At 65.9% G+C, this 56,655-nt stretch carries 50 protein-coding genes and 3 pseudogenes (2 of these 53 only partly in view); 23 read left to right on the plus strand and 30 right to left on the minus strand.

The genetic code is table 11. From position 1 onward, the window contains the following. From A6745_RS05205 to A6745_RS05220, 4 genes are all read right to left on the minus strand, one after another. On the minus strand, positions 1–314 hold the 5' end (the start) of the coding sequence (locus A6745_RS05205) for an ABC transporter permease (protein ID WP_066124481.1). The gene continues 487 nt to the left of window position 1, outside the view; 314 of the gene's 801 nt are visible here — the first part of the coding sequence; it begins with the start codon at positions 312–314; its stop codon lies beyond the left edge, outside the window. Between the two features lie 11 nt (positions 315–325). Next, on the minus strand, positions 326–1,180 hold the full coding sequence (locus A6745_RS05210; protein ID WP_066124483.1) for an ABC transporter permease: 855 nt from the start codon (positions 1,178–1,180) through the stop codon (positions 326–328). A 34-nt stretch (positions 1,181–1,214) separates the two neighbouring features. Continuing rightward, positions 1,215–2,264, minus strand: coding sequence for an ABC transporter ATP-binding protein (locus A6745_RS05215; RefSeq protein WP_066124484.1), 1,050 nt, complete (start codon positions 2,262–2,264; stop codon positions 1,215–1,217). 191 nt (positions 2,265–2,455) lie between these two features. After that, positions 2,456–3,487 (minus strand): ABC transporter substrate-binding protein, encoded by a 1,032-nt coding sequence (locus A6745_RS05220; RefSeq protein ID WP_066124486.1) that lies wholly within the window; start codon positions 3,485–3,487, stop codon positions 2,456–2,458. Positions 3,488–3,619: 132 nt separating this feature from the next. Between A6745_RS05220 and A6745_RS05225 the strand changes: the two genes are divergently transcribed. Continuing rightward, entirely contained in the window at positions 3,620–4,432 is an 813-nt protein-coding gene (locus A6745_RS05225) for a GntR family transcriptional regulator (protein ID WP_066124488.1), read from the plus strand. A gap of 47 nt (positions 4,433–4,479) precedes the next feature. On the opposite strand, the gene A6745_RS05230 is transcribed toward A6745_RS05225, so the two are convergent. From A6745_RS05230 to A6745_RS05240, 3 genes are all read right to left on the minus strand, one after another. Beyond that, positions 4,480–6,174, minus strand: coding sequence for a hydantoinase B/oxoprolinase family protein (locus A6745_RS05230; protein WP_066124491.1), 1,695 nt, complete (start codon positions 6,172–6,174; stop codon positions 4,480–4,482). Next, entirely contained in the window at positions 6,167–8,221 is a 2,055-nt protein-coding gene (locus A6745_RS05235) for a hydantoinase/oxoprolinase family protein (protein WP_066124493.1), read from the minus strand. The genes A6745_RS05230 and A6745_RS05235 overlap by 8 nt, the downstream gene beginning before the upstream one ends. A gap of 78 nt (positions 8,222–8,299) precedes the next feature. Further along, positions 8,300–9,283, minus strand: coding sequence for a Bug family tripartite tricarboxylate transporter substrate binding protein (locus A6745_RS05240; RefSeq protein WP_066124495.1), 984 nt, complete (start codon positions 9,281–9,283; stop codon positions 8,300–8,302). A 153-nt stretch (positions 9,284–9,436) separates the two neighbouring features. Here A6745_RS05240 and A6745_RS05245 point away from each other — a divergent pair, with 153 nt between their 5' ends. Next, positions 9,437–10,336: a LysR family transcriptional regulator gene (locus tag A6745_RS05245; RefSeq protein WP_197488096.1), complete on the plus strand. Its 900-nt coding sequence runs from the start codon at positions 9,437–9,439 to the stop codon at positions 10,334–10,336. A 101-nt stretch (positions 10,337–10,437) separates the two neighbouring features. Here the strand turns inward: A6745_RS05245 and A6745_RS05250 are convergent, their stop codons facing one another. Then, positions 10,438–11,601 carry an alpha-hydroxy acid oxidase gene (locus tag A6745_RS05250; RefSeq protein ID WP_066124496.1) on the minus strand — a complete coding sequence of 388 codons (1,164 nt, stop codon included), beginning with the start codon at positions 11,599–11,601 and terminating at the stop codon, positions 10,438–10,440. A gap of 169 nt (positions 11,602–11,770) precedes the next feature. Between A6745_RS05250 and A6745_RS05255 the strand changes: the two genes are divergently transcribed. Beyond that, positions 11,771–12,055, plus strand: coding sequence for an acylphosphatase (locus A6745_RS05255; RefSeq protein ID WP_066124497.1), 285 nt, complete (start codon positions 11,771–11,773; stop codon positions 12,053–12,055). 21 nt (positions 12,056–12,076) lie between these two features. Here the strand turns inward: A6745_RS05255 and A6745_RS05260 are convergent, their stop codons facing one another. Both A6745_RS05260 and A6745_RS05265 read right to left on the minus strand, forming a co-directional pair. Further along, a complete protein-coding gene (locus A6745_RS05260) occupies positions 12,077–13,489 on the minus strand; it encodes an amidase (RefSeq protein ID WP_066124499.1) in 1,413 nt (470 codons plus the stop codon). Positions 13,490–13,534: 45 nt separating this feature from the next. Beyond that, complete coding sequence (locus A6745_RS05265; RefSeq protein WP_066124501.1) at positions 13,535–14,464, minus strand: LysR family transcriptional regulator; 930 nt, start codon at positions 14,462–14,464, stop codon at positions 13,535–13,537. 362 nt (positions 14,465–14,826) lie between these two features. Here A6745_RS05265 and A6745_RS05270 point away from each other — a divergent pair, with 362 nt between their 5' ends. From A6745_RS05270 to A6745_RS05290, 5 genes are all read left to right on the plus strand, one after another. Then, entirely contained in the window at positions 14,827–16,017 is a 1,191-nt protein-coding gene (locus tag A6745_RS05270) for an acyl-CoA dehydrogenase family protein (protein ID WP_066124503.1), read from the plus strand. An 8-nt stretch (positions 16,018–16,025) separates the two neighbouring features. Further along, positions 16,026–17,150, plus strand: a complete 1,125-nt coding sequence (locus tag A6745_RS05275; protein WP_066124505.1) for an acyl-CoA dehydrogenase family protein — start codon at positions 16,026–16,028, stop codon at positions 17,148–17,150. 11 nt (positions 17,151–17,161) lie between these two features. Continuing rightward, positions 17,162–19,126: an acyl-CoA synthetase gene (locus A6745_RS05280; RefSeq protein WP_082852898.1), complete on the plus strand. Its 1,965-nt coding sequence runs from the start codon at positions 17,162–17,164 to the stop codon at positions 19,124–19,126. A 223-nt stretch (positions 19,127–19,349) separates the two neighbouring features. Further along, entirely contained in the window at positions 19,350–20,330 is a 981-nt protein-coding gene (locus A6745_RS05285) for a tripartite tricarboxylate transporter substrate binding protein (RefSeq protein WP_066124507.1), read from the plus strand. 344 nt (positions 20,331–20,674) lie between these two features. Next, positions 20,675–21,400, plus strand: a complete 726-nt coding sequence (locus tag A6745_RS05290) for a ribonuclease activity regulator RraA (protein ID WP_066124509.1) — start codon at positions 20,675–20,677, stop codon at positions 21,398–21,400. A 35-nt stretch (positions 21,401–21,435) separates the two neighbouring features. Here the strand turns inward: A6745_RS05290 and A6745_RS29220 are convergent. The 4 genes and pseudogenes from A6745_RS29220 to dnaA all read right to left on the minus strand — a co-directional run. After that, positions 21,436–21,838 (minus strand): annotated as a pseudogene (locus A6745_RS29220) (hypothetical protein); the annotation flags it as partial. A gap of 120 nt (positions 21,839–21,958) precedes the next feature. Further along, on the minus strand, positions 21,959–24,409 hold the full coding sequence (gene gyrB, locus A6745_RS05295; RefSeq protein ID WP_066124511.1) for a DNA topoisomerase (ATP-hydrolyzing) subunit B: 2,451 nt from the start codon (positions 24,407–24,409) through the stop codon (positions 21,959–21,961). A 157-nt stretch (positions 24,410–24,566) separates the two neighbouring features. Continuing rightward, the gene (gene dnaN, locus A6745_RS05300) at positions 24,567–25,676 is read right to left on the minus strand and encodes a DNA polymerase III subunit beta (RefSeq protein WP_066125776.1); all 1,110 of its coding nucleotides are present in this window, start codon (positions 25,674–25,676) and stop codon (positions 24,567–24,569) included. 2 nt (positions 25,677–25,678) lie between these two features. Then, positions 25,679–27,139 carry a chromosomal replication initiator protein DnaA gene (gene dnaA, locus A6745_RS05305; RefSeq protein ID WP_066125778.1) on the minus strand — a complete coding sequence of 487 codons (1,461 nt, stop codon included), beginning with the start codon at positions 27,137–27,139 and terminating at the stop codon, positions 25,679–25,681. A 489-nt stretch (positions 27,140–27,628) separates the two neighbouring features. Between dnaA and rpmH the strand changes: the two genes are divergently transcribed. From rpmH to A6745_RS05330, 5 genes are all read left to right on the plus strand, one after another. Further along, a complete protein-coding gene (gene rpmH / locus A6745_RS05310) occupies positions 27,629–27,763 on the plus strand; it encodes a 50S ribosomal protein L34 (RefSeq protein ID WP_003800771.1) in 135 nt (44 codons plus the stop codon). 70 nt (positions 27,764–27,833) lie between these two features. Beyond that, positions 27,834–28,208 (plus strand): ribonuclease P protein component, encoded by a 375-nt coding sequence (locus A6745_RS05315; protein WP_066124512.1) that lies wholly within the window; start codon positions 27,834–27,836, stop codon positions 28,206–28,208. After that, positions 28,205–28,477, plus strand: coding sequence for a membrane protein insertion efficiency factor YidD (yidD, locus tag A6745_RS05320; RefSeq protein WP_066124515.1), 273 nt, complete (start codon positions 28,205–28,207; stop codon positions 28,475–28,477). Before A6745_RS05315 ends, yidD begins: the two co-directional genes overlap by 4 nt. 49 nt (positions 28,478–28,526) lie before the next feature. Continuing rightward, a complete protein-coding gene (gene yidC / locus A6745_RS05325) occupies positions 28,527–30,215 on the plus strand; it encodes a membrane protein insertase YidC (protein ID WP_066124517.1) in 1,689 nt (562 codons plus the stop codon). Positions 30,216–30,446: 231 nt separating this feature from the next. Continuing rightward, positions 30,447–31,433 (plus strand): Bug family tripartite tricarboxylate transporter substrate binding protein, encoded by a 987-nt coding sequence (locus A6745_RS05330; RefSeq protein WP_066124518.1) that lies wholly within the window; start codon positions 30,447–30,449, stop codon positions 31,431–31,433. 105 nt (positions 31,434–31,538) lie between these two features. On the opposite strand, the gene A6745_RS05335 is transcribed toward A6745_RS05330, so the two are convergent. The 10 genes and pseudogenes from A6745_RS05335 to A6745_RS05380 form a co-directional block, all read right to left on the minus strand. Further along, positions 31,539–32,411: an ABC transporter permease gene (locus A6745_RS05335; RefSeq protein WP_066124520.1), complete on the minus strand. Its 873-nt coding sequence runs from the start codon at positions 32,409–32,411 to the stop codon at positions 31,539–31,541. 9 nt (positions 32,412–32,420) lie between these two features. After that, positions 32,421–33,266 carry an ABC transporter ATP-binding protein gene (locus A6745_RS05340; RefSeq protein WP_407922717.1) on the minus strand — a complete coding sequence of 282 codons (846 nt, stop codon included), beginning with the start codon at positions 33,264–33,266 and terminating at the stop codon, positions 32,421–32,423. Continuing rightward, the gene (locus tag A6745_RS05345; RefSeq protein WP_066124524.1) at positions 33,241–34,284 is read right to left on the minus strand and encodes an ABC transporter substrate-binding protein; all 1,044 of its coding nucleotides are present in this window, start codon (positions 34,282–34,284) and stop codon (positions 33,241–33,243) included. The genes A6745_RS05340 and A6745_RS05345 overlap by 26 nt, the downstream gene beginning before the upstream one ends. A gap of 39 nt (positions 34,285–34,323) precedes the next feature. Further along, on the minus strand, positions 34,324–35,241 hold the full coding sequence (locus tag A6745_RS05350) for a TauD/TfdA dioxygenase family protein (RefSeq protein ID WP_066124526.1): 918 nt from the start codon (positions 35,239–35,241) through the stop codon (positions 34,324–34,326). Positions 35,242–35,585: 344 nt separating this feature from the next. Further along, a pseudogene (locus tag A6745_RS05355) lies at positions 35,586–36,793 on the minus strand (M20 aminoacylase family protein). Positions 36,794–36,853: 60 nt separating this feature from the next. Then, complete coding sequence (locus tag A6745_RS05360; RefSeq protein WP_082852965.1) at positions 36,854–37,822, minus strand: ABC transporter ATP-binding protein; 969 nt, start codon at positions 37,820–37,822, stop codon at positions 36,854–36,856. A 48-nt stretch (positions 37,823–37,870) separates the two neighbouring features. Continuing rightward, complete coding sequence (locus A6745_RS05365) at positions 37,871–38,866, minus strand: ABC transporter ATP-binding protein (RefSeq protein ID WP_066124530.1); 996 nt, start codon at positions 38,864–38,866, stop codon at positions 37,871–37,873. 12 nt (positions 38,867–38,878) lie between these two features. After that, positions 38,879–39,781: an ABC transporter permease gene (locus tag A6745_RS05370; RefSeq protein ID WP_066124532.1), complete on the minus strand. Its 903-nt coding sequence runs from the start codon at positions 39,779–39,781 to the stop codon at positions 38,879–38,881. Then, complete coding sequence (locus A6745_RS05375) at positions 39,778–40,752, minus strand: ABC transporter permease (protein ID WP_066124533.1); 975 nt, start codon at positions 40,750–40,752, stop codon at positions 39,778–39,780. Before A6745_RS05375 ends, A6745_RS05370 begins: the two co-directional genes overlap by 4 nt. 52 nt (positions 40,753–40,804) lie before the next feature. Beyond that, a complete protein-coding gene (locus A6745_RS05380; RefSeq protein ID WP_066124535.1) occupies positions 40,805–42,409 on the minus strand; it encodes an ABC transporter substrate-binding protein in 1,605 nt (534 codons plus the stop codon). Between the two features lie 147 nt (positions 42,410–42,556). Between A6745_RS05380 and mnmE the strand changes: the two genes are divergently transcribed. After that, a complete protein-coding gene (gene mnmE, locus A6745_RS05385; protein WP_066124537.1) occupies positions 42,557–43,915 on the plus strand; it encodes a tRNA uridine-5-carboxymethylaminomethyl(34) synthesis GTPase MnmE in 1,359 nt (452 codons plus the stop codon). Positions 43,916–44,033: 118 nt separating this feature from the next. Continuing rightward, a pseudogene (rhuM, locus tag A6745_RS05390) lies at positions 44,034–44,234 on the plus strand (RhuM family protein); the annotation flags it as partial. Between the two features lie 180 nt (positions 44,235–44,414). Here rhuM and A6745_RS27650 read toward each other — a convergent pair. The 4 genes from A6745_RS27650 to A6745_RS05415 all read right to left on the minus strand — a co-directional run bounded on the left by A6745_RS27650 (position 44,415) and on the right by A6745_RS05415 (position 48,735). Then, the gene (locus A6745_RS27650; protein WP_082852899.1) at positions 44,415–46,901 is read right to left on the minus strand and encodes a TOTE conflict system archaeo-eukaryotic primase domain-containing protein; all 2,487 of its coding nucleotides are present in this window, start codon (positions 46,899–46,901) and stop codon (positions 44,415–44,417) included. Positions 46,902–46,911: 10 nt separating this feature from the next. Next, on the minus strand, positions 46,912–48,057 hold the full coding sequence (locus A6745_RS05405; RefSeq protein WP_066124542.1) for a hypothetical protein: 1,146 nt from the start codon (positions 48,055–48,057) through the stop codon (positions 46,912–46,914). A gap of 88 nt (positions 48,058–48,145) precedes the next feature. Further along, the gene (locus A6745_RS05410; protein ID WP_066124543.1) at positions 48,146–48,466 is read right to left on the minus strand and encodes a type II toxin-antitoxin system RelE/ParE family toxin; all 321 of its coding nucleotides are present in this window, start codon (positions 48,464–48,466) and stop codon (positions 48,146–48,148) included. Positions 48,467–48,474: 8 nt separating this feature from the next. Further along, complete coding sequence (locus tag A6745_RS05415) at positions 48,475–48,735, minus strand: ribbon-helix-helix domain-containing protein (RefSeq protein ID WP_066124545.1); 261 nt, start codon at positions 48,733–48,735, stop codon at positions 48,475–48,477. 42 nt (positions 48,736–48,777) lie between these two features. On the opposite strand from A6745_RS05415, the gene A6745_RS05420 reads away from it, so the two are divergent. The 3 genes from A6745_RS05420 (at position 48,778) to A6745_RS05430 (ending at position 50,716) form a co-directional block, all read left to right on the plus strand. Then, positions 48,778–49,176 (plus strand): hypothetical protein, encoded by a 399-nt coding sequence (locus tag A6745_RS05420; protein ID WP_156513288.1) that lies wholly within the window; start codon positions 48,778–48,780, stop codon positions 49,174–49,176. 542 nt (positions 49,177–49,718) lie between these two features. Next, complete coding sequence (locus tag A6745_RS05425) at positions 49,719–50,420, plus strand: Bax inhibitor 1 family protein (RefSeq protein ID WP_066124549.1); 702 nt, start codon at positions 49,719–49,721, stop codon at positions 50,418–50,420. After that, positions 50,417–50,716: a hypothetical protein gene (locus A6745_RS05430; RefSeq protein WP_066124551.1), complete on the plus strand. Its 300-nt coding sequence runs from the start codon at positions 50,417–50,419 to the stop codon at positions 50,714–50,716. The genes A6745_RS05425 and A6745_RS05430 overlap by 4 nt, the downstream gene beginning before the upstream one ends. 36 nt (positions 50,717–50,752) lie before the next feature. Here the strand turns inward: A6745_RS05430 and A6745_RS05435 are convergent, their stop codons facing one another. Further along, on the minus strand, positions 50,753–51,712 hold the full coding sequence (locus A6745_RS05435) for a radical SAM protein (RefSeq protein ID WP_197488097.1): 960 nt from the start codon (positions 51,710–51,712) through the stop codon (positions 50,753–50,755). 100 nt (positions 51,713–51,812) lie between these two features. Between A6745_RS05435 and A6745_RS05440 the strand changes: the two genes are divergently transcribed. The 5 genes from A6745_RS05440 to A6745_RS05460 all read left to right on the plus strand — a co-directional run bounded on the left by A6745_RS05440 (position 51,813) and on the right by A6745_RS05460 (position 56,220). Beyond that, complete coding sequence (locus A6745_RS05440) at positions 51,813–52,541, plus strand: GntR family transcriptional regulator (RefSeq protein ID WP_066124555.1); 729 nt, start codon at positions 51,813–51,815, stop codon at positions 52,539–52,541. Between the two features lie 36 nt (positions 52,542–52,577). After that, on the plus strand, positions 52,578–53,501 hold the full coding sequence (locus A6745_RS05445; RefSeq protein ID WP_066124556.1) for an NAD(P)-dependent oxidoreductase: 924 nt from the start codon (positions 52,578–52,580) through the stop codon (positions 53,499–53,501). Then, on the plus strand, positions 53,498–53,851 hold the full coding sequence (locus A6745_RS05450; RefSeq protein WP_066124557.1) for a RidA family protein: 354 nt from the start codon (positions 53,498–53,500) through the stop codon (positions 53,849–53,851). The genes A6745_RS05445 and A6745_RS05450 overlap by 4 nt, the downstream gene beginning before the upstream one ends. A 24-nt stretch (positions 53,852–53,875) precedes the next feature. Next, positions 53,876–55,114, plus strand: a complete 1,239-nt coding sequence (locus tag A6745_RS05455; RefSeq protein ID WP_066124559.1) for a pyridoxal phosphate-dependent aminotransferase — start codon at positions 53,876–53,878, stop codon at positions 55,112–55,114. 110 nt (positions 55,115–55,224) lie between these two features. Next, positions 55,225–56,220, plus strand: a complete 996-nt coding sequence (locus A6745_RS05460; protein ID WP_231885911.1) for a Bug family tripartite tricarboxylate transporter substrate binding protein — start codon at positions 55,225–55,227, stop codon at positions 56,218–56,220. A gap of 123 nt (positions 56,221–56,343) precedes the next feature. Here A6745_RS05460 and A6745_RS05465 read toward each other — a convergent pair whose 3' ends face one another. Then, positions 56,344–56,655: the 3' portion of a YcxB family protein gene (locus A6745_RS05465; protein ID WP_082852901.1), read on the minus strand. 198 nt of this gene lie beyond the right edge of the window; only the last 312 of its 510 coding nucleotides appear in the window; its start codon lies off the right edge, out of view — the gene reads right to left on this strand; the stop codon is at positions 56,344–56,346.

The raw sequence follows: 56,655 nt of genomic DNA on the forward strand, positions 1-56,655 counted from the left end.
GACATGAAGAACGCCAGCAGCGCCTCGCGGCCGGGAAAGCGGTTGCGCGCGATGGCCAGCGCGCCCGGCACGGCCAGCAGAATGGCGAGGGAGGCCGACAGCGCGCCCAGCCCCATGCTGAACCAGAACGCGTCGATGAAGCGGGGGTTGTCCAGGATGGCGCGGAACCAGCGCAGCGACAGGCCGCCGGAAGGCAGCGAAATGAAGCCTTCGGAAGTGAACGCCACCGCGCACACCATCACGATGGGCGCCAGGATGAACGCGATGAAGACCGCGTGGAACAGCAGGGCCAACGGACCGTTCTTGGAGTTCATTTTCGCCCCCCTCAGTTGAAGACCGCGTTGTAGCGGCGCTCGACCATGCGGTTCGCGGCCAGCAGCACGATGACGGTCGCCACCAGCAGCACCATCGCCAAAGCCGCGCCCAGCGGCCAGTCCAGCGTGTTCAGGAACTCGTCGTAGGCGGCGGTCGCCACCGTCTTCAGGCGGCGCCCGCCGATGATGGCCGGCGTGGCGAAGGCGCTGGCGGCCATTGCGAACACCATGATCGAGCCCGACAGGATGCCCGGCATGACTTGCGGAACGATCACGCGGCGGATCACCGTGAACTGGCTGGCGCCCAGCGACAATGCCGCCGACTCGGTGGACGGATTGACCCGCTGCAACGAGGCCCACACCGAGATCACCATGAAGGGCACCAGCACGTGCACCAGCGCGATGGCCACGCCGACGTTGCTGTACATCAGGCTGACCGGCGCCGACGCCAGGCCCAGCGCCATCAGCGCCTTGCTGATCAGTCCCGTGGAGCCGAACAGCAAGGCCCAGCCCAGCGTGCGCACCACCACCGAGATCAGCAGCGGCCCCAGCACCACCATCAGGAACAGGCCCTTCCAGGGATTGGCCATGCGCGACAGCACATAGGCCTCGGCGGTGCCCAGCACCATGCAGGCGAGGGTGACGGCGGCCGCCACGCCGAAGGTGCGCGCGTAGATCTCGTAGTAATAGCCGTCAGTCAGGATGGCGAGGTAGTTCTTGAACGTGACGGCCTCCTGGATGCCGCCATAGAAATCGAAATTGAAGAAGCTGATCAGGAAAACCAGCGCCAGCGGTACCGTCAGGAAGGTGACGTAGACGACGATGGCGGGCGCGCTGAGCACCCAGGGATTGGCGCGCTCGCTCATCGGCGGCCTCCGCGAGCCAGGCAACGAGGGGCGCTCATGCCTTGCCCTCGCCGACAGGCCGCATGTCTTGCGCGCGCCAGCGCAGATGCACCGGGCTGCCTTCCTGGGGCACCGGCACGCCGTCGTTCTGGCGGATCACCAGCACGTCGCCCACCGAGGTCTGCACCTGGCACAGCCAGTGGTTGCCCTGGAACACCCGGGCCTTCAGCGTGCCGGGCAAGGCACAGGCCGAGGGTTCCGAGAACAGGATTTTCTCGGGCCGCACGATCACCTGGCCGGCAGGCATGGCCGCGCCCTCCAGCGCGACGCGCGCCTCGCCGATGGCCGCGCGCGGCTGGCCTTCGTGCTGCACCGGCCGCGGCGTGAACAGGTTGGCCTTGCCCAGGAAGCCGCCCACGAAACGGCTGACGGGCGCTTCATAGGCCGAGAACGGATCGGCCACCTGCTCGGCGCGGCCCTGGTTCATCACCACGATACGGTCGGACAGCGCCAGCGCCTCCGATTGATCGTGCGTGACCAGGATGGTGGTGGTGCCCACCGTGCGCTGGATGCCGCGCAGTTCCAGCTGCATTTCCTCGCGCAGCTTGGCATCCAGGTTGGACAGCGGTTCGTCCAGCAGCAGCACCGCGGGCTTGATGACCAGCGCGCGGGCCAGGGCCACGCGCTGCTGCTGGCCGCCGGACATGCGGGCGGGATGGCGGTCGGCCAGGTGCGACAGGCCCACCAGTTCCAGCGCCTCGCCCACGCGCTGGGTGCGTTCGGCGCGCGGCACGTCGCGCATCTCCAGTCCGAACGAGACGTTCTCGGCGGCCGTCATGTGCGGAAACAGCGCGTAGTTCTGGAACACCATCCCCAGGCCGCGCTTGTTGGCCGGGATACGGCCCATGTCGCGGCCATCGAGCACGATGCTGCCCGCCGTGGGCTCGACGAAGCCCGCGATCATCTGCAGGGTCGTCGTCTTGCCGCACCCGGAGGGCCCCAGCAGCGAGACGAACTCGCCGCGATTCACGGACAGGCTGACCCCGTCCACGGCGACGACGTCACCGTAGCGCTTGGTCAGGCCGTTCAACACCAGATAAGTCATGTCAGCTCCGCCGGGCCGCTCCCAAGGCGCTGACGCGCCCCCTCGGGGGATGAGCCCGGACACGACTCCGTCCTTGAGGACGGTGTCGTGCCTGGCGAATCCGAGCGGCGTGCAGGCCGCGAGGTGGACAGCGAACGTAGTGAGCGTGGGGGTAGTTTCATGTCAGGATTCCAGCAGCCGGCGAAGAACGCTCAACGCTCGATCTCGCGCGTCCAGCGCTTGTTCCAGTCGTCGCGATTCTTGTTGACCGTGTCCCAATCCAGGACGATGAGCTTGGCCGCGCGCTCGCCGATCGGCATCGGCACATCGGGGTTGTCCTTGGTTTGCGCCTTCTTGTTGACCGGACCGTAACCGTAGCTGCTGCCCAGCTTGGTCTGCACCTCGGGCGTCATCAGGTATTTGATGAAAGCCTGCGCGGCGGGATTCGGCTTGTCCTTGGCGATGGGGCACACCGACGACAGCAACGCGTAGGCGCCTTCACGCGGATACACGAAACCCACCGGAAACCCCGTGTCGGCGAAAGCCTTGGCGCGGCCGCTGCCCCACACGCCGATCACGGCCTGGCCGCTGGAGAACAGCTCGGTCATCTTGCCGGGCGAGGGTTCATACACCAGCACGTTGGGGCCGACCTTGTCCTTGAAGGTCTTGAAGCCGGCGTCGACGTTCTTCTCGCTGCCGCCGCCTTCCCGGGCGTACTGCACCAGCGCATGCAGGCCATAGGTGTTGTTCAGCGGGGGAATGACCAGCAGTTGCTTGTACTTGGGATCCTTCAGGTCGTCCCACGACGTGGGCGGCGCCCACTTCTTCTCTTCGAAGAACTTCTTGTTGTACATGATGCCGGTGGCGACGATGCCCAACGCCACGGCCTTGTCGTCCTTGTACAGCGCGGTCTTGTACAGATCGTCCTTGGGCAGGCCCTGGATGGGCGCGCAGAACCCCAGCGCGATGGCCTGGTACATGGGGCCGTCATCGATGATGGCCACGTCGATCTGCTGGTTGCTCTTCTGGGCCTGCAGGCGCGCCACCGTGTTGGTGGAATTGCCCGCCACGTACTCCAGCTCGACGCCATGCTGCTTGCCGAAGGCCGGGAAGATGTCCTGACGCATGATGTCTTCGAACGAGCCGCCGTAGCCCGCCACCACCAGCTTCTGCTGGGCGTGCGCCGTCGTCGACGCCAAGGCCGCCAGCGTGGCGGCGGCAAGCACTGCAACAACCTTACCCATGGTGAACCCCCGATATTTATTGGCCGTACAATTGTCCGGACATGAATGTCCGTACAAATCATCCGGCTTTCGAGGTAAAGTCGTCAACATAGTGATGTCCCTTACTTCCCGCCCGATTTCCAGGAAAACCCCATGATCCGATCCGCGCCGTCCGAGGCCGCCGTATCCGCCCATGAGGCAGGCACGATGCTCGGCGCCGGCACGGCGGCAGAGGACAGCCGCGCGCCGCGTTACAAGGCCATCTACGAAGACCTGGCACGCGGTATCCGCGCCGGCCGCTACCCGGTGATGACCCTGCTGCCCACCGAGCATGAACTGTGCGCCCATTACGACGCCAGCCGCCATACCGTGCGCGAAGCCATCCGCCTGCTGACCGAAGCCGGCATGGTGTCGCGCCGGCCCGGCGTGGGCACGCGCGTCGAGGCCGCCAAATCGGACACGCGCCACACCCAGCGCATCTCGCAGTTCTCCGAACTGTTCCAGTACATCAAGAACGCATCGCTGCGCGTGCACGATGCGCGCATGATCAAGGCCAACGCGCGCCAGGCCACCGCGCTGGGCTGCACGCTGCGCCACGAATGGCTGTACGTGCGCGCCATCAAGCTGCTGGGCGCCAAGGCCGCTCCCGTGGCGTTCTCCGAGGCCTACATCCACCCCGACTACACCGCCATCGAGGCCGACATCGGCCGCGTGCACCTGCCGCTGTCCGGCCTGATCGAAACCCGCTACAGCCAGCGCATCCGCGAAGTCGCGCAAGAGTTCTCGGCCACGCCCATCGGCAAGGAAGTGGCCGGATTGCTGAAGGTCGCGCCCAAGACGGCGGGCCTGGTCATCACCCGCCGCTACTACGGCGAACACAGCACCCCCATGCTGGTCACGATCACCACCTTTCCGCACACCAAGATGAAGTACTCGATGTCGCTGAAGGTGGATTTGCCGGAATAAGCCTGCGCCACGCGCCGGAACGCAAGGCGCGGGCCCGCCGGGCAGGCTTACTTCGCGTAGGCCGCCGCGTGCCGCGCGCTGACCTTGCCATCCAGCATGTCGCGCTCCAGCCTGTCGCGCGGCCGCTCGGCCGGGCTGCCGTAGCCGCCGCCGCCAGGCGTCTCGATGCGCACGCTCTCGCCGGGTCCCAACGGGATGTTGGCGGTCTTGGAGAACAGCACTTCTTCCTGCGGCGTGCCGAAGTTGCGCACCAGCCGCGCGCGCCGGCCATCTCCGCCGCCCGCCACGCCGCTGGCCACGCCCACCACGTGGCTGTCCGAACGCGCCGAGAACACCACGCCAGGGCCCACCGCGCGGATCTGCTTGGCGATCGCCAGGCCGCCACGCGTACGGCCCGGGCCGCCCGAATCGGCGATCAGCGCATACTCGTCCATCAGCAGCGGATACTCGTTCTCCAGCGCCTCGACGGGCAGGTTGGACGTGTTGGTCATGTGCACGTGCACGCCATCCATGCCGTCCGCGTCGTAGCGGGCGCCGGCGCCGCCGCCCAGGGTTTCCAGGTACACGAACTGGCCCGCGCGGCTGGGCCAGCGGCCCGAGAACGTGATGGCCGGGCAGCAGTCGTTGCCCGAGGCCATGATGCGCTGCGGCGGCAGCAGGCCGCGGAAGGCGCCGAAGATCGTGCCGGCCACTTTCTGCGCGGTGATCGAACGCGCGCCCACGGCGGCGGGCGCCTCGGGGTTGGTGATGGTGCCCAGCGGCGCCGACACCGAGATCGGATCGAACAGGCCGGCGTTGGGCGCCAGATCCGGGTCCAGCAGCGCCTTCACCGCGTAGTACACGCAAGCGCGCAGGGCGTTGAAGGGCAGGTTCATGGCGCCGCGCGCCTGCTTGCCCGTCCCTTCGAAATCGAAGTGCAGCCTGCCCGCGGACACGGTCAGCGTCACCTGGATCGGCACCGGGTCGCCGCCCATGCCGTCGTCATCCAGATCGCTGCGGAACGAATAGCTGCCTTCCCGCAGTTCGGCGATGCGGTTCTGCAGGCGGCGGCGCGTGTAGGTGATCACGTCGTCCACCGAGCGCAGCACGGCCGGCAGGCCCATCTGGCGGATCAGTCCCCGCACCGCGGCCGCGCCGCGGCGGTTGGTGGCCATCTGCACGCGCAGATCCAGCACGCGTTCTTCCGGATCGCGGGTGTTCGAGCAGATGAGCCGCAGCATGTCCTCGTCCACGTCGCCATTGCGGCCGATGCGGCAGGCGGGGATGCGGATGCCTTCCTCGAAGATCGACTTCAGGCCACCGGCGATCGAGCCCGGCACCGCCCCCCCCACGTCCGAGTGGTGCGCGATGTTGGCCGCGAAGAAGCGCAGCGTGCCTTCCCAGAACACCGGCGTGACGATGTTGATGTCGGGCAGGTGGCTGCCGTCGGCCAGGTACGGGTCGTTGCAGATGTAGATGTCGCCGTCGCGGATGTCTTCGGGCTTGTAGGTCTTCAGGATGGCGCGCATCGCGCCGTCCAGCGAACCCAGGTGCAGCGGGATCTGCGTGCCCTGCGCCACCAGGCGGCCGGCGGCGTCGAACAGCGCCACCGAGCAGTCCTTGCGTTCCTTGATGTTGGTCGAGAACGAGGCTCGCACCAGAGTGTTGTTCATGTCTTCGGTGATCGACAGCAGGCGGTTGCAGAACACCTCCATGCCGATGGGGTCCGCCAGGACCGGGGCTTCCAACGTGGACTCAGCCATGCCGGCCTCCTTGCAGCAGAATGATCAGATTGCCGTATTCGTCGACGGTGACGTGCTGGCCGGGGCCGATCACCGTGGTCGAGCTCATTTCTTCCACCAGCGCCGGACCGGTGAATTTCGTGCCCGCGGGCAGCAGGTCGCGGTCGTACACCGGCGACGCCAGCCAGCCGGCGGCGGCGCCGAAGTAAGCGCGGCGCTCGCCCATGCGGGCGCGCTCCAGGCTGCCATCCACGTGGCGCGGCGCCAAGGGAGCCTTGATCACCTGGCCCACCGCCTGCAGGCGGCAGTTGATGATCTGCACGCCACGGCCGTCCACGGTGTAGCCGTACTCGCGCTCGTGCGCCTCGCCGAAGCGGCGCATGAACTCGTCGCAGCCCTGCCCGGCGCTGTCAAGCACGACCTGCACCTCGAAGTTCTGGCCTTCGTAGCGCGCGTCGATGGCCATGCGCACCTGGCGCATGGCGGGCGCCACGCGCTCGGTCTCCAGCCAGGCCTGCGCCTGCTGGTTCAACTCGCCGAACACCGCCTGCACCCTGGGCCAGCTGGCTTCGGACGCCAGCGAGATCTCGCTGCGCACGAAGTCGAACGAGATGTCGGACAGCAGGATGCCGCGCGCGCACATGGTGCCCGGCTCCTGCGGCACGATCACGCAAGGGATGCCGCATTCCTCGGCCACTTCCACCGCGTGCAGCGGACCGGCGCCGCCGTAGGCGTACAGCGCGAAATCGCTCAGGGCGTAGCCACGCTCGGTGGACACGGCGCGAATGGCGCGGCTCATGTTGGCCGCGGCGATGCGCAGGATGCCTTCGGCCGCGTCTTCCATCGACAGGCCCAGCGGCCTGGCGACCTTCTCTTGAATCACGTCGCGCGCGGCCTGCGCATGCACCGCCATGCGGCCCTTCAGCAGCGACACGGGGTTCAGCCGCTGCAGCGCGATCTCGGCGTCGGTGATGGTCGGCTCGACGCCGCCACGGCCGTAGCCCACCGGACCGGGCACCGCGCCCGCGCTGTGCGGACCCACCTTCAACGCGCCGGCATCATCCATCCAGGCGATGCTGCCGCCGCCCGCGCCGATGACGTGGATGTCGACCATCGGCGTCTTCACCGGATAGCCGGCCACGTGGCGATGCGAGGTGAACAGCGGCTGGCCGTCCACCACCAGCGACACGTCCGTGCTGGTGCCGCCCACGTCGAACGTCACCAGGTTGGGACTGCCGATCACGCGGCCCACCGCGGCCGCGCCCACCACGCCGGCCGCGGGGCCGGACAGGCAGGTGCGCACCGGATAGCGGCGCACCGTGGCGATCGACATCAGGCCGCCGTTCGAATGGATGGTGTGCGGCTCGTGCGCGATGTCCAGTTCACGGGTGCGCGCCAGGAAACGTTCCAGGTAGCGCTCCATGCGCGGGCCCACCGCGGCGTTCAGCACCGTGGTGGACAGCCGCTCGTACTCGCGGAACTCGGGCAGCACCTCGCTGGACATGCTGACGTACACGCCCGGCAGTTCCCGGGCCAGGATCTCTGCGGCGCGCCGTTCGTGCGCGGGATTGCGATAGGAATGCAGGAAGCAGATCGTCACGGCTTCGATCCCGCCCTCGGCAAAGACGCGGGCCGCGGCGCGCACCTGTGCCTCGTCCAGCTCGCGCAGCACCGCGCCCGAGGCATCGACACGCTCGTCGACCTCGATGCGGAACTGGCGCGGCACGGCCACCGGCGGCTTGCCGACGCTGTAGTCGTACAGATGCGGACGCGTCTGGCGGCCGATCTCCAGCACGTCGCGGAAACCGCGCGTGGTCAGCAGACCCACGCGCGCGCCCTTGCGCTCGATGATCAGGTTGGTCGCCACCGTGGTGCCATGGCCCACGTGCGAGACCTGGCTGGGCGAGACCTCGTGGTCGGCCAGCATGCCTGCGATGCCGTTCTGGATGGCCTCGGAGGGATCATGCGGCGTCGACGGCACTTTATGGAAGTGCACCTGCCCGGTTCCCTCGTCGATCATCGTGAAGTCGGTGAACGTGCCCCCGACGTCTATGCCTATGCGATACATGCCTGTCTTCCTATGTTGTCTTGGCCGCCCGCGCGGCCCTGTCCGGCCACGCGTGCGGGGATTCGGCGCACGCCGGGCCTAGTCCAGCTTGATGCCGGCCTTCTTGACCACGTCGCACCACTTGGACACTTCGGTCTTGATCATGTCGGTGAAGGCCGCCCCCGCCACGTCGGACACCTCGGCGCCCTGCGCCTGCAGGTAAGGCTTCATCTCGGGGCCGTGCAGCACGGACACCAGCGCATCGGTCAGCGGCTTGCGCACCGCTTCCGGCAGCTTGGCCGGGGCCAGCATGCCGAACCACACCATCGCCTCGTAGCCGGGATAGCCGGACTCGGCCACCGTCGGCACGTCGGGCAGCATCTTCGAACGCTGCGCCGACGTGACGGCCAGCGCCTTGATCTTGCCGTCCTTCACGTAGGGATACGACGTCATCACCACGTCCATCATCATGTCGACCTGGCCGCCGACCAGATCGATCAGCGCCGGACCCGAGCCGCGGTAGGGCACATGCACCATCGAGACGCCAGCGGTGGCCTTGAACAGCTCCGCCGCCAGGTGATTCGACGTGCCCTGGCCGTTCGAGGCGAACGAATACTTCTCGGGATCCTTCTTGAGCAGCGCCACGAACTGCCGCAGGTTGTCGGCCGGCACCGCCTTGTTCACCACCAGCACGTTGGGAATGGTGGCCACCACCGACAGCGGCGTGAAATCCTTGATCGGGTCGTAAGGCAGCTTCGAGTACACACAGGCCGCGCTGCCATGCGTGCTGACCGAGCCCATCAGGATGGTGTAGCCATCGGCCGGCTGGCGCGCCACGTACTCGGTGCCCACCGTGCCGCCCGCGCCCGGCCGGTTCTCCACGATGACGTTGGCGCTGAGCTTCTTGCCCAGGCCCTCGGCCACCTTGCGCGCGATCAGGTCGGTCGACCCGCCCGCGGCGAACGGCACGACGATGCGCACCACCTTGTCTTGCGGCCATGCGGCCAGGGAAGGCGCCGCCGCGGTCAACGCGACCGCTGCCGCCGCCATCCGGCATGCCGTGACGAAACGTCCTGCATTCATGTACTACCCCTTGTGTCGTTAGAACTTCTTGGTCGCCGGTCGTAGCGCCGGCATGTGTTCACTGCAACAACCTGGCCATACTAGGCCCGGGCAAGAGGAGACAGCAGCATTTCCTGTTTATAGTCACATCAATAGTATTTATGGAGGCGGGCGATGAAACACCCGGACCTGAACCTGCTGCTGCATTTCGAGGCGCTGATGAGCTGCCGCAGCCTGACCCGCGCCGCCGAGCAGCTGGGCGTCAGCCAGCCCGCGATGAGCGCCGCCCTGAATCGCCTGCGCCGCCTGTTCAACGACCCATTGCTGGTGCGCGAGGGCGGCGGCTGGCAACCGACCGAACAGGCCAACGAACTGCACCGGCGCTTCCGGCCCTTGCTGGAAGAATGGCGCCGCGCCACGCGCGAACTGGACGCCTTCGATCCCGCGCACTCGTCGCGCTCGCTGTCGCTGTACGCCACCGACTACGTGCAGTTCACGCTGCTGCCGCGCCTGTTGCCCGACCTGGCGCGCGACGCGCCGCATTTCCAGCTACGCATCGTGCCGGCCCGCCCGCAGCACGGCCTGAGCATGCTGGACACCAACCATGTGGAACTGATCGCGGGGTACTTTCCCGAGCCGTCGCCCGATCTGCGCACGCGATTCCTTTACGACGAGCCCGCCGTGTGCGTCGTGCGGGAAGGGCACCCGTGCCTGCGCAAGCGCTGGAATCTGGATGCCTACCTGAAGTACGGCCACCTGGATCTGGCCGCGCACACGCGCTTCTTCAGCAACGCGGTGGACCGCGTGCTGCTGGGCCAGAACCGCAGCCGCCACATCGTGGCCACGCTGTCGAGCTATCTGGTGTGCCCGTTCGTCATCGCACAGTCGGATCTGATCGCGACCATGCCGGAAAGCATCGCCAGGACCATGTCCACGGCGACGAAGACGGTGACGTTGAAGGTGCCGCTGGGACTGCCGAACATTGCCGTGTCGCTGTACTGGCACGAGCGGTACCAGGAAGACGCGGGGCATGCGTGGCTGCGGCAGTACATCGCGGACCGGATATCGATGTAGCGGGGCCCGCCATCCCAAATTGACCCCGCGCACCACAAGCAAAAGCGCGGCAGGCCGCCGGCCCGTCCGCGCTTCTTGCATGAAGCAACGCGATGCGCTGCCTACTCCGGATACGTGCCCGGCACCAGGATGCCGCGATCCACCTGCGACAGGTTCTTGCGGCCGCACAGCGCCATCGTCACGTCCATTTCCTTGTACAGGATCTCCAACACGCGCCGGACACCGTCCTGCCCATAGGCCCCAAGGCCATACAGGAACGCGCGGCCGATCATCGTGCCGCGCGCGCCCAGCGCGACGGCTTTCAGCACGTCCTGGCCCGAACGGATGCCGCCGTCCATCCAGACCTCGATGTTCGAGCCCGCCGCCTCGACAATGGCAGGCAGCATGCTGATGGACGACAGCGCGCCGTCCAGCTGGCGCCCGCCGTGGTTGCTGACGATCAGCGCATCCGCGCCGGTCTGCGCGGCCATGCGCGCATCCTCGGCATCCAGGATGCCCTTGAGAATGAGCTTGCCGCCCCAACGCTTCTTGATCCACTCCACGTCGTCCCAGCTCAGGCGCGGGTCGAACTGCTCGGCCGTCCACGACGACAGCGAGGACAGGTCGGTGACGCTCTTGGCATGGCCCACGATGTTGCCGAAGGTGCGGCGCGGCGTGCCCAGCATGCTCATGCACCAGCGCGGCTTGGTGGCCAGGTTGATGAGGTTGGCCAGCGTGGGCTTGGGCGGCGCGGACAGGCCGTTCTTGATGTCCTTGTGGCGCTGGCCCATGATCTGCAGATCGAGCGTCAGCACCAGCGCCGAACAATTGGCTGCCTTGGCGCGATCGATCAGGTTCTCGATGAACTCGCGGTCGCGCATCACGTACAGCTGGAACCAGAACGGCTTCTGCGTGAACCTGGCCACGTCCTCGATCGAGCAGATGCTCATCGTGGACAGCGTGAACGGCACGCCGAAATCGGAAGCCGCCTTGGCGGCCAGCATTTCGCCATCGGCATGCTGCATGCCGGTCAGGCCGGTGGGCGCCAGGGCCACCGGCATGGCCACGTGCTGGCCGGCCATCGTGGTGGCCAGCGAACGGCCGTCCATGTCGACCGCCACGCGCTGGCGCAGCTTGATCTTCTGGAAATCGGCCTCGTTGGCGCGGTAGGTGCCTTCGGTCCAGGCGCCGGAGTCGGCGTAGTCGTAGAACATGCGCGGCACGCGGCGCCTGGCGATGATCCGCAGGTCTTCGACGGTGGTGATCTTGGAGAGATTCTGGCTCATGTTATTGGGATCGTGATGGCCGTGAATTCGAATGATGGTGACGGCATGCCGCGCCCCTGCGCGCAAGCGGGGCCCAGTATACGCCCGGCCCCGGCGGCATCATCGGCCGGTCCCTATAATCGGCGCAGGGCGGCCATGCCTCCGCCGCTCGCAGGATAAGGACAGACTCATGCAACAGCCCCCCCTCGAAACCGTACTCGTCTCCATCCGGGGCAAGGTCCAGGGCGTCGGCTATCGCCACGCCACCGTGCGCCGCGCCCACATGCTGGGCGTGACCGGCTGGGTGCAGAACCTGGAGGACGGCACGGTCGAAGCCCTGGTGCAGGGCTCGCCCGACCAGGTCGACCACATGCTGGAATGGCTGCGCCGCGGCCCGCCCGCGGCCGTGGTGACCGACCTGCAGACCCAGCGCGACTTCAGCGAGAAACGCTACGGGCGCTTCGAACAGCTGTAACCCGCGCGGCAGCGGGTGCGATCAAAGCGTCGGCGCCTGCTTCCAGAACTGCGTGGCCTGCTCGAAGGCATGCGCCATCTGCAGCACGCTCCATTCGTCGCGGTAGCGGCCCACGATCTGCAGGCCCACCGGCAAACCCGACGCCGTGAAACCGGCGGGCACCGAGATCGCGGGATGGCCGGTCAGCGACACGTAGTACGCCGAGCGCATCCAGTCGATGTAGTTCAGCATCGGCATGTTGTCGATGGCCAGCGGGTACTCTTCGTCCACCAGGAACGGCGCCACCTGGCTGACCGGACCGATGATGAAGTCGTAATCCTGCATGAAGGCGTGCATGCGCTCGAACAAGGCGGCGCGCTCGCGTTCGGCATGCACCAGGCGCTCGGCCGGCTGCGACCAGCCCAGCTCGGTGTTCCAGATCACCGTCTGCTTCACTTTGTCGTGGTACTGGCGCACCGTGTCGCCCTGGCCGATGGCGAACTGCTGCGCGCGCAGGGCCTGGAAGGCCCCGTCCGCGTCGCCGAAATCCGGGCACGCCTCTTGCACCACGCAGCCGAGCTTCCTGAATACCTCGATCTGCGCCTGCAAGGCCTGCACCACCGCGGGCTCGACCGGCAGACCATCCCAGTCCATCGTCACCGCCACGCGCACGCCACGGAAGTCGCGTTCCAGCGGTTCGAGGAAGCGGCGCGGATCCTGTTCGATGGCCAGCGGATCGCGCGCGTCCGGACCGGCCAGCGCGGCCAGCATCAGGGCCACGTCGCCCACGGTGCGCGCCATGGGGCCGGCCACCGTCAGCGTGCTGTACGGCGCGGCCGTCGGCACGTTGGGCACCCGGCCGGGCGACGGCCGCAGCCCCACCACGTTGCAGAAGCCCGCGGGATTGCGCAGCGAACCGCCCATGTCCGTGCCGTCCGCCAGGGGCAGCATGCGGGTGGCCAGCGCCGCGGCCGCGCCCCCGCTGCTGCCGCCCGAGGTGCGGTTGCGGTCGTAGGGATTGCGCGTGGCGCCGAACACCGTGTTGAACGTGTGCGAACCCGCGCCGAACTCCGGCAGGTTGGTCTTGCCCAGCGTGATGGCGCCGGCGGCGCGCTGGCGCTCGACCGGCAGGCTGTCGCGCGTGGGCACGAAATCGCGGAACACCGGCGACCCATACGTGGTGCGCATGCCGGCGGTCAGGAAGCTGTCCTTGTGCGCCACGGGCAGGCCGTGCAAGAGGCCCAGCGGCTTGCCCGCGGCCTGAGCCTCATCGGCCCGCGCGGCCTGTTTCAGCGCGCCCTCGGCATCCAGCGTGACGATGGCGTTGACCTTGGGATTCCACTGCTCGATGCGGGCCAGGTGGGCCTGCACGACGTCGCGCGCGCTCAGATGGCCCGCGGCGATCTCGGCACGCATCTGCAGCGCGGTCATCTCGCAGATCGAGGTGGAATCCATGGGCAAATCTCCTTGTTGCGGGTTCAGCGGCACTATACGCCGGGTCTATGCGCCGGGCTTGCCGTCCACGCCCATGCCCCGGACATCGCGCGCGCACTCCTGCAGATACTCGATCATCGTGGCGATGGCGCGCGGGTGATGGCGGTTCGGCATGTACAGCATGAACATGCCGCGGCCGTAGATGCTCAGGTGCCAATCCCGCAGCACCCGCACGATATCCCCGCGAGCCAGGTCGTCGTCGATCACGTAATCCGGCAGCAAGCCTATGCCCAACCCCTCCAGCACCCCCTGGCGCAGGAAAGGGTAATCGCGCGAGCCGAGCGCGGGCGCCTCCAGCGTGACCTGGTTGCGCCGGCCATCGGCATCATAGGCCGACAGGCGCGTCGGGCGGCCGATCACGGCGGCGTAGAGCATCGGCGCCTCGCGCAGGTCGTCCGGATGCGCGGGTAGCGCCTGCGTGGCGGCGTACTGGCGCGACACGCAGGCGTAGTAGCGGATCGTGCCCAGCTCGCGCGCCACCAGCATCGGCGGGGGTTCGGACATGATGCGCACGGCGATGTCCACCTCGTCGCGCACCAGATCGTCCACGCTGTTGTTGAACAGCACGTCCAGCCGGATGCCCGGATAGCGGCGCTTGAACGCCATCAGCCAGGGCGCCATCACGAAATGCCCGTAGCCGCTGGGCACGCTCAGGCGCACGCGGCCCTGCAGCGTATTGCCCAGCGTCTGCACCGATTCGCGCGCGGCCGACAGCTCGTCCTGGATGCTGCGGCCGTGCCGATACAGCGTCAGGCCAAGCTCGGTGGGCTCGACACGGCGCGTGGTGCGCCGCACCAACTGCATGCCGACCGAGCGCTCCAGCTGGCTCAGGTGATAGCTGACGTTGGCCCGCGTCATCTTGAGCCGGCGGGCGGCTTCACTCAGGTTGCCGGCATCGAGAATCTCGACCAGCAGGGTCAGCGACTTCAGGTCCATGGCGTTGCTGTGCTGCAGCGTGGCTGTGCAGTGTCAAAATTTCCTGTACAGATTGTCAATCGAATGGGGGATTGTCAAGGAAGGCTTGCTGGCAAAGAATCTGCTTTGCCTGCTTGCCTGGCGGTCTCGGATCGATCGCGGCCAGGGAACAGCAGTTCAGACATGACGAGTACCGGCGCCACGGCAACCGGTCCACCAGGAGACAAGTGCTTGCAGACGACCCCGCGTCCGCACGGCCGGCGCACCGTTGCGCACGGCCCATCCCCCGCCCGGCTCGCCCTGCGCGCCCTTTTGCGCTCCCCGCGTGATCCGGCCGTCCGGCTCCTTCGCAACGCCTCCTTCTTTTTCCCTGGAATGCATTCATGGACCTGAACTTCAGCCCTGAAGAACTGGCCTTTCGCGACGACGTGCGCGATTTCCTGCGCCAGCGCCTGACACCCGAGCTGGCCGCCAAAGTGCGCGCCGGCAAGCACCTGAGCAAGGCCGAGATGGAAGGCTGGCATGCCGAGCTGCACGCACGCGGCTGGCTGGCCAGCCACTGGCCCGAGCAATACGGCGGCACCGGCTGGAGCGCCGCGCAGAAATACCTGTTCGACCATGAGTGCGCCCTGGCCGGCGCGCCGCGCATCGTGCCCTTCGGCGTCAGCATGCTGGGACCCGTGCTGATCAAGTACGGCAACGAGGCCCAGAAACGCCATTGGCTGCCGCGCATCCTGGATGGTTCGGACTGGTGGTGCCAGGGCTATTCCGAACCCGGCGCGGGCTCGGACCTGGCCTCGCTGCAGACGCGCGCCGTGCGCCAGGGCAACGAATACATCGTCAACGGCCAGAAGACCTGGACCACGCTGGGCCAGCACGCCAACATGATCTTCTGCCTGGTGCGCACCGCAAGCGATGGCCGGCCGCAGGAAGGCATCAGCTTCCTGCTGATCGACATGACCACGCCCGGCATCGAGTTGCGCCCCATCCGCACGCTGGATGGCGATCACGAAGTCAACGAGGTCTTCTTCTCGGACGTGCGCGTGCCGGTGGAAAACCTGGTGGGCGAAGAGAACCGCGGCTGGACCTGCGCCAAGTACCTGCTGACCTACGAGCGCACCAACATCGCGGGCGTGGGCCTGTCGTATGCGGCGCTGGCCGAGTTGAAAGAAGCCGCCTCGAAGGCCGTGCGCAACGGCCGCCCCCTGACCGAAGACCCGCTGTACGCCGCGCGCCTGGCCCGCGTCGAGATCGACCTGGACAACATGCGCACCACCAACCTGCGCGTGATCGCGGCCTCCGAACACGGCGCGCCGGGCGCCGAAAGCTCGATGCTGAAGATACGCGGCACGCAGATCCGCCAGGAGATCTCGTCGCTGATGCGCCGCGCCGCCGGCCCGCATGGCCGCGCGCACGATCCGCGCATGCTGGAGGCAGGCGATGCGTTGGGCTTCGGACCGGAGGGCACCGAAGGCTCGGCCGCGCGCTACTTCAACCTGCGCAAGCTGTCGATCTTCGGCGGCTCCAACGAGATCCAGCGCAACATCATCTCGAAAATGATCCTGGGACTATAGGCGGACACATGGACCTGCAGCACACCGAAGACCGCCGCATGCTGGCGGACATGCTGGGCCGCTTCATCGGCGAGCAGCACGATGCGGCGGCGCGCCTGCGCATCGCATACTCCGATGCGGGACACGATCCCCTGTTGTGGAAGCGATTCGCCGAACAGGGCGCCATCGCGGCCTTGTTTGGCGAGGCCGCCGGAGGACTGGGCGGCACGGCGTTCGACATCACCGTGGTGTTCGAAGCGCTGGGCAGGGGACTGGTGGCCGAGCCGTTTCTCGGCACCTTGATGGCGGGCAGCGTGTTGGCCGGGGCGGGCGATGCGCACCTCGGCGTGCTGGGCCGCATGATCGCGGGCGAAGAGATCGCCGTGCTGGCGCATGAAGAGACGGGCGGCTATGCGCCGGACCACGTGGCGACCCGCGCGCATGCCGAGGGCCGGGAATGGGTGCTGGACGGCGGCAAGGCCATGGTGCCGTGCGCCAACACGGCGGGGCATTTCATCATCTCGGCAAGCCATGCCGACGCGGGCAAGGACCGCATCCAGTTGTTCCTGGTGCCGCGCGATGCCGCCGGACTGACGATGCGGGATTGCGGCTCCGTCGACGGCGGCAGGGTGGCCGACCTGACGCTGCGCGGCGTTCGCGTGCCGGCGGCGTCGGTGCTGGGCCAAGCAGGCGCCGGCGCCGCGCTGCTCGAGCAGGCGTTGGGGCGTGGCGTGCTGGCCCTGTGCGCGGAGGCGGTCGGCATCATGGACGTCATCCGCGACACCACATTGGACTACCTGCGCACGCGCCGCCAGTTCGGCACCGTGATCGGCCAGTTCCAGGCCTTGCAGCATCGCATGACCGAACTGGTCATCGAGATCGAGCAGGCGCGCTCGGCCGTCATCAATGCGGCGGCGGCCGTGGATGATGAGACAGATCGCCTGGCGCGCGAACGTGCGCTGGCCGCGGCCAAGTACACGATCGGCCGCGTGGGCGCGCTGGTGGCGGAAGAAACCATCCAGCTGCATGGCGGCATCGGCATGACGTGGGAATTGCCCCTGGCCCATTACGCCAAGCGGCTGGTGATGATCGATCATCAACTGGGCGACGAAGACGAACATCTGGCGCGATACATCGCGCTGGGCCGGGGATAGGAGTCCGCATCATGAACGCCGCAGCCTGGCCCGATGACGCCGCCGCCGCCCAGCGGGCCTTTCGCGCGGGTCCGCCGGTGCGCAGCCTGGCGGACGTGCGCCGCCTGGAGGAACGTCCGCTCGATCAAGCCGTCACCGCGAGCAGCACCTACGAGATCTTCCGCAACGCCGCCGCGGCCTTTGGACACAAGCGGGCGCTGACGTTCCTGCACACTGCCGAGCCAGGCGCCGCGTCTTCGTCGTTGAGCTATGTCGAGTTGCTGCAAGGCATCCATCGCACCGCGAATGCCCTGCATGCGTTGGGAGTGGGTGCGCGCGACAGCGTGGCGATCATGCTGCCGGGTTGCCTGGAATATCACCTGGCGTTGTGGGGAGGCGAGGCGGCGGGCATCGTACAGCCGCTCAATCCCATGCTGAACGAAGACAAGCTCGCGGCCCTGCTGAATGCGACGGGCGCCGTGGCGATGATCGCGTACGGCAGCGACAGGGAATCGGGGATCTGGTCGAAGGCGTTGCGGTTGGCGAAGGTGGTACCGACGTTGCGGGTGGTGCTGCGGGTCAGGCCGGTCGATGAGTCGAACCTGACCGGCGAAACCCCGTCCCCCGAGGCCGACTCATCCCGCCACACGGTTCGCATGTTGGACTTCGAGGCGGCGTTGGCATCGCAGCCCCACGATCATCTGCTCAGCGGCCGTGTTCCCCGACCCACTGACATCGCCTCCTATTTCCACACCGGTGGCACCACCGGCGCGCCCAAACTCGCCATCCACACGCACGCCAACCAGGTTTTCACCGCATGGGCTGGCATGCAGTTGCAAGGCGCAGGCCCGAGCGACGTCGTCATCAACGGCTACCCGCTCTTTCACGTGGCGGGCGTGCTGCCATCCTCGCTGGCCGCGCTGTCGGCAGGCGCCGAGATCGTCATCCCGACCACGGCCTTGATGCGCAACCGCGACATCATCCGCAACTACTGGCGCCTGGTCGAGCACCATCGCGCCACCTCGCTGCAAGGCGTGCCCACCGTGCTGGCGGCCCTGGCGGAAGTACCGTTGGATGGCGCCGACATTTCATCGCTGCGCTATTGCCGCACCGGCGCCGCGCTGCTGCCGCCCGAGCTGGCCGCGCGCTTCGAACGGCAGTTCGGCCTGCACGTGCACGAAAGCCTGGGCATGACCGAGATGGCCGGCATCTCCAGCATCACGCCGCCCGGCGTCATCGGTCCCGTGGGTTGCGTCGGCTTCCCCCTGCCCTATGCCCGCATGCGCATCGTCGCGCTGGACAGCCTGGACGGCAACGGCCGCGACCTGCCCGTGGGCGAGGTCGGCATGGTGCTGTTCCGCTCGCCCAACGTCTTTCCCGGCTATCTCGATGCCGCCGACACCGCCGATGCCTTCACCGAGGACGGCTGGCTCATCACCGGCGACATCGGCCTGGTCGACGAAGCAGGCCGCCTGCACCTGAAGGGCCGCGCCAAGGACCTGATCATCCGCAGCGGCCACAACATCGATCCCAAGGCCATCGAGGATGCCTTGGGCGGGCACCCCGCCGTGCGGCTGTGCGCGGCGGTGGGCGCTCCCGACGCGTACGCGGGCGAGCTGCCCGTGGCGTATGCCGTGCTGGCCGAGGGCGTCGAGGTCAGCGAGACCGAACTGCTGGCCTACGCCGCGAGCCATGTCGAAGAGGCGCCCGCGCGGCCCAAGCGCATCACCATCCTGCCCACCCTGCCGACCACCAACGTGGGCAAGATCTACAAGCCGGAACTGCGCAGGCTGGCGGCCGAAGCGGCGGTGATGGCAGAAGCGCAACGCCTGTGGCTGGCCGCTGGAGAAACCGGCGTGCCGCCGTTGAAGATATGGGCGGAATCGGCCTCGGTCGTATCCGTGACATCACAGGGCGCTATCAATCCAGCATCGTACGAATCGCTGCGCCAGGGCCTGCAACGCCTGCCGCTGGATATCCGGTTTCGCGATGCTTGAGCAGGGCAGGACGGATGGGAAGCGCACGGCGAGGCGCGCCCTACCCGCGTGCAGGAAAGGAGGAAGGGCGGCCCGACGCCCTATCGCCACGATTGCCGCATGCAGTGCGCAGTATCGCTGTGACGCATCGCTGTGCAACGGCGGCGTCGCGGCAAGAGAGCAATATCGATCGCCCAGGAAGCGACAGCACAAACCAACGATAAGACCGAAGGAGACAACCATCATGACCCAGCCGTTCACCCGGCGCGCCTGCCTGCTTGCGATGGCTGGCGTGGCGCTAGGCGCCGCCTTGCCCGCCGCATACGCTGCCGACACCTACCCCAGCAAACCCATCACCCTGATCGTGCCCTGGCCCGCGGGCGGCTCCACCGACCGGCACCTGCGCGCCCTGGCGCACATCGCCGGCAAGCACCTGGGCCAACCCGTCATCGTCGAGAACCGCCCCGGGGCCGGCGGCACGCTCGGCCCCAGCAGCATGGCGATGACGGCCAAGCCCGATGGCTACACCATTTCGCAATACCCCCTGGGCCTGCTGCGCATGCCGCACATGCAGAAAGTGAAGTGGCATCCCATCGACGACTTCACCTTCATCATGGGCCTGTCGGGCTATACCTTCGGCCTGACGGTGCGCAGCGATTCGCCCTTCAAGACCTTCGACCAGTACATCCAGGCCGCGCGCGACAAGCCGGGCAGCGTCAACTACGGCTCGACCGGCACGGGCTCGTCGCCGCACCTGTTCATGGAAGAGGTCGCCATCAACGCCAAGGTGCGGCTGGAGCACATTCCCTTCAAGGGCAGCGCCGAACTGCAGCAGGCCTTGCTGGGCGGGCACATCATGGCGCAGAGCGATGCGGCGGGCTGGGACAAGTTCGTGGACGGCGGGCAGATGCGCCTGCTGGTCACCTTCGGCGAGAAGCGCACCCAGCGCTGGCCGGATGTGCCCACGGCCAAGGAGCTGGGCTATGGCGTGGTGTCGACGTCGCCTTACGGATTGGCGGGGCCCAAGGGCATGGACCCGAAGGTGGTGAAGATCCTGCACGACGCGTTCAAGCAGGCGCTGCTGGATCCGGAAAGCGTGGAGATCATGCGGCAGCTGAACCAGGAGGCGGCCTACAGCACGGGCGCGGATTTCAAGGCCTGGGCCAGCGAGACCTTCGTGAAGGACAAGGCGATGATCGAGAAGCTGGGATTGGCGGCGAAGTGATGGGATGATGCCTGGCGGGCGAATCACGCTGCCCGATACCGAGTGCCCGGACGACGATGCCGTCCGGGCATTTTTCTTTTTCAGGCGTGTTTTATTCTCGGTATGTCGTTGGCTATCGGCGTATGACATGCGGGGCTCTTCCCGATATATATCGGATCGGGAAACTTCAATCCTCTTTCGCGGTCGAAAGCCCCCGCATTCCGGCCTGCCTGGCTTATCTGCAAAACACTGCAAATTCCGGCTGGCGTTTGGAGTTGTGATATTTGCCGTAGCGCGAATGTGATAGCGTCTTTCCCAAAGAATTTGCAGCCGTATTCCGTCATCAACGCATCAGGAGCATTTCCATGGGCCTGGCCCCCATTGAGCTGGATGAAGACATCGTGCGCGCGCTGTCCGGTGTAACCACCGCCACCTTGACCACCGTGCTGCTCAAGAAGGGCCTGCGCAATGTGTGGATGCGCGGCGCCAAGCCGATCCGCCCCGGCCAGCCACGCATCGTGGGGCGCGCCTTCACGCTGCGTTTCGTGCCTGCCCGTGAAGACCTGGCCACGCCGGCCTCATGGAGTTCCCTGATTTCCACCCGTTCCGCCATCGAGAATATTCCGCCGGGCTGCATCGTCGTGGTCGATGCCATGGGCCTGACCGATGCCGGCATCCTTGGGGATATCCTGTGCGCGCGCATGGCCAAGCGCGAGGTGCTGGGCCTGGTTACGGATGGCGCCGTGCGGGATATGGATGGAGTGCTGGATACGGATCTGCCGGTGTGGTGCGCGGGTGCCGCGGCGCCGCCGTCGGTCGCCAGCCTGACGTTCGTGGGATGGCAGGAGCCCATCGGCTGCGGTGGCGTGGCCGTCTATCCGGATGACGTCATCGTCGCGGACAACGATGGGGCGGTGCTGATTCCGTCGGCGTTGCTGGATGATGTCGTTGAAGCTGCCGTCGAGCAGGAGCGGCAGGAAGGCTGGATCATGCAGCAGGTGGCCGACGGGCATGCGCTGCCGGGGTTGTATCCGCCGAATGAAGAGAACAAGGCCAGATACGAGGCGTGGGTGAAGCAGCAGAAACGTTGATGAACGCCTGAATCCACACGGGCCGATCGATCGGCCAATTCGTATGACGTGCTGCGGCCGCCGGCCTCTGGGCGGCGCAACACTCCCAATGCCACCCGTTCGGTCAAATCCCGCAACGCGGTATCGGGCGGGCATTTGGTCAATGCCGCCCATTTACTGCTGGTCAGCTTTCCTTCAAAACCGTCCAGCAGCCGTGTCAGCACTTTGTGTTGCCGCGCGTTGAATGCCGCACCCGCCCAGCGGCGCCAGAATTGCGTTCGAGCCAGTACCTCGTCGACTTGAATATGTGCGTGCTGCACGGCGATGCAGCGTAGCCGGAAACCAGCTCAGCCATTCAGTGATATCCAGCTCGCCTTTTTGGGTGCGATCCAGAATGTCGTAATGATCTTTCCGTTCGCGCTGGATTTGTGCCGACAGGCGGTAGAAACGTTGCGGGCTTTTGAGGTGCTGTCAAACCCCGAGGAAATCCCAGGAAATCGGATCACCAACCGAATTATTCCAAGATCCAAAAAGAGGCTGCAACATGCAGCCCCTTGTCGGTAATCCTTGAAATCAGAACTACGCGTCGATATTCCCCGCCGACAAAGCATGCGCTTCAATAAACGCACGCCGGGGCTCAACATCATCCCCCATCAGCGTAGTGAACACCTCATCCGCCGCAATCGCATCCTCGATCTGCACACGCAGCAAACGACGCACCTTCGGATCCATGGTCGTCTCCCACAACTGCTCGGGATTCATCTCGCCCAGACCCTTATACCGCTGCTTGCTGATCCCACGCTCGGCCTCGCTGCGCAGCCACTGCATGGCCTCGCGGAAATCCGACACCGGCTGTTCCTTGCGCTTCTCACCCTCGCCGCGCACAACGACCGCGCCGCCACGGATCAACCCCAGGAACGTCTTGGCCGACTTGGCCAGCACCGCATAATCCGACCCACCGACGAAATCGCCATCGATCACGCTGACACGCACGTTGCCGTGGTGCATGCGCTTCACGACCAGACGATGCTTCTCGGTGGCTTCATCGAACTGCGCCTCGATCTCGACACCTGCGCCGAACTCGCTGCCCGCCAACGCACGCGTCAGCGCCTGCGCCGACTCCTGCGTACGCTCGGCGTTGTCCAGATTGATCTCGACCCCCTCGGCCAGCGCCGACAGCGCCGCCACGTCGAACACGCGCGACAGGCGGCTGATCACCGCATCGGCCAGCACGTACTGGCGAGCCAGTTCAGCCAGAGCCTCGCCTGAAATCGGATCCGCGCCGTCACCCGGCAGCAGCGCGGCATCCTTCAACGCCAGTTGCAGCATGTACTGCGCCTCTTCGACGTCATCCTTCAGATAACGCTCGTCGCGGCCGACCTTGACCTTGTACAGCGGCGGCTGGGCGATGTAGACGTAGCCGCGCGACACCAGTTCGGGCATCTGGCGGTACAGCAGCGTCAGCAGCAGCGTGCGGATGTGCGCGCCGTCGACGTCCGCGTCGGTCATGATGATCAGGCGGTGGTAGCGCAGCTTGTCGATGTTGAAATCGGGGCCGATGCTGGTGCCCAGCGCGGTGATCAGCGTGGCGATCTGTTCGCTGGCGATCAGGCGGTCGAAGCGCGCCTTCTCGACGTTCAGCACCTTGCCGCGCAGCGGCAGGATGGCCTGGAACTTGCGGTCGCGGCCTTGCTTGGCCGAGCCGCCTGCCGAGTCCCCCTCGACGATGTACAGCTCGCACAGCGCGGGGTCTTTCTCCTGGCAGTCGGCCAGCTTGCCGGGCAGGCCGGCGCCTTCCAGCACGCTCTTGCGGCGCGTCATCTCGCGCGCCTTGCGCGCGGCTTCGCGGGCGCGGGCGGCCTCGACGATCTTCGCGCACAGGGCCTTGGCGTCGTTGGGATGTTCGAGCAGCCAGGTTTCCAGCGAGCGGGCCACGGCGTCCTCGACGGCCGGACGCACTTCGCTGGAGACCAGCTTGTCCTTGGTCTGGCTGCTGAACTTGGGCTCGGGCACCTTCACGGACAGCACGCAGGCCAGGCCTTCGCGCATGTCGTCGCCGGAGGTCTCGACCTTGGCCTTCTTGGCCAGGTCGTTGTCGGTGATGTACTTGTTCAGCACGCGCGTCATCGCCGCGCGCAGGCCGGTCAGGTGCGAACCGCCGTCGCGCTGCGGGATGTTGTTGGTGAAGCACAGCACGCTTTCGCCGTAGCTGTCGTTCCACTGCATGGCGACTTCGACGCCCACGTGCACGCCGCCCGCCGCGGATTCGGCGGTGACCGCGAACACATTGGGGTGCAGCACGGTCTTGCTGCGGTTGATGTACTCGACGAAGCCCTTCACGCCGCCCGAGAACGCGAAGTTCTCTTCCTTGCCCTGGCGCTGGTCGACCAGGCGGATCTTGACGCCGTTGTTCAGGAACGAGAGCTCGCGCAGGCGCTTGGAGAGGATCTCGTAGTGATATTCGACGTTGGTGAAGATGACCGCGTCGGCCAGGAAGCGCACTTCGGTGCCGCGCAGGTCGGTCTTGCCCGTGACGCCCAGGGGCGCCACGCGCTCGCCGCGGCGGAACTCCATCTGGTGCACTTCGCCGTTGCGGCGGATGGTCAGGCGCAGCCACTCGGACAGGGCGTTCACGCAGGACACGCCCACGCCGTGCAGGCCGCCGGACACCTTGTACGAGTTCTGGTCGAACTTGCCGCCGGCGTGCAGTTCGGTCATCACGATCTCGGCGGCGCTGCGGCCGAACTCGTCGTCCTTGTGGACGTCGGTGGGAATGCCCCGGCCATTGTCGGTGACCGAGATGGAGTTGTCGGTATGGATGGTGACGACGATGTCGTCGCAATATCCGGCCAGGGCTTCGTCGATGGCGTTGTCGACGACCTCGAACACCATGTGATGCAGGCCGGTGCCATCGGACGTATCGCCGATGTACATGCCGGGGCGCTTGCGCACCGCCTCCAGGCCCTTGAGCATCTTGATCGAATCGGCGCCGTAGCCGCCGTTTTCAGGAGTGTTCTGTTGCTCAGACATATGGAATTCTTAGCCTTCAAAAAGGGCCCCGCTGCCGCATCCCGTGGTGTGCTCGAAGAGCATTGCCGGAATGCGGCCCGGCGGCAAAAGCGGCCTCACGGCCGGGCAGGCCGCCGCGGGCAACACGCCCGCCGACGGCCGCTGGGCGCATGCGCGATCAGATGCGCATGGGCATGACGACGTACTTGAACTGGTCGTCTTCAGGCAGGGTGATGAGCGCCGACGCGTTGGCGTCGGGCATCACGGACCACTGGATGTTTTCCGTCTTGACGTTGCCCAGCACGTCCAGCAGGTAGCCGACGTTGAAACCCACGTCGAGCGGTTCGTGGCCGTAGTCGATGTCGAGCTCTTCCTGTGCCTCTTCCTGCTCGGCGTTGGAGGAGGAGATCTTCATCTGGTTCTGCGCCAGCTGCAGTCGCACGCCCTTGAACTTGTCGGTGGTCAGGATGGCGGCGCGCTGCAGGCTGCCCTGCAGCAGTTCGCGCGACACGCTGAAATGACGCGTGTAGTTGGTCGGGATGACGCGCGTGAAGTCGGGGAACTTGCCCTCGACCAGCTTGGAGACCAGCTCGACGCCGCCGAAGCGGAAACGGATCTGGCCAGGCGCGACGTCCAGCGAGACAGGCTCGTCGGAGTCTTCCAGCAGGCGCTGCATTTCGAGAACCGTCTTGCGCGGCACGATGACTTCATGGCGCTCGGCGATACCGTCGGCGGCGGTGGCGCAGTGCGCCAGGCGGTGGCCGTCGGTGGCCACGGCGCGCACGTGGCCCGGTTCGAACACCAGCAGCATGCCGTTCAGGTAGTAGCGGATGTCCTGCTGGGCCATGGCGAAGTGCACCATGTTGAACAGGTGGCGCAGCATGCGTTGCGGCATGGTCAGCGAGACGTTCCACTGCTCGGGCTGGGCCACGGTGGGAAACTCGCTGGCGGCCAGCGTCTGCAGCGCGAAGCGGCTCTTGCCGGTCTGCACGGTGAGCTTGCTGTTGGCCAGCGACAGGCGCACGTCGTCGGAGGCGGGCAGCGCCTTCAGGATGTCCAGCAACTTGCGCGCGGCCACCGTGATGGACTCGTTCTCGGAACCCACGCCGAAATCCGCATGCGTCGTGATCTGCACTTCGAGGTCGGTGGCGATGAACGACACCTTGTTGCCCTCTTTGCGCATCAGGATGTTCGCCAGGATGGGCAGGGTGTGGCGTCTTTCGACGATACCCGCCACGGTCGACAGCGGTTTCAGCAATGCATCGCGTGTGGTTTGTACGAGTTGCATGTTCATCCTTTTAGAGTTTGTTCCAACACGTGCAGGGTATGGTTGAGTTCCGCTTGCTTGGCCCGGGCATCGGATATCTTGCGAACCGCGTGCAGCACCGTGGTGTGATCGCGGCCGCCGAAGAGATCACCGATTTCCGGCAGGCTTTTCTGGGTCAACTCCTTCGCCAGGTACATTGCAACCTGGCGCGGCAAGGCAATATTGGCGGGACGCCGTTTCGAATACATGTCGGCGACCTTGATCTTGTAGAAGTCGGCGACCGTCTTCTGGATGTTCTCGACCGTGATCTGGCCGTTGGACACGGACAGCAGGTCTTTCAGGGCGTCCTTGCAGACGTCGACCGTCAGCACGTCGCGGCCATGGAAGCGCGCGTAGGCCAGCACCTTGCGCAGCGCGCCTTCGAGCTCGCGCACGTTGCTGCGCAGGTGCTTGGCGATGAAGAAGGCGACTTCCTCAGGCATGGGCACGCCTTCGGACTCGGCCTTGCGCAGCAGGATCGCCACGCGCATCTCGAGTTCGGGCGGCTCGATGGCAACGGTGAGGCCGGAGTCGAAACGCGAGATCAGGCGGCTGTCGATGCCGGAGAGTTCCTTCGGATACGTATCGCTGGTGATGATGATCTGCTTGCGCTGGGCCACCATCGCCTCGAAGGCGTAGAAGAACTCTTCCTGCGTGCGGTTCTTGCCGGAGAAGAACTGGATATCGTCGATCAGCAGCAGGTCCAGCGAGTGGTAGTAGCGCTTGAAGTCGTCGAACGCCTTGCGCTGGTAGGCCTTCACCACGTCGGACACGTACTGGTCGGCATGCACGTAGCGCACGCGCACGCCGGTGCCCGCCGCCACCATGGCATTGCCGATGGAGTGGATGAGGTGGGTCTTGCCCAGGCCCACGCCCCCGTACAGAAACAGCGGGTTGTACGAGATGCCGGGGTTCTCGGCCACCTGCAACGCCGCCGCGCGGGCCAGCTGGTTGGCCTTGCCGGTGACGAAGTTGTCGAACGTGAGATCGGTGTTCAGGCGCGAACGTTCGTACACCAGGCTGGCCGCGTCGGTGGCCGCGCCGCCCGACATGGCGGCGGCCTGGCTGCCGACGCCGGTGGGCATGGGCGCAGGCGCGGTGGGCGCGGGCTCGTCCAGGTGCATCTGCTGCGTGGACGCAACAGGCGGGGGCGCCGAGTTCGGCGAGCGCGACGCCTGCGGGATACGCGGCGCGCTGCTGCTGCCGGGCAACTCGAACGTGACCTGCACCGGGCGTTCGAACCATTCGGTGGCGAGGGCTTCGATCTGCGTGGAGAAGTTCTTGCGAACCCAGTCGAGCTTGAAGCGATTGGGCGCGGCGACGCGCAGCACCGCGTTCGCCTCATCGAAGGCGAGCGGGACTAGCGGCCGGATCCAGGCGCTGATTTGTTGGGGGGGGAGTTCCTGCTCAAGACGACTGACGCAGGTCTGCCAGAATTCTTTCATGTCGCTCTTGTTCAAACCTCGATTCTACCGTGCCTGCGGGCAGGTTATCCACAGCCCGCGACCGTTACATCTCTGAGAGCGGCGGCTAACTGTTTGACAATGCGAAGGAAACTTGCTGAAATGGTGGGCTTTTCCGAATTCTACCTGTCGAAGACGGGGCAAAAGTGCGGAAGCAGGGCCGCAAGCAGGGCTTGAGAACCTCTGGGACAGGGCTTGAAACCCCATGGAACAGGGCTTTGAAACCTCTGGAACCGGCCCTGAGGAGTCGCAAGACTCCGGGGAACGTCTGCCTACGACGACATGTTGCCGAACAGGCCATGCCGATCACGCAGCCGGTCCCGCAAGTTCCTGGTCGCGGCGAAACCGCAACAGGGAAGCCCGCAGCCGCGGGCCAGGCCTGGCGGCACGCCGCCGGCCATACGGCAAGAAATACAACCAACCCGCAGCAAGTAACCCGGTCATTCGGCCTGTTCTTTCCTTGGAACGTCCATGAAACGCACCTACCAACCTTCCGTCACCCGTCGCAAGCGCACCCACGGCTTTCGCGTGCGCATGAAAACCCGCGGCGGCCGCGCCGTCCTGAACGCCCGCCGCGCCAAGGGCCGCAAGCGCCTGGCCGTCTGAGGCCCGGCGGTTTCGAGACCGCATCGCGCGCCCCCGGCGCACCCTGCGGTTCCGGCTGGACCTGCCGTTCATGACACGCGCCACGCTCCCTGCGGAGGCGCGACTGCATCGCCCCTCCGAGTACGCCGCCGCCTTGAAGGGCCGGCGCGCGGCCCGAGGGGCGTTTTTCATCATCAGCGCCATTCCCGCCGTTGCCACCACGGCGGGAGAGCCCGCCTGCGCGCGGCTCGGCATGGTGATCGCCAAACGCTTCGCGCCCCGCTCCGTCACCCGCAACGCCCTGAAGCGCGTCATCCGCGAAGCTTTCCGGGCCAGGCGGCTGACGTTGCCTGCGCACGACTACGTGGTCCGGCTGCAAAGCCGCGTCGCGCCGGTTTCACTGACCGAGCTCAAGCGCACGGCACGCGCTGAAGTAGACGCTCACTTCGAGCGTATCGCGCGATGATCAAGGCACTGCTGATCGCACCGATCCGGTTCTACCGGTTCTTCCTAAGCCCGTGGATCGGCCGGCAATGCCGTTTCACGCCGACCTGTTCCGCCTACGCCATCGAAGCCATCGAACGCCACGGCCCCTTGCGCGGTCTATGGCTGGCGGCCCGCCGTATCGGCCGCTGCCATCCCTGGTCGCCCGGGGGTCACGATCCGGTGCCGGATGCCGATGGCAATGGCGCGCCCTGCTGCTCGGGGCACCGCCACCGCACGGGAATGGATTGACGCTACACTGGTGGGCTTTGCTGGTCCGCCGCTTACTTCCTCAGGAACCATGGATATCCGACGCACCGTCCTCTGGATGATTTTCGCTTTCTCGCTGCTGCTGCTGTGGAACAACTGGCAGGTTCAGCACGGCAAGCAGTCGCTGTTTGGCCCGTCCACCCCGGCGGCCCAGACCCAAAACGCCAAGCCGGCCGAGCCCGCGCCCACCGCTTCGATCCCGAATGCGCCCGCGGCCAACACCGGTTCGTCCACGCCCAGCGCGCCGGGCAGCTCCGTGCCTGGCACGGGCACGCCGGTCAAGGCGGAAGAAGTGGTGGTCACGTCCGACGCCCTGCGCCTGACCTTCGACACCACCGGCGCCCAACTGATCCGCGCCGAACTGCTGAAGTTCACCGACGGCGACACGCAGCGCCCCACCGTGCTGCTGGATCGTTCGCCCAACCTGACCTACATCGCGCAGACCGGTGTGGTCGGCGCCGCCAACGGCGAAAGCTTCCCGACGCACCAGACGCCTTTCCGCCTGGTCTCGACCGAGCGCACGATGACCGGCGACAGCCTGCCCATCGTGTTCGAAGCCGAGTCCGGCGGCCTGAAGGTCACCAAGACCTTCACGCTGCATCGCGGCCGCTACGACGTCGACGTGCGCCACGACCTGTCGAACACGGGATCGGGTCCGGTCAAGCCCGCGCTGTACCTGCAGCTCGAACGTGACGGCAGCGACCCGGCCGGCACGTCCAGCTTCTATCACACGTTCACCGGCATGGCCGTGTACTCCGACCAGGAGCACTTCCAGAAGGTCACGTGGTCGGACATCCAGAAGAACAAGGGCGGCTACGTCAAGCAGGCCGACAACGGCTGGATCGCCGTGGTGCAGCACTACTTCGCCACCGCCTGGATTCCGCCGCAGGGCAAGGCCCGCAGCAACGAGGTGCTGCAGGTCCAGCCGAACCTGTATGCCGTGCGCACCGTGGAAGCGGTGGGCGAGGTCGCCCCGGGGTCGACGGCCACCGTCGACTCGCACCTGTGGGTCGGTCCGCAAGACCAGAAGGCCATGGCCGCGCTGGCGCCCGGCCTGGAAACCGTGGTCGACTACGGCTGGCTGACCATCATCGCCAAGCCGCTGTTCACCCTGATGACCTGGCTGCACAGCGTGCTGGGCAACTGGGGCTGGACCATCGTGGCCCTGACGGTCATCATCAAGGCCATCTTCTTCCCGCTGGCCGCCGCCAGCTACAAGTCGATGGCGCGCATGAAACGCGTGGCGCCCCGTCTGCAGGCCCTGAAAGAGAAGTACGGCGACGATCGCCAGAAGCTCAACCAGGCCATGATGGAGATGTACCGCACCGAGAAGATCAACCCGCTGGGCGGCTGCCTGCCCATGGTGGTGCAGATCCCGGTGTTCATCTCGCTCTACTGGGTGCTGCTGGCCAGCGTCGAAATGCGCGGCGCGCCGTGGATCCTGTGGGTGCATGACCTGTCGGTGCGCGATCCGTTCTTCATCCTGCCCGCCATCATGATGGGCACCATGTTCCTGCAGATCCGCCTGAACCCGACGCCGCCGGACCCCATCCAGGCCAAGGTCATGATGGTCATGCCGCTGGTGTTCGGCGGGATGATGTTCTTCTTCCCGGCCGGCCTGGTGCTGTACTGGTGCGTGAACAACACGCTTTCGATCGCGCAGCAGTGGACCATCACGAAGAAGATGGAAAAGGAAACGGCCGGCACGGCGAACAGCTGAGCGGGCCGACCGGGGCGGTGAAAGCCGCCTGACCGGCGTTTTCCGGGAAGGGCTGGATGCCACGATGCATCCAGCCCTTTTTCTATGCTTAAGAGCACGATCAGGCAGTGCGAACGCGCGCTCGCGGACACGCGGGCATACTTTTTCCTCGGTACCGATGAATAGTCAGAACACTGACACCGCCCCCCGCCTTCAGGCGCGGCGGCAACGGCCCACTAAGGAGGAGTATCCATGGCACAGCAGCAGACGCGCCGGCGCAGAGGCGTCCTGGCGATGATGGCATTCACGGTGTTGGGCGGCGCGCTGGCGGCGGGCGACGCCCAGGCGGCCTGGCCGGACAAGCCGATACGGGTGATCGTGCCCTACACGCCCGGCGGCGCGACGGACACGGCCACGCGGGTGGTGATGAACAGGCTGGGCGACCGCCTGAAGCAGACCATCATCGTGGAGAACCGGCCGGGCGCCAACAGCAATCTCGGCGCGGCCCAGGCGGCCAAGGCCGACCCGGACGGCTACACGTTCCTCAGCATCCTGCCGGCGTACGTGATCAACGCGCACCTGTACGAGCTGAACTACTCGCAGGACAACCTGGTGCCCGTGGTGCAGATGGCCGACCTGCCGCTGTTCCTGTTCGTCAACAAAGACCTGCCGGTGAAATCCCTGTCCGAACTGGTGTCTTATGCCCAGGCCAATCCCGACAAGTTGACCTATGCCTCCAGCGGCACCGGCTCCAGCGCGCACCTGACCGGCGCGGAGATGGCGCTGCGGGCCAAGCTGCAGATGACGCACGTGGCCTACAAGGGCAGCGCGCCGATCCTGGCCGACCTGCTGGCGGGCCGGGTCTCGATGGTGTTCGATCCCATCCTGGTGCCCATGCAGTACGTCAAGGAAGGACGCCTGCGCGCGCTGGCCTTCACGGGCAAGCAGCGCTGGCCCACCGAGCCCGATATTCCCACGATGGAACAGGCGGGCATGCCCGGCTTCGTGACCAGTTCCTGGGTGGGCCTGCTGGCGCCCAAGGGCACCGATCCGGCCATCATCGACCGCATGGCGCGCGAGATCAGCGCCATCGTGCAAGAGCCTGAGGTGCGCAAGACGTACCTGGATGCGGGCTTTCTGCCGGCTGGCGGGACGCCGGCCGCGTTCGGCGCGCTGATGAAGACGGATTCCGAACGCTACGGACGCGTCATCAAGGACGCGAAGATCACCGTGAACTGAACCATCACGCCGAAGGATGGCCCTGGCCGGGCACGCGCGGCCGGGCCTGCCACCCGTGCGCGCGCCGGGGCCGACGGAAGCCGGCCCGGCGGCATGCGGCCCGCCTCAACGCTGCATCCCCCAGCGGCGCACCGTGACGCGCTCGAGCAGTTCGAACACCAGGTTCTCCACCAGCAGGCCGATGATCACCACCGCCACCAGGCCGGCGAACACGCGGTCGGTATAAAGCTCGTTGCGGTTCTGGAAGATGTACCAGCCCAGGCCACCCTGGCCGCTGGACGCGCCGAACACCAGCTCGGCGGCGATCAGCGTGCGCCAGGCGAAGGCCCAGGCGATCTTCAGGCCGGACATGATGGCGGGCAGCGCCGCCGGCACCAGGATGGCCAGCACGTAGCGCAGGCCCGTCAGGCCGTAGTTGCGGCCGGCCATGCGCAGGGTCTCGGACACGCTCAGGAAGCCGCTGTACATGTTCACGGCCAGCGCCCACAGCACGGAATGGATCAGCACGAACACCAGGCTGCCCTGGCCCAGGCCGAACCACAGCATGGACAGCGGCAGCAGCGCGATGGCGGGCAGGGGGTTGAACATCGAGGTCAGCGTGGACAGCAGGTCGCGGCCGAAGCGCGTGGACACGGCCAGCGTGGTCAGCACGAAGGCCAGCACGATGCCGGCCAGGTAGCCCTTGAGCAGCACGCTCAGGGACAGCGCGGCGCGGCGGGTCAGTTCGCCGGTGGCGATGCCGTCGATGAAGGCGCGGCCCGTCTGCAGGGCGCCGGGCAACAGCAGGTCGTTGCCGGCATAGCGCGCGCCGGCTTCCCACACGATGGCCAGCAGCACCAGGATCAGCCCCTTGCGCACGAGGGCGTGGCGGAACAGGCGCTCGTGCCACGACAGGGGGACGGCGACGGAAATACCCTGCGGCAGCGGTTCGGGCTCGCGCACGAACTCGGGCCGCACCGAGGCGGTGGAGACGGACATGGAGACTCCTTACGCGGCGGCTTGCCGCGCGGGCTGGACGGCGTCGCCGGGCTCGTCGAACAGCAGGTCGTGGATGCGGCGCGACGCCGCCTGGAAGCCCGCGGAACCCGGGCTGCGCAGGTCGTACTGGTGCGCGTTCAGTTCGGCGCGCACGCGGCCGGGATGCGGCGACAGCAGCAGGATGCGGTTGCCCAGCACCAGCGCCTCGTCGATGGAATGGGTGACGAACAGCAGCGTGAAGGGCGAGCCTTCCCACAGCGCCGTCAGCTCTTCCTGCATGCGGCGGCGGGTCAGCGCATCCAGCGCGGCGAACGGTTCGTCCATCAGCAGCACGCGCGGCTGCATGGCCATGGCGCGGGCAATCGCCACGCGCTGCTTCATGCCGCCCGACAGCGTGTGCGGATAGGCATCGGCGAAGGCGGCCAGGCCGACCTTCTCCAGGTAATGCATGGCGCGCTCGTCGGCCTCGGCACGCGACAGGCGGCGCGCCGCGCGCAACGGAAAAGCCACGTTCTGGCGCACCGTCTTCCAGGGCGGCAGTTGGTCGAATTCCTGGAACACCACGACGCGGTCGGGGCCGGGGCCACGGATGCGCTTGCCGTCCAGCAGGAACTCGCCTTCGACCGGCTGCACGAAGCCGGCGGCGGCCTTCAGCAGCGTCGACTTGCCGCAACCCGACGGGCCCAGCAGGATGAAGCGGTCCCGCGGCAACACGTCGAAGCTGACCTGGTGCGTGGCGCGCACCAGGCGGTCGGGTGTCTTGTACTCGATGGTGACGCCGCGCGCGCTGAGCAACGGCGTGGGCAGATGGCTCGGGGCGGCGCTCATCTCAGCTGCCCTGCGCCGTGGCGGCATCGTCGAAGAAGTAGTCGCGCGCGCTGGCCGGCTTGTTCCTGATGGCGCCGACCCGATGCATGAACTCGGCCAGCGGGTAGGTGTTCTCGGGCGCCAGCTTGAACTGCACCTGCGGATTGGTGATGACCTTGACCAGCAGGGCGCGGTCGATCCTGGCCTGCGTGGCCTTGATGTAGATGTCGGCGGCCTGCTCGGGATGGGCGCGCACGAACTCGGCGGCCTCGGCCAGCGCGGCGAGGAAGGCGGCGTAGGTCTTGGGATTTTCCTTGCGGTACTTCTCGGTGGCGAACAGTACTGTCGACGAACTGGGACCGCCCAGCACGTCGTACGAATTCAGCACGATGTGCGCCTTGGGGTTCTCGGCCAGTTCCTGGTCCTGGAACGGCGGATTGGCGAAATGGCCGGTGATCTCGGTGCCGCCCGAGATGATGGCGGCGGCGGCATCGGGGTGCGGCAGCGCGAGGGTCAGGCGGTCCAGGCGGTTGAACTGCTCGGCGCCCCATTGCCTGGCGGCGGCCATCTGCAGCATGCGCGACTGCACCGACACGGTGACGGCGGGCACGGCGATGCGGTCCTTGTCGGTGAAATCGGCAATCGTCTTCACCGCGGGGTTGTTGCTGACCAGGTAGTAAGGAAAGTTGCCCAGCGAGGCCACGCCCCGCACGTTCTGGCGGCCATGGGTGCGGTCCCACAGCGTCAGCAGCGGGCCGACGCCGGCGCCGCCGATGTCGACCGCGCCGGACAGCAGCGCGTCGTTCACGGCCGCGCCGCCCGACAGCCTGGCCCATTCCACCTCGATGTCCATGCCGGCAGCCTTGCCGTGCTTCTCGATCAGTTGCTGGTCGCGGGTGACGTTCAGCAGCAGATAGACGACGCCGAATTGCTCGGCGATGCGGATGCGGCCTTCGGCCTGGGCCGGGGTGGGAGAAGCCAGCGCCAGCACCGCGATCAGCAGGGCCAGCACGGTGGCGGTCAGCACGCGCGTGAAGCGTTCGCTGGAGGTTTCGGCAGGGCGCATGAGAGAACGTCCGTAAAGCGTGAGAGATGCGGCGCGGCCTCAGAAAGGCGCGTCGCCTTCGATGGTGGTGCGGAACAGCTTGCGGCGCAGGTCGGGCGGACAACCGGCGGCCAGGTGGATCAGCGAACGGTTGTCCCAGAACAGCAGGTCGTGCGGCTGCCACTGGTGACGGTAGATGTGCTCGGGACGCACGGCATGCGCGTTCAGTTCGTCCAGGACCTGGCGGCTTTCGTCTTCGGGCAGGCCCTCGATGCGGGTCGTGAAGCCTTCGCTGACGAACAGCGCGCGTCGGCCGGTTTCGGGATGGGTGCGCACCACGGGATGCGACACTTCCTTCACCTGGGCGATCTGCTCGGCGCTGAGCGTGGGACGCCAGTTGCTTTGCCCGCGCAGGCGGTCGTAGCGGGCCAGGTACGAGTGGATGGCATTGCGGCCCTCGACCACTTTGCGCAGGTGCTCGGGCAGGGTCTTGTAGGCCAGTTCCATGTCGGCGAACAGGGTGTCGCCGCCTTCGGACGGCAGCTCTTGCGCGTGCAGCAGCGAGCCCAGCGCCGGCAATTCCTTGTACGAAATGTCAGAGTGCCACTCCTTGCCCGCGTCGCCCAGGCCGATGGGCCGGCCGTTCTCGACGATATTGGAGATGATCAGGATCTCGGGATGGCCCGCCAGGTGGAACTGGTGCAGCACGTGGATCATCAGCTTGCCGAAGCGGCGGCTGAAGTCGATGTGCTGCTGCGGGGTGATCCGCTGGTCGCGGAACACCACCACGTGATGGTCGAGGTGGGCGCGATGCACGCGGCCGAAGTCTTCGGCGTTCAGGTCGCGGCCCAGGTCGATGCCCACGATCTCGGCGCCAATGCCGTTGGCGAAAGGGCGAACCTCGAAGCGCTGCGGGGCGGCGGCCGATGGCGGCCCAGCCGGATCGGGGCGTTCGAGAATGGCGGGATTGGCGGACATCGTTTTGCTCCATCTGGCGGTCCGCTTGCGGGCCGGCCACGTTGCCGCGATATAGGCGGCGCTTATATGAGTCAGGAGCCTTGATTATGGAAACGCCGAAGCCTTACGCAAACGAATAAATCCGCCTTTCGACAGAGCTTCCAGTCATATGGGACGCATATGAAACCGGCCCATATGCTTATGGGGGAATGCCTGGGTCAAGAACGGATCGGCCGGGCTGCGCGCGCCTCGGAGGGCCCGCAGGGCGGCGCGACAATGCAGAACGCCGACCTCATCGGTCGGCGTTCGGTGTGCCAGGGCCACACGGCGGCATGCCGCCGCCGGCTACCGGGATCGGGATGCCATCAGGCCTGCTCGAAGAAGGCCTGCACCAGCTTCACCCAATATGTCGCGCCCACGGGCAGCAACGCATCGTTGAAGTCGTAGTTGGAATTGTGCAGCTGGCACGGGCCCATGCCGTGGTAGCTGGCCAGGCGGTGATCGCCTTCGCCGTTGCCCAGGAACAGGTAGCAGCCGGGCTTGGCTTCCAGGAAGAAAGAGAAGTCCTCGGCGCCCATGAAGGCCGGGATGGTCATGTCGACGGCCTCGTCGCCGAAGGTATCGCGCGCGACCTGCGCGGCGAAGGCGGTTTCCTTTTCCCAGTTGACCAGCGGCGGGTAGGCGCGCACGAAGCGCAGCTCGCCCGTGCCGCCGTAGACCTGCGGCAGCGTGGTGGCGATGCGCCGCATGTCTTGCTCGATCTTGTCCAGGGCCTCGGTGGTGTAGGTGCGCACCGTGCCGCGCAGCACGGCCTCGTTGGGAATGACGTTGTAGGCGTCGCCCGCATGGACCTGCGTGATGGACAGCACCGCCGAATCCAGGGGATCGCGGCTGCGCGAGATGACGGTCTGCAGCGCGTGCACCATGTCGGCCGCCACCACGATGGGATCGACCGCACGGTGCGGCTGCGCGGCATGGCCGCCGACGCCCTTGATCACGATGTCCCAGCGGTTGCTGGAAGCCATGGCCGGACCGGTGCGGAAACCGAACTGGTTGGTCGGCATGCCCGGCATGTTGTGCATGCCGAAGATGGCGTCACAGGGGAATTTCTCGAACAGTCCGTCCTGCATCATGGCGCGCGCGCGCCGGCGTTGCCGCCTTCTTCCGCGGGCTGGAAGATGAAGTTGACGGTGCCGTCGAAATCGCGGTGCTTCGCCAGGTATTGCACCGCGCCCATCAGCATGGCGGTGTGGCCGTCGTGGCCGCAGCCGTGCATGCGGCCGGGAATGGTGGAAGCATGCTCGAAGCGGTTCAGCTCGGGCATGGGCAGCGCGTCCATGTCGGCGCGCAGGCTGACGGCGCGTTTCGAGTTGCCGCCGGTGCCGCGCAGCACGCCCACCACGCCGGTCTTGCCCAGGCCGGTGTGCACTTCCAGGCCCAGGTCGCGCAGGCGTTGCGCCACCAGGCCGGACGTGCGGGTCTCTTCGAAAGCCAGTTCGGGATGGGCGTGGATATCGCGGCGCAGGGCGGTCAGTTCGGCATGCGCGCGTTCGATTTCGTCGATGGTCTTCATGGGAAATCCCCTTGGTAAAGCGCCGGCCCGACAGCGGGTCCTTGACCGATCCATCTTAAATCATGCCGCGGGAGCGTCATTCAAATGGCAGGCGCTGAGATGGCCCGGCGCCACGCGGCGCAGCATCGGCTGCTCGGTCTTGCAGCGCGGCATGGCGTGTGGACAACGGGGATGGAACGTGCAGCCAGGCGGCGGCGCCAGCGGCGACGGCAGCTCGCCCTTGATCGGCTGGTACTGGCGCCGGCCCGCCGACAAGGTCGGCAGTTCCTTCAGCAACGCCTGCGTGTACGGATGGTTGGCGCGCGCGAACACGTCCTGCGCGCTGGCCAGTTCGACCACCCGGCCCAGGTACATGATGGCCACGCGATCCGAGATGTGGCTGACCACGCTCAGGTTGTGGCTGATGAACAGGTACGTCAGGTTCAGGTCGGCGCGCAGGCGCTCGAACAGGTTCAGCACCTGCGCCTGGATGGACACGTCCAGCGCGGCCACGGCCTCGTCGCACACGATGGCCGAGGGTTTCAGCGCCAACGCGCGAGCAATGCCGATGCGCTGGCGCTGGCCGCCCGAGAACTGGTGCGGGTAACGCTGCGCATAGGAGGGGTCCAGCCCCACCTGGCGCATCAACTCGGCCACGTACTCCGCGCGGTCGCGGCGCGCCACCAGGCCATGCACCATCGGCGCCTCGCCCACGATGTCGGCCACGCGCATGCGCGGGTTCAGCGAGGCATACGGATCCTGGAAGATCATCTGCACGCCCAGCTCGTACTGGCGCCGCTCGTCGGCCGGCAGGCCCGCGACGTTGCGGCCACGGTAATGGATGGCGCCGTCCGTCGGCCGCAGGATGCCCGCGGCGATGCGGCCCAGCGTGGACTTGCCGCAACCCGACTCGCCGACGATGCCGATCACCTCGCCGGCCGCCACGTCCAGGTCCACGCCATCGACGGCATGCACGGTCAGCGTTTTCAGGCCCGCGCCGAACAGGTTGGCGATGCGTCCGGCCACGTCGACAGGCTGCACGAAGCGCATCTGCACCTGGCGCAACGACAGCAACGCGGCGTTATGGGGGGTATCCACTTACGGCTCTCCGGGATGCCAGCAGCGCACCCAATGCGCGGGCCGGTGTTCGACGGGCTCGGGCGCCGTTTCGCAAGCCTGCGAAGCACGGGGACAGCGCGTGCGAAAGGCGCAGCCCTGCGGCAGGTTCAACAACGAAGGGGTCATGCCCGGGATCTGCGCCAGGGGCTTGCCACGCGATTCGGGCGTGGGAATCGAGGCGATCAAGCCATGCGTGTAGGGATGCAGCGGGTGGCCGATGACGTCGCCGGTGGCGCCCGTTTCCACCACGCGGCCCGCGTACATCACCGACACGCGGTCGGCCAGGCCCGCCACCACGGCCAGGTCGTGCGTGATCCAGATCAGCGCCGTGCCGGTGTCGCGGCACAGGTTCTGCATTTCGTACAGGATCTGGCCCTGGATGGTGACGTCCAGCGCGGTCGTGGGTTCGTCGGCCACGATCAGGCGCGGCTTGTTCAGCAATGCGATGGCGATGGCCACGCGTTGCCGCATGCCGCCGGACAACTGATGCGGATACGCGCGCAGCCGTTCCTGCGGCGCGGGGATGCCGACCATCGCCAAGGTCTTCAACGCGCGGTCGTGCGCCTCGGCGCGGCTGACGCCGTGGTGCGCCAGCACCGTCTCGATCATCTGCGTATCGACGCGCAACACGGGGTTGAGCGTCATCATCGGATCCTGGAAGATCATCGCGATCTCGTTGCCGCGCAGCGTGCGCCAGCGCGCGGGCGTGGCTTCCCGCAGGTCGTTGCCGGCGAAGCGGATGCTGCCTTCCACGATGCGGCCCGGCTCGTCCAGCAGGCCCATCAGGGAAAAACCCGTGATGCTCTTGCCCGAGCCGGACTCGCCGACCAGGCCCAGGATCTCGCCGCGCGCCAGCGTCAGGTCGACGCCGTCCACGGCCTTGACCACGCCGGCCCGCGTATGGAAATGCGTCTTCAGGCCGCGCACGTCCAGCACGGTGTCGGCGGCGTGGTCGTGAGCGATGGCGTTGTCCATGGCGTGCTGCCCTCAGGAAACGTGGCGCGGGTTGAGCACGTCGCGCAGGTGATCGCCCACCAGGTTGATGGCGATGATGGAGATGGCAAGCGCGATGCCGGGGAAGAACGAAATCCAGTATTGCCCGGACAACAGGTACTCGAAGCCGTTGGAGATCAGCATGCCCAGCGAGGGTTCGGTCACCGGCACGCCCACGCCCAGGAACGACAGCGTGGCCTCCAGCGCGATGGCGTGCGCCAGGTCGATGGTGGCGATGACGATCAGGGGCGGCATGCAGTTGGGCAGCACGTGGCGGAACAGGATGCGGCCCCATCCCAGCGACAGGCAGCGCGCGGCTTCCACGTATTCCTTGCCGCGCTCGACCAGCGCGGCGCCGCGCGCGGCCCGCGCGAAATAGGCCCACTGCACCACCACGAGGGCGATGATGACCTTGTCCACGCCCTTGCCCAGGATGGCCAGCAGCATCAGCGCCACCAGGATGGCGGGGAAGGACAGCTGGATGTCGACGATGCGCATCAGCAGCGCATCCACGCGGCCGCCGAAATAAGCCGCCACCAGGCCCACCGCCGCGCCGATGGCGAACGCCGCCAGCACCGACACGAAGCCCACCATCAGGCTGGTGCGCAGGCCGTACAGGATGGCCGACAGCACGTCGCGCGCCTGGCCATCGGTGCCCAGCAGATAGGTGCTGCCGGTCATGCTTTCGCCGCCCGGCGGCAGCTTGGAATCCATGATGTCCAGCGAGCCGATGTCGTAGGGATTCTGCGGCGCGATCCACGGCGCCAGCAGCGCCGAGCCGATCACCAGGATCAGCAGCGCCAGCCCCAGCGTGGCGAGCTTGCTGGCGAAGAAATCCGAGGCCAGCCTGCGCCACGGGGATTCGACGGCCGGCGTGGGAAGCGTGGTGGTCGTCATCGGCGGGTATCCAGTCGTACGCGGGGATCGAGCACGGTGTAAAGAATGTCGACCACCAGGTTCAGCATCACCAGCAGGAAGACTGTCAGCATCAGGTAGGCCACCACCACCGGACGATCCAGGTTGATGATGGAGTCGATCAGCAGCTTGCCCATGCCGGGCCACGAGAACACCGTCTCGGTGACGACGGCGAAGGCGATGACCTGGCCGTACTCCAGGCCCGACACCGTCACCACGGGAATCAGGATGTTCTTCAGCAGGTGCACGCCCAGGACGCGCCTTTCGGACAGGCCCTTGGCGCGCGCGAACTTGATGTAGTCCATGGGCAGGGATTCACGCGTGGCCGCGCGCGTCACGCGGATCACCAGCGAACACTTGGCCAGCGCGATGGTCAGCGCGGGCAGCAGCAGCCGCGACCAGCCATCCAGCGTCAGCACGCTGAGGCCGATGGGCCCCAACGCCACGGTGTCGCCCCGCCCGCTGGCCGGCAACCAGCCCAGCATCACCGCGAACACCATGATCAGCATCATGCCGACCCAGAAGTTGGGCAGCGAGAAGCCCAGCACCGAGCCCGTCATGATGGCGCGCGATCGCGCCGCCTTGGGCTTGAGGCCCGCCAGGATGCCCAGCGGCACGCCCACCAGTACCGAGATCAGCATGGCCACGGTGGCCAGCTCCAGCGTGGCCGGCATGCGCTGCAGGATCAGGCGCATGGCCGGCTCGCCGGTCAGGAAGCTGTTGCCGAAGTCGCCTTGCACCGCCTGGCCCATGAAGATCAGGTACTGGCGCCACAACGGCAGGTCCAGCCCCAGCGCGCGCCGGATGGCTTCGCGCTGCGCCTCGGTGGCCTCGGGGCTGGCCAGCATGGCGATGGGATCGCCGATCATGTAGATGCCGGCGAACACCAGGGCCGACATGACCACCATCACGACCATCGTCTGCAGCAGGCGGCGGATGATCGTGGCTAGCACGGCAACGGCCTCCTGCCGCTTCTACAGCTACAACGGATAAGCGGCACGTCGATTACTTCGCGGGGGTGACGAACTGGGCTTCGGTGGTCTGGTCCGCGCGGCCCTGATAGCGCAGGTCCGACTTCATCGCCCACACCGACAGCTCGAAATGGATGGGCAGGATGCCGTAGTCGTCGATCACCATGCCGCTGGCCTTCTGCAGCAGTTCGGAGCGCGCCTTGTCATCCATCGTGGACGAAGCCTGCGCGACCAGCTTGTCCATCTCGGGATTCGAGTAGCGGCCGCGGTTGGTGGTGCCCACGCCGCGCTTGGGGTCCGGCGTGACCAGCAGCGAGTTCAACGGGTTCGACATCTCGCCCGTCGACACCGCCCAGCCGGCCAGATAGGCGCTGAACTGATACGAATCGCGGCTCTTGAAGAACACCGGCGGCGCCAGCGCGTCCACGCTGGTCTTCACGCCGATGCGGGTCCACATCGAGGCGATGGCCTGGGCCACCTTGGCGTCGTTGATGTAGCGGCCCGACGGCGAGCCCAGCGTGATCGAGAAGCCCTCGGGATAGCCGGCTTCCTTCAGCAGCGCCTTGGCCTTTTCGACATCGGCCTTCGGGATGGCGGTGCGTTCCTTCGAGGTGCCGAACATCGGATAAGGCAGCAGGTTGGCCGCGGGCAGCGCGGCGCCGCCCATCACGCGCTGCACGATGGCGTTGCGGTCGATGGCCAGCGACAGCGCCTGGCGCACCCGCTTGTCCTTCAGCGGGTTCTTGTCGGTGCCCTGGATGCCTGGACTTTTCTCGGCGTTGAACTGGTCCATCGCCACGTAGATCATGCGCGCCGACGGCGTCTGTTCGACGAAGAGTTTCTTGTTCTCCTTCAGGCGCGCCAGGTCGTCGGTCGGGGGATCCTCGATCATGTCCACGTCGCCCGCCAGCAGCGAGGCCACGCGCGAGGCGGCGTTGGTCATGGGCCGGTAGACGATGCGGTCCCATGCGGGCTTGGGCCCCCAGTAGTTTTCATTGCGCGCCAGCACCAGTTCGGCGCCGCGCTTCCACGACACGAACTTGTACGGTCCCGTGCCGACCAGGCCGTCGCCGCTGTTCAACTCCATCGTCGTCTTGCCTTCGGGCGCCGCGCCCGACGCGGCCTTCTTCGACATGATGGGCAGTTGCGCCAGGTTCACCAGCAAGAGCGGGGAAGGCTCTTTCGTGGTGACGCGCACGGTCTGCGGATCCACGGCCTCGACCTTGTCGACCGCGCTGAGATACAGCGTGAAGGGCGACGGGCTGTTCGGCACCTTGGGCACGCGTTCATAGGTGAAGACCACGTCTTCCGCCGTGAATGGCGAGCCATCGGAGAACTTGACGCCCTTACGCAGCTTGAAGGTCCAGACCTTGCCGTCGACCGTCCACGACTCGGCCAGCGCCGGCTTCGGATTGAGCTTGGGATCGGTGTTCACCAAGCCGTCGAACATCGTGTTGGAGATCTGGATGTTGGGCGTGAGCGCGTGATACTGCGGGTCCATCGAGCTGGGCTCGGTCTTCAATCCCACCACCAGGTCTCGCGCTTGGACGGTGCCCACCGCGCCTATGCAGGTCGCACCGAATGCCATCGCCACTGCCGCCGCGCCACAGGCCAGTGCCCGTGCGAACTTGAACGCCATTGTGTTCTCCATGGTATGCCGGCTCGTGGCCGGTGATGCATGCTGAACCAGCAAAGTCCATGCCAAGTCGGTTGAGGGCAAGGCAGGGTGCCGGGCAGCAGGTATATTCCCTTATCCCCCCGGCCTTTTAAACAGAGTGTTTACCCGATGTTCCCCACCGCCCCCATCGCCGCCATCGCTACTGCTCCCGGACGGGGTGGCATTGGCGTGGTGCGCGTGTCAGGCGCCGATCTGGTGCCTGTGATGCTGTCGCTGTTCGGCCGGACGCTGACGCCGCGGCATGCGCACTACCTGCCGTTCACGGCTGCCGATGGCGAAGTGCTGGACCAGGGGATCGCGCTGTACTTCAAGGCGCCGCACTCGTACACCGGCGAGGATGTGCTGGAGTTGCAGGGGCACGGCGGTCCGGCGGTGTTGCGGCGGCTGCTGTCGCGCTGCCTGGAGGCGGCGCGCGAGCAGGGCATCCGGCTGGCCGAGCCGGGCGAGTTCACGCGGCGCGCGTTTCTCAATGATCGGATGGACCTGGCGCAGGCCGAGGCCGTGGCAGACCTGATCGATGCATCCTCTGAGGCGGCGGCGCGTGGCGCGATGGCGTCGCTGTCCGGCGACTTCTCGCGGCGCGTGGATGAGCTGGCCGAACGCATCGTGCATCTGCGCATGCTGGTGGAAGCGACGCTGGATTTTCCGGAAGAGGAAATCGACTTCCTGGAGAAGTACCAGGCGCGGCCGACGCTGGCGGCGTTGGTGGCCGATCTGGATACGCTGATCGCGCAGGCGCGCCAGGGCGTGATCCTGCGCGAGGGCTTGCATGTGGTGCTGGCCGGGCAACCCAACGTGGGGAAGTCGAGCCTGCTGAATGCGTTGGCGGGTGACGAGGTCGCCATCGTGACGCCTATTGCGGGCACCACGCGGGACAAGGTCGTGCAGGAGATCCATATCGATGGCGTGCCGCTGCACATCGTCGATACGGCGGGCCTGCGCGAGACCGAGGATACGGTGGAGAGCATCGGCATCGCGCGTACGTGGAAAGAGATCGAGCGGGCGGATGTGATCCTGCATCTGCAGGATGTCACGCGGCCGGGGGATCAGCTTGATGCGGCGATCACCGATCGGCTGCCGGCGCGCACGCCGGTGCTGGTGGTCTACAACAAGGCGGATCTGCTGGGCGATGCGGCGGGGTTTGTGGCGCCTGAAGGGTCGCTGGCGATTTCCGCGCGCGAAGGCGTGGGGCTCGATACGCTGCGCAGCGAGCTGCTGCGGTTGGCGGGGTGGAACCCCGGTGGGGAATCGCCCTGGCTGGCGCGCGAACGGCATCTGCATGCGCTGCAGGCGTCGGCGGAGCATCTGGCGATTGCCGGGGAACATGCGGAGCTGGATGATCGGGTGCTGGATCTGTTCGCCGAGGAACTGCGGCTGGCGCATGAAAGCCTGACGTCGATCACGGGGAAGTTCACCAGCGATGATCTGCTGGGGGAGATTTTTTCGAGTTTCTGTATTGGGAAGTGAGGCAGGCGTCAGGGGCGATCACTATGTGCCGCACAGATCAATCCTCTTTAAATAGTCGGATTTTTTCCTGTTGGGTGATCCGGTGATGAACCAAACCCTGTGGCTGTCGCAAAAGCTGATGGCCGAGTTGTTCGGGGTGGATGTACGTACCGTCAGCGAGCACCTGAAGAACATCTTTGCTAGCCATGAGCTCACGCCTGAGGCAACTATCTCGAAATTCCGGATAGTTCAGCGGGAAGGCCAGCGGGAGGTGTCCCGGGCGGTGGACTTCTACAACCTCGATGCCATCATTTCCTTCGGCTATCGGGTCAACTCCATACGCGCAACGCAGTTCCGCCAGTGGGCGACCGGCGTCCTGCGTGAGTTCGCCATCAAAGCTCCTGTCGGTATCGGCCACATGGCCAAAGGAGCCGCTATCTCACCCCGGCATTACCGCCGCCGCCGCAAACAATCCGAACTGCGCGCTACCCGTATTTATTGCCAGAGCAAGAAACTCGCTCTACACCGGCAACTCCAGGTTCAACTCCCCCGTTGCAACCATCTGATAACCCATTGCCTGGTAACCACGCTGGCGCCGTTCCCACATGCGCAGCAGCGAAGGGTGCCCGGCGTCGATGAAGTCGATGATACGTACGCGCTGCTTGCCCACCTGCTCTCGGTGCAAGCGACCAGCATACTGCTGCAGCGTGCCTTTCCATGAAATCGGCATCGTCAGCACCAGTGTGTCGAGCGGTGGATGGTCGAAACCTTCGCCAACCAACTTGCCACTGGCCAGCAACACACGCGGTACATCCGCATCCAATGCATTCAAGGCCGCGATCACGCTGGCGCGTTGTTTCTTCGATTGACGGCCATGCAGCAGGAACAAAGGCTGCACCCGCCCAACCAGAGCAGCATGCAATGCGTCAAGATGCTCAGTCCGCTCGGACAAGGCCAGCACCTTGCTATCCTGTGCAAAAGCGCCTGCGATTTCGTCGGCAATCGACGCGGTACGAGTCACCTCGTTAGCAAGCTGGCGGAATATGTCCTGGATGGCCGCATCTTCGGGAAACGCAGTTCGCGCCGGCAAATAGCGTGGCACACACTCCAGCATCCGGGGCGCACCAGCCGGTTTGGCAGCGGTATGGCGAATAGGGCCACATTGCATGAACAAAATGGGTTGACGGCCATCGCGCCGGATTGGTGTTGCTGTCAACCCCAGTACGTAACGGGCGCGGACACGTTTGAGAATGGCCTCAAACGACACTGCCGAGAGGTGATGGCATTCGTCGACAATGACCTGTCCGTAATTTTCCACAATGGGATTGGTTTCTCCCTGCCGATGTATGGACTGCATGACGGCGATGTCAATGCGGCCTGTCGGTTTGGACTTTCCGCCGCCGATCACGCCGACCATCTCCTTGCCGCAACCCAGGAAAGTCTGCAGACGTTCCTGCCACTGCCTGAGCAGTTCCGTGCGATGCACCAGTACCAGCGTATTGACGCCACGCCGGGCGATCAGCGCCGCGGCGGTGACGGTTTTTCCGAAGGCGGTGGGTGCGCACAGGATGCCGGTATCGAAGCGGAGCATCGCTCTGACGGCTTGCTCCTGGTCTTCACGGAGTTGGCCTGTGAACGCAACAGCAAGGGCTTGGCCGCCGCAGCGTTCGTCCCGCAGTTCGCAGCCGATAGCGTTCTCACGCAGTAGCTCGCGGACGGCGTCGAGACAACCGCGTGGCAAGGCAATATGGCGAGGGAAATTATCAGCGCAACCAATCAGGCGAGGTTTATTCCAGACCGGCAGGCGCAACGCCTGGGCTTGATGAAATTCCGGATTGGCGAACGTGGCCAGACGAATGAGCCGGTTGGACAATTCCTGCGGGAGCCCGTCCTTCCCAATGTAGATTAGATTAGCCAAAGTCAACGTGAGCGAGGCTGGCATCGCACCAAGCAAGCGTTTCCGACTCACTGCCGAACGCTTCCATGGCTCGTGCAGGTCTTCATCGGTGGCGAAGGTGACATCCAGTGGATGAGAGCCGTCGGTAGCACGCAGGGTGGCTTGCTCAATGTCGTTAGGTGCCATTGACTGCTGCGAGGCGAGAAAAGCCCACTGGTCCGGATGCGGTTGCAGAGCGTCGTCCACGAAGACACTTGCCCCTCGCTCACGAGGTATCTTCTGCAGCGGTAGGACGATCAGGTTGCCGAACCCACCTTTGGGTAGTGTGTCCTGGTTAGGAAACAAGCGATCGTAAGAGCCCAGCGACAATTGCCGCGTACGGGCACAGGTGTGGCTGATGAGCGCCGCCCCCAAGCGGCGCGCATCGCGGGCAGCGACACGTCCAGCAAAGAAGATCCAGGCATGGGCGCCATTGCCAGAGCGAGAAATTTCCAGGGCTACTGGAACATCCAGTTCACGACAGGAGTGAACGAAGGCTCGGGCATCATCACGCCAGTCCGATTCGTCGAAATCCACGGCAAGCAAATGGCAATCATCGCCTGACAGCAGTGGATAAAGGCCGATGGTATGGCGTCCCGCCAGGTGATCGAAAAGGACTTGATCGGTCAACGGCAACAGTTGCCGCTGCTGGCAGTCACCGCATTTAATGCGAGGCTTTTCGCAGACACCGGGACGCCACTCGTTGGCACAGGCGGGCGCATAACCGTTCTTGCCCGCTTTGCTTTCCCAACGGACTGGATAAACGTCGGTGCGGCCCCGAAACAACCGGCCAAAGAGCGCGACTTTCTCGTCTGTAGTGAAGAATTTCGGCCCGAAGGCCGTAGATTCTCCACCACCACAGGGCGCCTTCGGCTCCGTATGAAGACTGCCTCGCTTAACCCCGGTATAAAGGCCAGGGCTGGCGCTTTGGCTAATGGTCAACGATAAAGTTGCCGGAGACTTGGGAACCGGCGCAGGCACTTGCCAAGCAATACCGTGCGCTTCGAGCAGGACGACCAGCCGGGCGTTCTCGGCACGAAGACGGGCGAGTTCGTCGTCACGGCCAGTCATCGCCTATGCATCATCCTGACCATAAGCCCGCTTCGGTCAGGCGACGCAGCAGTGCCGCCCGCTTGGCATGAGGGACAAGGAAGCGCCGCAACTGGCGCTCGAAAGCGTCCGGCCCGGCAACCAAGGCATACCCTTCGGCGAGCACTTTCAGCAGACTGACCGTTTTTTCGTAGCCGGATGCACTTCCACGGGATGCCTGTGCGCTCGCTGCTTGCCAGTATTTGTCCGGCGTGGCCATGAGGCGGCGTAATTCGGCATCACGCTTTTGGCGACGTTCCGCCTCGCGCTTTGCATTCACCTCGGCTTCGCGAGTCCGTCTGCGTTCACCTGCCGATTGCGCCAGCTCGCGCAGTTCTGCCACTCTGCGTCGTGGAACACCCGAAGATGCCGGGTGCTGTGCCTTGAGCCAAGCAGCATAGTGAGACGTCACCTGACGTTCCGCCTCCTGGCCCCGGCCCAATACAATTGTCTTGAGCACATCCTGCATATCCGTTGTCTGCCAGGTGTCCAGCCAAGTGGAAATTGGCAGCGTTTCATCCTGCAGTGCTGTGGCTGCGGCACTGGCCATGCTGGCGGCTTCAAGCAGATCCAGATCAATTTCCAGAAATTCGACCAAGGCCTGCTGCGCTGGCGAGAGGTCTGTCAGTCCAGCAGGCACTTCCGGCTCCAGCACGTCATCGTGCAAGGCATCGCCAGCGGCCAACCAGCCCAGGTACAGAGGCCGCAAATCGCCGCGCATCAACTCATCGCGCAAGAGAATCAAGCGACGCATCCAGCCGCTGCCGTCGTCTTCGGAAAAGCGGTCATAGTCTTCGCTTTCCTCTAACGTCCAACTGAAAATCCAGTGCGCATCGGTGGTGTCAATCGACAATACAGCGGAGCGGATGAAAGCATTCAGCTCGGCCTTTCGGAAAACGGCTTTCGGCAGTCGCAACGACAAGTGGCAACTGCACCAATTGGCTGAATAAACAAAGGCATCGAAATAGCGCCGCATCCAATCAGCAGGATCGGCCTTGAGGTCGCCCCATTCATAGTGATTGGTAAAACCGCTGGGGCTAATGATCGCCCGGGTAGAAACAGCGCGCAGCTCGGCCATCTCGATACGGGTCAATGGTCTGTCAATCGCCGCGAATTCGTAGTACTGGTATTCACTCATGGTACAAGTCCGATGGACTCGGTTCTCTGTATTGCGTGATCAGCGCAATTCAGTCCAGCCTGAGCGCAAGTCTCGGACACAGCCGCACTCAAAGACCGAAGTCCTCTCGCAAGTGCCCAATCTGGTGCATCTTCTCATGCAGAATGGTCACGATACCGATGTCACCATTCGAGAGGCGGCGCCAATAGACAAAGTGCCGCTCATAACGGAAGAAATAACCATCAATGCCGAACGTGGCCGGAATAGTACGGGATACTGTCTGGTGTGTGGCAATACCCTCAAATGCCTCAAATAAACCCGTGATGTAGCGCTCGGCCTGTTGCGCCCCCCAACGCTCGTGCGTATAGCGGTAAATGTCGTCCAGCCGCCAGGATGCGGCTTCCTGAACGCGTATCTGTGCCTTGGCCATAACGGAAATCAGACCCGGTTACGCGCGATGACGTCTGCTGCCGTCAAGGGCTTGTATGACGACTCCGGCGCCGCCCAAGCGTGGGTGAGTTCAGCCTTGAGCCGCTCGAATGCAGCCGCTTCCCTGGTTTCTTTGTCACGACGAATAAGGTCCCGTACATACTCGCTGACGTTCTCGTAGTCGCCTTGCTCACCCACATTTGCGGCAACGAATTCGCTCAGAGAGCCACTGAGGCGCACTGTCATGGTAGTGGTGTTCGTGCGGGGCATGGTCAGCTCCTTGCAGTCTTGATGTCTTCAATATACTCAATAATGAATACACCAACAAGTCTGAGCGTTGCAGGACGGCGCGGAGCGCTGGAGCTTCCATCGGTTGAATCGCTGTCCGCGTGGCTCAAGCGGCCGCTGGAGTGGCAACTGGTGCACAGTGTCGGCCGGACCCAGGCCACGCGTTACTTCATTGATCCAGAACTGTTGCGCAGTCTGGACTTCTCCACGTCCACCACCCTAAAGCGCATCGAGCCGCACCGGCTCTTAGCCTTGATCGTGGAGGATGTCGGGCGCTATCCACTGACCAGAATCAGCGAGATTCACCAGCGTATTGGCGCCGAAATTCCTCGCTCGCACATCCGCCGCCTTGAGCAACTGGTCAGGGAGGGCGCACTGCATCAGGAGGGAGTTCGCAGTGGCACCCGCTATCGCCTAACTTGATTTGACTCAAAACGACGACTATCTACCAAGTCTGCGCCAAAACCATGCGCCAAACCGGCTGAAATCCCGGCTAACCCATTGTCGCGGCGAAATATTTTCTTTGGCTCGCATCTTCTGCATGACGCGAGCCTGGCAGCGCGCTTATCCGAGCGCCAGCGGCACCCTCGTTTTCGATGCGCTGGAGTCTGCCGAACCCACCAAGTGAAAGGCCGCGCAGACGCGCATACAAGGTCGGAGGTAGCCGGCATTGCACTGCCCCGCCCCCAAAGCAGTAGCATTGCCTGCACCATGGCCTCGACCCTCCACGTGCGATCACTGCCTCGTCCCGCCATACCGGACGACATCCAAGGCATCCCCGACGTCTTCATCACGCGCTGCCTGTGCTTTGGCTTCGCGGCGATGCTCCTGGTGCCGGCGGTCATGCTGACCGTCTACTTCCCGAGCGAACCCACCGGCCAGACAGGCCTCGGCATGCTGTTGCTGCTGGGCCTGCTGGTGCTGGGCCTCTACGGCATGGTCGGCTATTTCGGCGTCGCCGGCGTGTGCGCGCCGGACGTGCCTGGCTGCGCGTGGACCGGGCCGGCGTCTATGCCGGCCACGGCATCGAGCCCGGCCAGGCCGACGAATTCTCGCTGGAGTGGAAAGACATGGCCATCGATCGCAACCTGGTCTATGACGTGTCGGCCAGCTCGCCGGCGGGCGGGCGCGCCCCGGCCTCTTACCTGCGGTACTGGCGCAAGCAGCCCGATGGCAGCCTGGCGGAGGGCTCGTTGAATCTGTCCCTGGCCGTCGGCCTGCACTGCATACGGTTTAGCAATCACGATGCGCTGATGCGTGCCATCCTGCAGCACATCGCCAGCCAGCCCGGCTTGCGCATCGACGGCAACCTGTTCGCCGATGCGGGCTTCAATCCCGAGACCTGGGAAGTCCGCAAAGGCCCGCGCCGGGCGATGTGGGTGGGCACGCTGGCCATGCTGGCCATCGTCTTCGGACTGGCGAGTCTCATGATTGACTGGCCGCCCGCGGCGATCGCTCTCGGCACGCTGGTGCTCTTTGTGATCGGCATGGCCGTCTCGGTAAGCACGTGGCGCAGCACTTACGCTCACACGCAAGGCATCTTCGTCTTTGGCGAGCCCGCCGCCACGCCGCAGGCGCCCGTCGTCCAACACGCCCGGCCACGCCCCGCAGGGCCGCGCATTCAGGCCAAGGCCTCGCACATACCGCGCAAAAGGAGCCGTAAATGAAGACCTATCTACGCGTCAGTCTCGGCGTCGGCATCCTGATGATGGCCGTGTGGCTGGGCCTTTACGCCAATACCCCTTTCGCGTCCGGACGCGATGGGCAGGGGCCCTCCGAGGCGGGCATGCTGCTGTTCTTCGCGACCATCGCGCTGAGCCTGGCGCTGGCGCACGCCACCATCGTGACGCTGGGCATGTCTTTCAGCAAGCTGGTGGGACCGCTCGCGAAAGAGGGCAAGATCGGCATGGGGCTGTGCGCCGTGATGTGGATCGTGATGGCCGTGTGTTTGAACCTGGCGTGATGCCCGGGACGCGGCCCATTCACCTGCGCGGCAGCGTCACACCGTCGGTCGCACCTTGCCGGCCTTGTTCCGGCTGACCTGTTCCACTTCGAAGCCCAGCGCCATCGGCTTGCTCACCGGCGCCTGGGGCACCTTCACTTTGACGCGCGGCTGTATCCGTATCGGCTCGTCCCGGCCAGCGCCAGCGGCCTTCCACGCTGGCCGGAACCATGCGCGCAGGCTGTCCGGCACGCGCGCAAACTGCGTGGCGAACATGAATTCCCATACCTCGGCGAACCACACCCAGTCCGACCAGCGATGCGGCGTCACGTACATGGCGTTCAACAGATCCGGATCGTAGGCGAACAACTGCCGCAACGCACGCCAGTAGTGCCCGAAGCGTTCGTCCTCGAAACCCACGATGTGCGCCAGCATCGACAGGATGCCGTGCTGGCGCAGCAGGCGCACGGCCTCGCGGTCGGTCGCGGTGGTCGAGCCCTTGCGGATCGCGGCCAGGGTTTCGGGATCGGTGGTCTCCACACCCATCAGGATGCACATCAGGCCCGCGCCGCGATAGAGATGCAGCATCTCGGCGTCGCGCACCACGTCGGCCGCGCGCAGCGTGGCGAACAGGCGGATGGGCAAATGGCGCGACGCCAGTTCTTCCAGGAAAGCGCGCCACATCTTTTTGGACGAGGTCGGGTTCTCGTCCGCCAACGTGATGAAGGCGATGCCGTGCTCGCGGTGCAGGGCCTCGATCTCGTCCACCACCAGCTTCGGCGAGCGATGCCGCCAGCGCTCCCAGAATTGATATTGCCCGCAATAGTTGCACTGGTGCGGACAGCCGCGCGAGAACTGCACGATGGCGGCGCGGCCCAGGCCGAAGCACTGATAGCGGTCCCAGTCGTCGATCAGCTCCCAGCCCACGCGCCAATCGTCCAGCGCGCGAAGGGCCGGATCGACGGACTTGGCAGTGGCCAGCGTGGCGACCGCCACACAGCGGATGCCGCCTAGCACGCACGGGAAATCCCTAGGATTCAGGGTCGCAACGAAGTGTATACACTAAGGCTTCGCTAAGTGTATACAGACACGCATACAACTCCTGCCCCGCTCCGCCATGCCTGCCCCCGCCCCCTCCGCCGCCCCGGTCTATGACCGCATCAAAGCGATGGCCGCTACCTTCCGGTTGCGGCCAGGCGAGCGCGTGAACGAGGTCGAACTGGCGCGCCTCTTGGGCGTCAGCCGCACCCCGGTGCGCGAAGCGCTGAACCGCATCGCCGCCGAGGGCTTCCTGGTGGCCACGCCCAACCGGGGCTACTCGGCCCGGCCGCTGGACGCCAGGCAAATCCTGGACCTGTACGAGTACCGCGCCACGGTCGAACTGGGCCTGGTGCGCCTGGTGTGCGCGCGCGCCACCGACGAGCAACTGCGCGAGCTGGCCGATTTCACCGAGCAAAGCCGCGACACGCCGGAAACGGACGACCAGGCGCTGCACCTGCTGGAGCGCGACGAGGCCTTCCATGAACGGCTGGCGCGCCTGGCCGGCAACGACGAGTTCCTGCGCTCGGTGCGCTCGCTGAACGAACGCATCCGCTTCGCCCGCTGGCTGGACCTGAAGTCGCGCCGCTTCGCCACCCGCAACGACCATCCCGAGATCGTGCGCGCGCTGCAGGCGCGCGACCTCGAACGCGTGGAAGCGCTGATGCGCGGCCACATCAGCCATCACCTGGATCACGTCATCGAACTGATCCGGGCCGGCTACGCCGAGATCTACATGGGCAACGCACTGGCCGACTTCGCCGAGACACGGCTGGCCGCCGGCGCGCCGCCCCCCTGTACGCCCTGATCCCTTTTTCATCCGCCAAGACGAGACAACCGCCCCATGAAAGCCTGCTTCATCGACGCCAACCCCACGCTGGCCCAAGTGGCCGAACGCCTGCATCTGCCCGCCGACCTGCCGCTGACGATCAACCGCCAGCCGGACATCACACCGGACCAGATTCCCGCGGCGCTGGGTGACCACGAGATCATGATCGTCGACCACACCCACCTGCCCACCGACATCGCGCGCGCCTGCAAGCAGTTGAAGCACGTGGTGTTCCTGGGCACGGGTCCGCGTTCGTACATGAATCCCGAGGAACTGGCCGAGATCGGCATCGAGGTGCACGTCATCAAGGGCTATGGCGACACCGCCGTGGCCGAATGCGCCTTCGCGCTGATGTGGGCGTCGGCCAAGGGCTTCGCCAGGATGGACCGCGCGATGCGCGCCGGCAACTGGCTGCGTTCGGATGCCGTGCAGATCACCGGCAAGACGCTGGGCCTGGTGGGCTTCGGCGGCATCGCCGCCGAGATGGCGCGCCTGGCCATCGGCGCCGGCATGAAGGTCATCGCCTGGAACCGCAGCCCCAAGTCGCATCCCGGCGTGGAATTCGTGTCGCTGGAAGACGTGCTGGCGCAAAGCCACGTGGTGTCGATGCACCTGCTGCTGACCGACGAGACGCGCGGCCTGATCTCGCGCGAACGCATCGCGCAGATGCGCGACGGCGCCATCCTGGTGAACACCGCGCGCGGCGCGCTGGTCGACGAGGAAGCGATGATCGACGCCCTGAATTCGGGCAAGCTGCTGCACGCCGGCCTGGACGTGTTCGCCATCGAACCCATGCCCAAGGATCATCCGCTGACCAAGCTGGAGAACGTGACCCTGTCGGCCCACTCGGCCTTCCGCACGCCCGAGGCCAGCGACAACCTGGTGCAGGCCGCACTGAACCACTGCCGCCGCGTGTCGGGCATCGGAGCCCAGCAATGAGCGCGCCCATCACCCGCCTGGACCAGAACGCGCGCCGCTCGCGCGCGGTGATCCACAACGGCACCGTGTACCTGGCCGGCCACACGGCCGACGATCGCAGCGCCGACATCCAGGGCCAGACCCGCCAGGTGCTGGCCAAGGTCGACGAGATGCTGGCGGCCGCCGGCACCGACAAATCGAAAGCCTTGAACGTGACCATCTGGCTGTCGTCGATGGCGCACTTCGCCGGCATGAACGAGGTGTACGACAAGTGGATCGTGCCCGGCCAGGCGCCCGCGCGCTGCTGCGGCGCCATCGAGCTGGCCGCGCCGGACATCCTGGTCGAGATCATGGTCACGGCGGCGCTTTGATTTTCCTATCTGGAATGCAACGAGATGTCTGAACAGAACACTCCCACGAATGAGGCCCCGGTCCTTCGGCGAGCACGGCGAATCTCCGCCATCGAAGTCTCCGGCATCCTGCGCATCGGCGCGCAGGCCGCGCGCATGAAGCGCGAAGGCCGCGACGTGATCGTGCTGGGCGCGGGCGAACCCGACTTCGACACGCCGCAGAACGTGAAGGAAGCCGGCAAGCGCGCCATCGACGCGGGCGACACCAAGTACACGCTGCTGGATGGCACGCTGGCGCTGAAGGCCGCCATCTCGCGCAAGTTCAAGCGCGAGAACGGCCTGGAATACGGCGCCGACGAAATCACCGCCAGCGCCGGCGCCAAGCAGGTCATCCACAACGCGCTGATGGCCACGCTGGACGATGGCGATGAAGTCGTGGTGGGCACGCCGTACTGGGCTTCGTACGCCGACATGATCACCATTGCCGGCGGCAGGACGGTGCAGGTGGCCTGCCTGGAAGAGAACGGTTTCCGCCTGCTGCCGCAGGACCTGGAAGCCGCCATCACGCCGCGCACGCGCTGGCTGATGCTGAACTCGCCGTCCAATCCCACGGGCGCCGCCTATGGCCGCGAACACCTGCAGGCGCTGGCCGAGGTGCTGCTGCGCCATCCGCACGTGTGGATCATCGCCGACGACATCTACGAACACCTGATGTACGACGGCTTCGAGTTCACCACGCTGGCGCAGGTCGAGCCACGCTTGAAGAATCGCACGCTGACGGTCAACGGCCTGTCCAAGGCCTATGCCATGACGGGCTGGCGCCTGGGTTATGCCGGCGGCCCGCGCGAGCTGATCGCCGCGATGGCCGTGGTGCAGAGCCAGAGCACGTCCAACCCGTCGTCGGTCACGCAGGTTGCCGCGATCGAGGCGCTGGACGGCCCGCAGGACGTGCTGGCCGAGCGCCGCGAATCGTTCCGCGAGCGCCGCGACCTGGTGGTGGACGCGCTGAACGCCATTCCCGGCATCCGCTGCCGCCGTCCCGAAGGCGCCTTCTACACGTACGCCAGTTGCGCCGGCGTGCTGGGCCGCCGCACGGCCAAGGGCGAGGAACTGGAGACCGACACGGACTTCTGCCGTTACCTGCTGGAAGAGCATGACGTGGCTGTGGTGCCCGGCACGCTGTTCGGCCTCGCGCCGTACTTCCGCATCAGCTACGCCACGTCGAAGGCGCAGCTGGAAACCGCCATGGCGCGCATCGCGCGCGCGGTGGCGGCCTTGCAGTAAACATGCCCGCCGCCGCACCGCGCGGGACCTGCGGGGCGGCGGTCGGCGAACCGAACAACACGCAGTACGGCGTTTTGCCAATCGCGCACTTACAAGGGGAAAAAACCATCATGATGATGCGTTCGATCACGATTGCAGTACTTGCTCTGTCCACCACGATGGCCGCCACGGCGCATGCGGAAGATGCCGCCAAGTGGCCCACCCGCGCCATCACCATCGTGGGCGGCTTTCCCGGCGGCGCCGGCACCGATCTCTATGCACGCAAGCTGGGCGAAGGCCTGACCAAGGAACTGGGCGTGCCCATCGTGGCCGACAACCGCACGGGCGCGGGCGGCAACGTCGCCTCGGACATGGTGTCGCGCGCGAATCCCGACGGCTACACCTTCCTGCTGGGCACGGCCGGCACGCATGCCATCAACGCGGCGCTGTACAAGACGCTGCCGTTCGACGTGCAGAAGGATTTCACCCACATCGCGCTGCTGGGCGACGTGCCCAACGTGCTGCTGGTCAATCCCAAGAAGCATCCCGACATCAAGACCTGCGGCGATCTGGTCAAGCTGGCGAAGGCCAACCCGGGCAAGTTGAACTATGCCTCGACCGGCAACGGGGCATCGGGCCACCTGGCCGGCGCGCAATTCACCAATGGCGCCAAGATCGACGTTCCGCACGTGCCGTACCGCGGTCAGGGTCCGGCAATGACCGCGCTGCTGTCGGGCGAAGTCGACTTCTTCTTCAACCAGAGCGCGCCTTCCGTGCCGGCCGTGAAGGCAGGGCAGGTGGTCGCGCTGGGCGTGACGACGGCCAAGCGCATCAAGGCGCTGCCCGACGTGCCGACGGTGGCCGACGCATGCAACATCCCCGGCTATGAAAGCAGCACGTGGTATGGCCTGTTCGGACCGGCCAAGCTGTCGCCCGAGATCCAGAAGCGCATGAGCGCGGCGGTGATCAAGGTGATCAGCACGCCGGAATTCCGCGCATGGCTGGAAGACCTGCAAGGCATCGCGCCCCCGGCCGATCCCAGCATCGCGGCCTTCGAACGCATCCACAAGGCCGACATCGCCCGTTGGGCCAAGGTGGTCGAACAGTCGGGCGCCAAGGTCGACTGATGTTCGTGCGAGCGGTGCTTGCCATGGCGCGAGCACCGCTTTCTTGTTCCGGACACCACGCCGCAGTACCGTCCTCTTCAGGCCTGGCGCCGCGCCAACTGCGCCAGGGTGGCGGAACGCCGATCAATCCTCCGATGCGGACACCTTGCCGCGCAACCATTCCAGATCGGCGGCGTCGATGCCTTGCAAAGGCAGGGTGTTGAACTGGTTGGGCCCCATGAACAGCATCCAATAGCCTGGCCGCTCCCAGATCTCGGTCAGCGCAGACCATGCGATGAGGCCCGATCCCAGTCCGGACGCGATCGCCAGTCCGTCTTCCTGAAACGTGAAGCTCGCCGCAGGCGACGGCATGCGCCGTAGCTTGCCGACGCTGTTGCGATAGTGGGCGACCCAGCCTGCCGCCACGAAGAAGATCGGCATCATGGACGCTACGAG

It is taken from the genome of Bordetella ansorpii, assembly GCF_900078705.1.
GTDB classification, from domain to species: domain Bacteria; phylum Pseudomonadota; class Gammaproteobacteria; order Burkholderiales; family Burkholderiaceae_B; genus Bordetella; species Bordetella ansorpii_A.

What these genes read in the sequence shown, in the direction of transcription:
- A6745_RS05405 (WP_066124542.1), bottom strand. Translation starts at nt 48,057, where the DNA reads ATGAGTGAATACCAGTACTACGAATTCGCGGCGATTGACAGACCATTG.
- A6745_RS05260 (WP_066124499.1), bottom strand. Translation starts at nt 13,489, where the DNA reads ATGGATTCCACCTCGATCTGCGAGATGACCGCGCTGCAGATGCGTGCC.
- dnaA (WP_066125778.1), bottom strand. Translation starts at nt 27,139, where the DNA reads ATGAAAGAATTCTGGCAGACCTGCGTCAGTCGTCTTGAGCAGGAACTC.
- A6745_RS05270 (WP_066124503.1), top strand. Translation starts at nt 14,827, where the DNA reads ATGGACCTGAACTTCAGCCCTGAAGAACTGGCCTTTCGCGACGACGTG.
- A6745_RS05290 (WP_066124509.1), top strand. Translation starts at nt 20,675, where the DNA reads ATGGGCCTGGCCCCCATTGAGCTGGATGAAGACATCGTGCGCGCGCTG.
- A6745_RS05360 (WP_082852965.1), bottom strand. Translation starts at nt 37,822, where the DNA reads ATGCGCTTCGTGCAGCCTGTCGACGTGGCCGGACGCATCGCCAACCTG.
- dnaN (WP_066125776.1), bottom strand. Translation starts at nt 25,676, where the DNA reads ATGCAACTCGTACAAACCACACGCGATGCATTGCTGAAACCGCTGTCG.
- A6745_RS05225 (WP_066124488.1), top strand. Translation starts at nt 3,620, where the DNA reads ATGATCCGATCCGCGCCGTCCGAGGCCGCCGTATCCGCCCATGAGGCA.
- A6745_RS05230 (WP_066124491.1), bottom strand. Translation starts at nt 6,174, where the DNA reads ATGGCTGAGTCCACGTTGGAAGCCCCGGTCCTGGCGGACCCCATCGGC.
- A6745_RS05350 (WP_066124526.1), bottom strand. Translation starts at nt 35,241, where the DNA reads ATGTCCGCCAATCCCGCCATTCTCGAACGCCCCGATCCGGCTGGGCCG.
- A6745_RS05380 (WP_066124535.1), bottom strand. Translation starts at nt 42,409, where the DNA reads ATGGCGTTCAAGTTCGCACGGGCACTGGCCTGTGGCGCGGCGGCAGTG.
- A6745_RS05340 (WP_407922717.1), bottom strand. Translation starts at nt 33,266, where the DNA reads ATGCCGCCACGGCGCAGGGCAGCTGAGATGAGCGCCGCCCCGAGCCAT.
- A6745_RS05235 (WP_066124493.1), bottom strand. Translation starts at nt 8,221, where the DNA reads ATGTATCGCATAGGCATAGACGTCGGGGGCACGTTCACCGACTTCACG.
- A6745_RS05415 (WP_066124545.1), bottom strand. Translation starts at nt 48,735, where the DNA reads ATGCCCCGCACGAACACCACTACCATGACAGTGCGCCTCAGTGGCTCT.
- A6745_RS05255 (WP_066124497.1), top strand. Translation starts at nt 11,771, where the DNA reads ATGCAACAGCCCCCCCTCGAAACCGTACTCGTCTCCATCCGGGGCAAG.
- A6745_RS05220 (WP_066124486.1), bottom strand. Translation starts at nt 3,487, where the DNA reads ATGGGTAAGGTTGTTGCAGTGCTTGCCGCCGCCACGCTGGCGGCCTTG.
- A6745_RS05450 (WP_066124557.1), top strand. Translation starts at nt 53,498, where the DNA reads ATGAGCGCGCCCATCACCCGCCTGGACCAGAACGCGCGCCGCTCGCGC.
- A6745_RS05275 (WP_066124505.1), top strand. Translation starts at nt 16,026, where the DNA reads ATGGACCTGCAGCACACCGAAGACCGCCGCATGCTGGCGGACATGCTG.
- yidC (WP_066124517.1), top strand. Translation starts at nt 28,527, where the DNA reads ATGGATATCCGACGCACCGTCCTCTGGATGATTTTCGCTTTCTCGCTG.
- A6745_RS05240 (WP_066124495.1), bottom strand. Translation starts at nt 9,283, where the DNA reads ATGAATGCAGGACGTTTCGTCACGGCATGCCGGATGGCGGCGGCAGCG.
- A6745_RS05285 (WP_066124507.1), top strand. Translation starts at nt 19,350, where the DNA reads ATGACCCAGCCGTTCACCCGGCGCGCCTGCCTGCTTGCGATGGCTGGC.
- A6745_RS05445 (WP_066124556.1), top strand. Translation starts at nt 52,578, where the DNA reads ATGAAAGCCTGCTTCATCGACGCCAACCCCACGCTGGCCCAAGTGGCC.
- A6745_RS05210 (WP_066124483.1), bottom strand. Translation starts at nt 1,180, where the DNA reads ATGAGCGAGCGCGCCAATCCCTGGGTGCTCAGCGCGCCCGCCATCGTC.
- yidD (WP_066124515.1), top strand. Translation starts at nt 28,205, where the DNA reads ATGATCAAGGCACTGCTGATCGCACCGATCCGGTTCTACCGGTTCTTC.
- A6745_RS05330 (WP_066124518.1), top strand. Translation starts at nt 30,447, where the DNA reads ATGGCACAGCAGCAGACGCGCCGGCGCAGAGGCGTCCTGGCGATGATG.
- A6745_RS27650 (WP_082852899.1), bottom strand. Translation starts at nt 46,901, where the DNA reads ATGACTGGCCGTGACGACGAACTCGCCCGTCTTCGTGCCGAGAACGCC.
- A6745_RS05215 (WP_066124484.1), bottom strand. Translation starts at nt 2,264, where the DNA reads ATGACTTATCTGGTGTTGAACGGCCTGACCAAGCGCTACGGTGACGTC.
- A6745_RS05250 (WP_066124496.1), bottom strand. Translation starts at nt 11,601, where the DNA reads ATGAGCCAGAATCTCTCCAAGATCACCACCGTCGAAGACCTGCGGATC.
- A6745_RS05460 (WP_231885911.1), top strand. Translation starts at nt 55,225, where the DNA reads ATGATGATGCGTTCGATCACGATTGCAGTACTTGCTCTGTCCACCACG.
- A6745_RS05410 (WP_066124543.1), bottom strand. Translation starts at nt 48,466, where the DNA reads ATGGCCAAGGCACAGATACGCGTTCAGGAAGCCGCATCCTGGCGGCTG.
- A6745_RS05280 (WP_082852898.1), top strand. Translation starts at nt 17,162, where the DNA reads ATGAACGCCGCAGCCTGGCCCGATGACGCCGCCGCCGCCCAGCGGGCC.
- A6745_RS05345 (WP_066124524.1), bottom strand. Translation starts at nt 34,284, where the DNA reads ATGCGCCCTGCCGAAACCTCCAGCGAACGCTTCACGCGCGTGCTGACC.
- A6745_RS05265 (WP_066124501.1), bottom strand. Translation starts at nt 14,464, where the DNA reads ATGGACCTGAAGTCGCTGACCCTGCTGGTCGAGATTCTCGATGCCGGC.
- A6745_RS05440 (WP_066124555.1), top strand. Translation starts at nt 51,813, where the DNA reads ATGCCTGCCCCCGCCCCCTCCGCCGCCCCGGTCTATGACCGCATCAAA.
- gyrB (WP_066124511.1), bottom strand. Translation starts at nt 24,409, where the DNA reads ATGTCTGAGCAACAGAACACTCCTGAAAACGGCGGCTACGGCGCCGAT.
- A6745_RS05370 (WP_066124532.1), bottom strand. Translation starts at nt 39,781, where the DNA reads ATGACGACCACCACGCTTCCCACGCCGGCCGTCGAATCCCCGTGGCGC.
- A6745_RS05335 (WP_066124520.1), bottom strand. Translation starts at nt 32,411, where the DNA reads ATGTCCGTCTCCACCGCCTCGGTGCGGCCCGAGTTCGTGCGCGAGCCC.
- A6745_RS05420 (WP_156513288.1), top strand. Translation starts at nt 48,778, where the DNA reads ATGAATACACCAACAAGTCTGAGCGTTGCAGGACGGCGCGGAGCGCTG.
- A6745_RS05245 (WP_197488096.1), top strand. Translation starts at nt 9,437, where the DNA reads ATGAAACACCCGGACCTGAACCTGCTGCTGCATTTCGAGGCGCTGATG.
- A6745_RS05365 (WP_066124530.1), bottom strand. Translation starts at nt 38,866, where the DNA reads ATGGACAACGCCATCGCTCACGACCACGCCGCCGACACCGTGCTGGAC.
- A6745_RS05455 (WP_066124559.1), top strand. Translation starts at nt 53,876, where the DNA reads ATGTCTGAACAGAACACTCCCACGAATGAGGCCCCGGTCCTTCGGCGA.
- mnmE (WP_066124537.1), top strand. Translation starts at nt 42,557, where the DNA reads ATGTTCCCCACCGCCCCCATCGCCGCCATCGCTACTGCTCCCGGACGG.
- A6745_RS05430 (WP_066124551.1), top strand. Translation starts at nt 50,417, where the DNA reads ATGAAGACCTATCTACGCGTCAGTCTCGGCGTCGGCATCCTGATGATG.
- rpmH (WP_003800771.1), top strand. Translation starts at nt 27,629, where the DNA reads ATGAAACGCACCTACCAACCTTCCGTCACCCGTCGCAAGCGCACCCAC.
- A6745_RS05315 (WP_066124512.1), top strand. Translation starts at nt 27,834, where the DNA reads ATGACACGCGCCACGCTCCCTGCGGAGGCGCGACTGCATCGCCCCTCC.